Annotated in this window: 35 protein-coding genes; 13 read left to right on the top strand and 22 right to left on the bottom strand. The window is 58.5% G+C overall.

What is annotated here, in order from left to right; translation table 11 throughout:
• Positions 1 to 561 (bottom strand): (Fe-S)-binding protein (locus VEG30_07930; GenBank protein HXZ79842.1); only part of this gene is annotated, 561 nt, incomplete at its 3' end.
• A 156-nt stretch (positions 562 to 717) separates the two neighbouring features.
• Between VEG30_07930 and VEG30_07925 the strand changes: the two genes are divergently transcribed.
• From VEG30_07925 to ilvC, 5 genes are all read left to right on the top strand, one after another.
• Positions 718 to 945: a type II toxin-antitoxin system HicB family antitoxin gene (locus tag VEG30_07925; GenBank protein HXZ79841.1), complete on the top strand. Its 228-nt coding sequence runs from the start codon at positions 718 to 720 to the stop codon at positions 943 to 945.
• A 573-nt stretch (positions 946 to 1,518) separates the two neighbouring features.
• On the top strand, positions 1,519 to 3,261 hold the full coding sequence (gene ilvD / locus VEG30_07920; protein ID HXZ79840.1) for a dihydroxy-acid dehydratase: 1,743 nt from the start codon (positions 1,519 to 1,521) through the stop codon (positions 3,259 to 3,261).
• The gene (gene ilvB / locus VEG30_07915) at positions 3,258 to 4,967 is read left to right on the top strand and encodes a biosynthetic-type acetolactate synthase large subunit (GenBank protein ID HXZ79839.1); all 1,710 of its coding nucleotides are present in this window, start codon (positions 3,258 to 3,260) and stop codon (positions 4,965 to 4,967) included. The genes ilvD and ilvB overlap by 4 nt, the downstream gene beginning before the upstream one ends.
• 8 nt (positions 4,968 to 4,975) lie before the next feature.
• Positions 4,976 to 5,530, top strand: a complete 555-nt coding sequence (ilvN, locus tag VEG30_07910) for an acetolactate synthase small subunit (GenBank protein HXZ79838.1) — start codon at positions 4,976 to 4,978, stop codon at positions 5,528 to 5,530.
• Between the two features lie 189 nt (positions 5,531 to 5,719).
• Entirely contained in the window at positions 5,720 to 6,757 is a 1,038-nt protein-coding gene (gene ilvC, locus VEG30_07905) for a ketol-acid reductoisomerase (protein ID HXZ79837.1), read from the top strand.
• A 191-nt stretch (positions 6,758 to 6,948) separates the two neighbouring features.
• Here the strand turns inward: ilvC and VEG30_07900 are convergent, their stop codons facing one another.
• Positions 6,949 to 7,743 (bottom strand): class I SAM-dependent methyltransferase, encoded by a 795-nt coding sequence (locus VEG30_07900; protein HXZ79836.1) that lies wholly within the window; start codon positions 7,741 to 7,743, stop codon positions 6,949 to 6,951.
• 256 nt (positions 7,744 to 7,999) lie between these two features.
• Entirely contained in the window at positions 8,000 to 8,917 is a 918-nt protein-coding gene (locus VEG30_07895) for a LysR family transcriptional regulator (protein HXZ79835.1), read from the bottom strand.
• Positions 8,918 to 9,075: 158 nt separating this feature from the next.
• Here VEG30_07895 and VEG30_07890 point away from each other — a divergent pair, with 158 nt between their 5' ends.
• From VEG30_07890 to VEG30_07860, 7 genes are all read left to right on the top strand, one after another.
• Positions 9,076 to 10,308 carry a 2-isopropylmalate synthase gene (locus VEG30_07890; protein HXZ79834.1) on the top strand — a complete coding sequence of 411 codons (1,233 nt, stop codon included), beginning with the start codon at positions 9,076 to 9,078 and terminating at the stop codon, positions 10,306 to 10,308.
• A 169-nt stretch (positions 10,309 to 10,477) separates the two neighbouring features.
• Positions 10,478 to 11,584 carry a 3-isopropylmalate dehydrogenase gene (gene leuB / locus VEG30_07885; GenBank protein ID HXZ79833.1) on the top strand — a complete coding sequence of 369 codons (1,107 nt, stop codon included), beginning with the start codon at positions 10,478 to 10,480 and terminating at the stop codon, positions 11,582 to 11,584.
• Between the two features lie 108 nt (positions 11,585 to 11,692).
• Positions 11,693 to 13,105 (top strand): 3-isopropylmalate dehydratase large subunit, encoded by a 1,413-nt coding sequence (gene leuC / locus VEG30_07880; protein HXZ79832.1) that lies wholly within the window; start codon positions 11,693 to 11,695, stop codon positions 13,103 to 13,105.
• 16 nt (positions 13,106 to 13,121) lie between these two features.
• Positions 13,122 to 13,715, top strand: coding sequence for a 3-isopropylmalate dehydratase small subunit (gene leuD, locus VEG30_07875; protein ID HXZ79831.1), 594 nt, complete (start codon positions 13,122 to 13,124; stop codon positions 13,713 to 13,715).
• Between the two features lie 543 nt (positions 13,716 to 14,258).
• Complete coding sequence (locus tag VEG30_07870) at positions 14,259 to 15,098, top strand: VWA domain-containing protein (protein ID HXZ79830.1); 840 nt, start codon at positions 14,259 to 14,261, stop codon at positions 15,096 to 15,098.
• Between the two features lie 269 nt (positions 15,099 to 15,367).
• Entirely contained in the window at positions 15,368 to 15,913 is a 546-nt protein-coding gene (locus VEG30_07865) for a PEP-CTERM sorting domain-containing protein (protein HXZ79829.1), read from the top strand.
• Positions 15,914 to 16,142: 229 nt separating this feature from the next.
• On the top strand, positions 16,143 to 16,751 hold the full coding sequence (locus VEG30_07860; GenBank protein HXZ79828.1) for a PEP-CTERM sorting domain-containing protein: 609 nt from the start codon (positions 16,143 to 16,145) through the stop codon (positions 16,749 to 16,751).
• A 217-nt stretch (positions 16,752 to 16,968) separates the two neighbouring features.
• Here VEG30_07860 and VEG30_07855 read toward each other — a convergent pair whose 3' ends face one another.
• The 17 genes from VEG30_07855 to VEG30_07775 form a co-directional block, all read right to left on the bottom strand.
• Complete coding sequence (locus VEG30_07855; GenBank protein ID HXZ79827.1) at positions 16,969 to 18,447, bottom strand: porin; 1,479 nt, start codon at positions 18,445 to 18,447, stop codon at positions 16,969 to 16,971.
• A gap of 192 nt (positions 18,448 to 18,639) precedes the next feature.
• A complete protein-coding gene (locus VEG30_07850; GenBank protein ID HXZ79826.1) occupies positions 18,640 to 19,287 on the bottom strand; it encodes a zinc ribbon domain-containing protein in 648 nt (215 codons plus the stop codon).
• Positions 19,288 to 19,481: 194 nt separating this feature from the next.
• Entirely contained in the window at positions 19,482 to 19,787 is a 306-nt protein-coding gene (locus tag VEG30_07845; protein ID HXZ79825.1) for a cytochrome C oxidase subunit IV family protein, read from the bottom strand.
• An 18-nt stretch (positions 19,788 to 19,805) separates the two neighbouring features.
• Positions 19,806 to 20,492, bottom strand: a complete 687-nt coding sequence (locus VEG30_07840; GenBank protein ID HXZ79824.1) for a cytochrome c oxidase subunit 3 family protein — start codon at positions 20,490 to 20,492, stop codon at positions 19,806 to 19,808.
• Positions 20,482 to 22,107 carry a cbb3-type cytochrome c oxidase subunit I gene (locus tag VEG30_07835; protein HXZ79823.1) on the bottom strand — a complete coding sequence of 542 codons (1,626 nt, stop codon included), beginning with the start codon at positions 22,105 to 22,107 and terminating at the stop codon, positions 20,482 to 20,484. The genes VEG30_07840 and VEG30_07835 overlap by 11 nt, the downstream gene beginning before the upstream one ends.
• A gap of 3 nt (positions 22,108 to 22,110) precedes the next feature.
• Positions 22,111 to 23,157 (bottom strand): cytochrome c oxidase subunit II, encoded by a 1,047-nt coding sequence (gene coxB / locus VEG30_07830; GenBank protein HXZ79822.1) that lies wholly within the window; start codon positions 23,155 to 23,157, stop codon positions 22,111 to 22,113.
• A 2-nt stretch (positions 23,158 to 23,159) separates the two neighbouring features.
• A complete protein-coding gene (locus VEG30_07825; protein ID HXZ79821.1) occupies positions 23,160 to 24,059 on the bottom strand; it encodes an SCO family protein in 900 nt (299 codons plus the stop codon).
• A gap of 40 nt (positions 24,060 to 24,099) precedes the next feature.
• The gene (locus VEG30_07820; protein ID HXZ79820.1) at positions 24,100 to 24,636 is read right to left on the bottom strand and encodes a hypothetical protein; all 537 of its coding nucleotides are present in this window, start codon (positions 24,634 to 24,636) and stop codon (positions 24,100 to 24,102) included.
• A complete protein-coding gene (locus tag VEG30_07815; GenBank protein HXZ79819.1) occupies positions 24,629 to 25,840 on the bottom strand; it encodes a hypothetical protein in 1,212 nt (403 codons plus the stop codon). The genes VEG30_07820 and VEG30_07815 overlap by 8 nt, the downstream gene beginning before the upstream one ends.
• On the bottom strand, positions 25,837 to 26,439 hold the full coding sequence (locus VEG30_07810; GenBank protein ID HXZ79818.1) for a cytochrome c: 603 nt from the start codon (positions 26,437 to 26,439) through the stop codon (positions 25,837 to 25,839). The genes VEG30_07815 and VEG30_07810 overlap by 4 nt, the downstream gene beginning before the upstream one ends.
• A gap of 49 nt (positions 26,440 to 26,488) precedes the next feature.
• Positions 26,489 to 27,025: a DUF3341 domain-containing protein gene (locus VEG30_07805; protein ID HXZ79817.1), complete on the bottom strand. Its 537-nt coding sequence runs from the start codon at positions 27,023 to 27,025 to the stop codon at positions 26,489 to 26,491.
• Positions 27,022 to 28,416 carry an NrfD/PsrC family molybdoenzyme membrane anchor subunit gene (gene nrfD, locus VEG30_07800; protein ID HXZ79816.1) on the bottom strand — a complete coding sequence of 465 codons (1,395 nt, stop codon included), beginning with the start codon at positions 28,414 to 28,416 and terminating at the stop codon, positions 27,022 to 27,024. The genes VEG30_07805 and nrfD overlap by 4 nt, the downstream gene beginning before the upstream one ends.
• On the bottom strand, positions 28,416 to 31,463 hold the full coding sequence (locus VEG30_07795; GenBank protein ID HXZ79815.1) for a TAT-variant-translocated molybdopterin oxidoreductase: 3,048 nt from the start codon (positions 31,461 to 31,463) through the stop codon (positions 28,416 to 28,418). The genes nrfD and VEG30_07795 overlap by 1 nt, the downstream gene beginning before the upstream one ends.
• 18 nt (positions 31,464 to 31,481) lie before the next feature.
• Positions 31,482 to 32,180: a cytochrome c3 family protein gene (locus tag VEG30_07790; protein ID HXZ79814.1), complete on the bottom strand. Its 699-nt coding sequence runs from the start codon at positions 32,178 to 32,180 to the stop codon at positions 31,482 to 31,484.
• A gap of 302 nt (positions 32,181 to 32,482) precedes the next feature.
• A complete protein-coding gene (locus VEG30_07785; GenBank protein HXZ79813.1) occupies positions 32,483 to 33,925 on the bottom strand; it encodes an aldehyde dehydrogenase family protein in 1,443 nt (480 codons plus the stop codon).
• Between the two features lie 114 nt (positions 33,926 to 34,039).
• Positions 34,040 to 36,823 (bottom strand): bifunctional acetate--CoA ligase family protein/GNAT family N-acetyltransferase, encoded by a 2,784-nt coding sequence (locus tag VEG30_07780; GenBank protein ID HXZ79812.1) that lies wholly within the window; start codon positions 36,821 to 36,823, stop codon positions 34,040 to 34,042.
• 219 nt (positions 36,824 to 37,042) lie between these two features.
• Complete coding sequence (locus VEG30_07775; GenBank protein ID HXZ79811.1) at positions 37,043 to 37,531, bottom strand: hypothetical protein; 489 nt, start codon at positions 37,529 to 37,531, stop codon at positions 37,043 to 37,045.
• Between the two features lie 286 nt (positions 37,532 to 37,817).
• Between VEG30_07775 and VEG30_07770 the strand changes: the two genes are divergently transcribed.
• Entirely contained in the window at positions 37,818 to 39,686 is a 1,869-nt protein-coding gene (locus VEG30_07770) for an energy transducer TonB (protein ID HXZ79810.1), read from the top strand.
• A gap of 5 nt (positions 39,687 to 39,691) precedes the next feature.
• Here the strand turns inward: VEG30_07770 and VEG30_07765 are convergent, their stop codons facing one another.
• Both VEG30_07765 and VEG30_07760 read right to left on the bottom strand, forming a co-directional pair.
• The gene (locus VEG30_07765) at positions 39,692 to 41,551 is read right to left on the bottom strand and encodes a S41 family peptidase (GenBank protein HXZ79809.1); all 1,860 of its coding nucleotides are present in this window, start codon (positions 41,549 to 41,551) and stop codon (positions 39,692 to 39,694) included.
• 93 nt (positions 41,552 to 41,644) lie between these two features.
• The gene (locus VEG30_07760; protein HXZ79808.1) at positions 41,645 to 43,918 is read right to left on the bottom strand and encodes a hypothetical protein; all 2,274 of its coding nucleotides are present in this window, start codon (positions 43,916 to 43,918) and stop codon (positions 41,645 to 41,647) included.
• Positions 43,919 to 44,520 lie beyond the last annotated feature (602 nt).

Genomic DNA, 44,520 nt, shown 5'->3' with positions numbered 1-44,520 from the left:
GGCTGAAATCATGCCGAACTTGACGGCAAAGGCGCCACCGAAACCGCAACATTCCTCCGCGTACGGCATCTCTACCAGTTCCAGACCGCGGACTCTGGATAGGAGCTTTCGGGGTTCTACTTTTATATGCAATTCGCGTAGCGCGTGGCAGGTTTCGTGCAGCGTCACGCGATGCGGAAATTCCGCTCCAACATCTTCTATGCCTGCGACTTTGACCAGGTATTCGGAGAACTCGAATACCCGTTTGGCCAGAGCAGCCGCGGGCTCACGCAGCGGACTGTCTGCCAGCAGGTCGCGATAGAAATTCCGCACCATAGTAGTGCAGGAGCCTGACGGGCAGACGATAGTCTCTGCATTCTCGAAAATCCGAACAAAACGTTCGGCGATGGGGCGAGCTTCGTCCCAGAATCCGGAATTGAAGGCGGGCTGCCCACAGCAGGTCTGCTCAACCGGAAAGTAAAGATCGCACCCGATTCGGCGAAGCACCTCGACCATGTCGATGCCTACCTGGGGCGCAAGCTGATCGACGAAGCAGGGGATGAACAGGGTAACCTTTGGCATCGAGTCCCCGCTTATACCGCTGATTGGGAGTTACCGCAAGGGAGGCCGACACAGGTAAGTCGCATCACTTCTATTCCCAGGTAACGGCAATCAAATTGACATCACATCTGGTGTTCCAAAACGATCTCCGCGACGGCTTACCATCGTGGAGGTGTCATGGCCACTGTCCCAATCCCTCCGGAGGGCGGCGAATCGTTCCGTATTGTGTTTGACAAAGAGGTTGACGGCCGCTGGTTGGCGGAAATCCCCCAGTTTCCCGGCGTCATGGCATACGGAAAGACTAAGCAAGGCGCCGAGGTGGCAGTCACTGCACTAGCGTTGCGGGTAATTGCCGATCGAACTGAGCAAGTTAGAAAGCCTCCCAAGTCAATCCAATTCTTGTGAGTGAGTGGCCGAGCACCAAGGCGAGCCGGGTATATCGGGCGCTTCTGCGGATTGGATGGCGGCCCAAAACGGAGAAGAAGGGATCTCACGTCCAACTCCAAAAAGAAGGATTTCCCGATTACACCTGGGCCTGGCACGATTCGGAAGGCTGGGGCCGGTGGCACTCAGGAAAATCGGGAAATACACCGGCCTAAAACCGGAAGACCTATAAGGACCCATCTGACGCCAGAAATCATCCTCGTCAAAGCCCTGCTTATACGATCAGTTCCGATTATGCTCGCCCAATAAACTATAAGCTTGCCTTATCGCTAATTCGGCGTATGCTTACCTGCACGCACACATTCTTTCCGGCTCGCTGCCGGAGATGACTCATGGCAATGGAGAGCACAGTCGGACTCATCAGCGCAGGTTTTGCGCGGGTAGGGGTACGACTGCCCCTCGTGGGCCTTCGAGTATCCATTGGAGTCGGCAGCGGATGAGGCCGGAATAGAACAAAGTTTCCCGAGCCATCATTCGCTGAGGATGATGGCTTTTTAATTTGATCGCGGAAATCGATCCCAGGGGTGTCCGGAAATGGCAAACGAAGCGAAGCGGCGAAGCGCTGCCATCACCGAGGGGCCAAACCGGGCGCCTGCCCGGGCCATGTTCAAAGCCGTAGGCTTCACCGATGAAGACCTCCGTCGGCCGATCATCGGCGTGGCCAACACCTGGATCGAGGTGGGACCGTGCAACTACCACCTGCGTGAACTTGGGGCTGCTGTGAAGGAAGGCATACGGCGGGCAGGTGGCACGCCGATGGAGTTCAACACGGTTTCGATCTCCGACGGGATCACTATGGGCAGCGAGGGGATGAAGACTTCGCTGATAAGCCGTGAGGTGATCGCAGACTCGATCGAGTTGGTGGCTCGCGGCAACCTGTTCGATGGACTGGTAGCGCTTTCAGGCTGCGACAAAACGATCCCGGGAACGGTGATGGCGCTGTGCCGCCTGGATATTCCGGGGCTGATGCTCTATGGCGGCTCGATCGCTCCGGGACGATTCCAGGGGCACGATGTTTCCATCCAGGATGTTTTTGAAGCGGTCGGCGCTCACGCTCGTGGGCGCATGACTGATGCCGAGCTCGCTGATCTGGAGAATCACGCCTGTCCCGGGGCCGGCGCCTGCGGCGGACAATTCACAGCCAACACGATGGCGACGGTCTGCGAATTCCTGGGAATCTCGCCGATGGGGGCCAATGACGTTCCCGCCCTCGACGGCCATAAGAAAGATGTAGGGGGGGAAGCGGGAGCGATGGTGATGGAGCTGTTCCGCCGCGATATTCGCCCTTCTCAGATCATCACGCGCGAGGCGATTGAGAACGCCATCGCCAGTGTGGCCGCCAGCGGGGGATCCACCAATGCCGTTCTGCACCTCCTTGCCATTGCGAGCGAACTGGGGATTGAGCTCGATATCGATGACTTCGATCGCATCAGCGCGCGCGTACCCTTGCTGGCCGACCTGAAACCCGGAGGCCGCTTCATGGCTACCGACATGTACCACGCAGGTGGAGCGCGCCTTCTGGCGCAGCGCTTGCAACAGGCCGGGCGGCTCAATGGCGATTGTCTGACAGTCAGCGGAAAGACCATGGCCGCGGAAGCCGACCAGGCAGTAGAAGCGCCGGGGCAAGAAGTGGTCCGTCCGATTTCCAATCCGATCAAGCCGAACGGCGGCCTGGTAATCCTGAAGGGGAACCTGTCGCCCGATGGCTGCGTGATGAAGATCGCCGGGCATGAGATCCAGCATCATCGCGGCCCGGCACGGGTTTTCGACAACGAGGACCTGGCGTTCGCTTCGGTCCAGGCGGGCGAGATCAAGGCTGGCGATGTAGTGGTTATCCGCTACGAAGGCCCGCGCGGTGGTCCGGGAATGCGCGAGATGCTCGCGGTAACAGCGGCGATTACTGGCGCAGGGCTAGGAGAATCTGTAGCTCTGCTCACCGACGGGCGCTTCTCCGGAGCGACCCATGGGTTCATGGCGGGACATGTGGCTCCCGAAGCGGCCTATGGCGGGCCGATTGCCGCCGTCCGCGACGGCGACATCATCGAGATCGATATTCCGACACGAAAATTGCAGGTTGAGCTGAGCGATGCAGAACTGAAGTCGAGGCTGTCCGCTTGGAAGCAGCCTGCACTGCGCTATCCCACCGGAGTCATGGGTAAATACGCAGTGATGGTGTCGTCCGCATCGCACGGCGCCACAACTTCGGATTGGAGTGCGCGTGCCGGGACTGAAACGGTGACAAAAATTCAGCAAGAAGCAGTAGGAAGGTACCGATGATCAAGACAGGTGCGGAAATTGTTTGGGAATGCCTCCTGCGCGAGGGTGTGCGGCATGTATTCGGCTATCCCGGTGGCGCAATCCTGCCAACCTATGATGCGCTGACGAAATATGACATTCACCATGTCCTGGTGCGCCACGAACAGGGCGCGACGCACATGGCCGATGGCTTTGCGCGCGCAGGAGGCGGCGTGGGCGTTGCGATTGCAACTTCCGGCCCTGGCGCCACCAACATGGTTACCGGCATTGCCACGGCAATGCTGGATTCCTCGCCGATCGTCTGCATCACGGGGCAGGTGGGGAGCAAGCTGATTGGCTCCGATGCCTTCCAGGAAACCGACATCACCGGCGTGACCCTGCCGATCACCAAGCACAATTACCTGGTGACACATGCGGAAGACATTGCGCGGACGATCCGCGAAGCGTTCTACATCGCGCAGTCGGGGCGGCCGGGTCCAGTGTTGATCGACATAACGAAAGATGCCCAGCAGGGCAGTTGCAAGTTCGATTGGGAGGCGGCCAAGCCACAGCTGCCCGGGTATCGCCCTGACCTTTCACCCGCCGCCGAGGATTACGAGAAAGCGGTGGCGATGATCAACAGCGCGCAGCGCCCGGTGATCCTGGCTGGCCACGGAGTCATTCTCTCCGGCGCGACTCGTCTGGTGAAGGATTTTGCTGAAAAAGCGCACATCCCCATTGCCATGACCCTGCTGGGAATCGGCGGTGTTCCGGCTGGGCATCCCCTAAACCTCGGCATGATGGGCATGCACGGAGAAGCGTGGGTGAATCACGCGATCCAGGAGGCCGACCTGCTGCTGGCGTTCGGCATGCGCTTCGACGACCGCGTGACCGGCAACCTGAAGACTTATGCGCCCACGGCCAAAAAGATTCACGTAGAGATCGATCCGGCGGAAATCAACAAGAATGTAAAGGTGGACATCGCGTTGCTGGGCGATCTGGGCGAAGTGCTGCAGGAGCTGCTGCCGCGCATTGAAACCCGCGACCGCTCCGAGTGGCTCAGCCACATTCGCGAGCTGAAGGGCGATTCGGCGGTGCGCGACATACAGAACCTGCCAGACAGCGGGCATCTTTACGCAGCGCACGTCATCAACGATCTTTGGCGCGAGACCAAGGGCCGGGCCCTGGTGGTCACCGATGTAGGCCAGCACCAGATGTGGGAAGCGCAGTATTACCACCACGATCAACCGCGATCTTTGATTACCTCGGGTGGACTGGGCACGATGGGATTCGCACTTCCCGCCGCAATCGGAGCCAAGTTCGCGCGGCCCGACGCTGAGGTCTGGGTGGTGGTGGGCGATGGCGGTTTCCAGATGACCATGGCCGAGCTGGCTACGATCGCGCAGGAGAAGATCGACGTCAAAATCGCCATCATCAACAATGGCTTCCTCGGCATGGTGCGCCAGTGGCAGGAATTTTTCTACGAAAAGCGCTACGCCGCCACGCCGCTGTTGAATCCCGACTTCGCGAAACTGGCGGATGCTTACGGCATTCGCTCTTTCACGGTGAGCGAGCGCAAAGACGTGATCCCCACGGTGCAGGAGACTCGGCAGCATCCAGCGGCGGCGCTGATCGACTTCCGCGTGGAGCAGGAAGATTCGGTGTATCCCATGGTGCCGGCGGGAGCCGACCTGCACGCCATGATCCGCCGGCCCGCGCCTATCTGGGAAACAGGATCGGACGAGTAAGAGGACCTATGTTGCATACATTCGTGGTGTACGTAGAAAACAAACCCGGCGTGTTGAACCGCGTGTCGTCCCTGTTCCGCCGACGCGCGTATAACATCGAGTCGCTGACGGTGGGGCACACCGAAAAGGAAGGTGTCTCGCGCATGACCATCGTCGTGGATACCGATGAAGGTGGCGCGTTTCGCCTGCAAGCCAACCTCTATAAGCTGGTGAACGTGCTCTTAGTAGAGGACATCAGCGCGGCCGCTGCGGTGAAGCGCGATCTGGCGATGATCAAGGTGCAGACGACCGGAGAGAATCGCTCGCATATCCTGCAGTTGGCACACGTGTTTCGCGCTCGGGTGGTGGATGTTGCGCCCGAGTCCATCATCGTCGAGATTACCGGCACTGAGGATAAGATCGATGGCCTGCTGGAGGTTCTGCGCCCTTACGGTGTGCTGGAGATGGTGCGCACCGGGAGGGTAGCCATGTCCCGCGGCAGCAAGAATGCGGGGGGCGGCATCAGCGCGACGACTTCCACGGTGTATGAAGACGGCGGCGAGGACGTGGCCTATTCGGTGTAGGGGCGGAGCGCGTCGGTTCCCCAAAATGCGGAACTGCCGATCCCTCCCGACCTACTGGCCGCTCGTGATGACAACCTGAAAATAGCGGGGAATTGAAAGCGGACTGGGTGACCCGCTCAAGCCCTCTTTTAGCTTGAGTGGGGCAGTTAATTCGCTCAGCGTCAAGTTCTGATAATCAAGGAGTCTCCCATGGCAAAGGTTTACCACGATGACGATGCCGACCTTTCTCTGATCCAGAAAAAGAAGGTCGCGATCATCGGTTATGGATCACAGGGGCACGCGCACGCGTTGAACCTGAAAGACAGCGGAGTGGAAGTCCGGGTTGGCCTCGCTCCCAACAGCAGTTCGCGCGCAAAAGCGCAATCGTCAGGCTTGACTGTCAATTCGGTAGCGGACGCAGCGAATTGGGCGGACGCCATTATGATTCTCACCCCTGATACCGGTCAGGCCGAACTCTATCGCACTTCCATCGAGCCGTTTCTTACCGCCGGCAAGATGCTGATGTTTGCGCATGGTTTCAACATCCGCTTTGGCACCATCGTGCCGCCGAAGAATGTGGATGTGGCGATGGTGGCTCCAAAAGCTCCCGGGCATCGAGTCCGCGAGCTGTACCGCGAAGGCGCGGGAACACCGGCGCTGATCGCCATCCATCAGGATGCGACCGGCAAAGCCCGCCCGCTGACGCTTTCGTATGCCAAGGCTTTGGGCACGACCCGTGCCGGAGTGCTCGAGACCACATTTGCCGAGGAAACGGAAACTGATCTGTTCGGGGAGCAAACCGTGCTCTGCGGCGGAGTGAGCGCGCTGATCAAAGCTGCGTTTCAGACGCTGGTCGATGCCGGCTATCAGCCGGAGATCGCTTACTTCGAGTGTTTGCACGAACTCAAGCTGATCGTGGATTTGATCTACCAGGGCGGGCTTAATTACATGCGTTATTCGGTCAGCGACACTGCTGAGCATGGCGACTATACCGGCGGCGCCCGGATCATCACCGATGCCACGCGCCAGGAAATGAAGAAGATGCTGAAGGAGATTCAGGATGGCACCTATGCCAAAAAATGGATCGCCGAGAACGAAGCCGGGCGTCCGTGGTTCAACGCCAAGCGCAAGGAAGAACAGACGGCGCTGATCGAGCAGGTGGGAGCACAACTGCGCGCCATGATGCCTTTCCTCAAGCCGGTAAACGTGACGCCCGAATCGAGCCAGGCGGCGGTGGTGTCGAAGTAAGAATAGGGAACGGCACGACGGAGGGATCTGCAGGTTCCCCAATATCACGTGGGAACGGACGTCCCCGTTCGTTCAGGTCGAGGCGCAGCCTCGACAAGGCGGTCGGGTCTCCATCCTGAGCGCGGACGGGTTACAACGGAACCCGTCAGAGTCGAACGATCTTGCGGTCCGTTTGAATTAATTTCATCGATCTAGATTTCATCGCTCGCTACCGGTGGCGCCATTTGCTCGCGTACGGTCAGCGGCTTGGTGGCTGTGACCCGGTAGAGCTGTACAACACCGAAGGTAAGGATCGCCCCCACCCAGAAGCCAAACTCGCTCATGCGATCGCGACGGGCGTCGGCGAAGCCGTAGCTGCGCAGGTCATCGACGCACTGCCCGGTGAAGATGAAGTCGATGAGCGCAACCCGTCCGCCGGGGCGCAGCACACGAACCATTTCGTTTACGATCTGGCGGCGTTCTTCCGCCGTATCTACCTCGTGCACCACGAAGTTGGACAGAATCAGATCGAAGGAGGAATCCGGAAAAGGCAGCTGGCGGGCATCGCCACGCTTTACCGTAACGCGGTCCGCAACCCCCTCAGCGGTGGCATTTTCCAGAACCGACTCAGGGCGATTTCCGGTGATAGCCTTAGGATCCCAGACATCCACACCCACCACATGGCCGCTGGTTAAACGCCGGGCGGCTCCTACGGTCAGCAGGCCGCGGCCGCAACCCACGTCGAGCACAGCCTCGTCTCCCCGCCAAGGGATGGAATTCAGCAGCTGCTCGCGCAGCTCGAGCTTACCGCTCTTGCTGTAGAAAACCATGTTAATGCTGCTGTAGAGGAAATACAGGCCGACGATCAGCGCTCCCCAGCGAATGTGGACCGTAAAGATCTTGGGGACGAAAGCAGCCACCAGCAGCAGCAGAGCGGCCATGACGAATTGACTGATGATGATGCGCGGGGAATCGATGCCGTAGTCCGGTTTCTGTGACAGGAGCAAGGACAGTTCACCATCTCAGCAACGGTCAGAATATTAACTGGCGGGGACGGGAAGGCAAAGAGGAAGATCGGATTGGGCACTTAGCAGTCAGCAATCAGCAACATAGGGCGACCAAGCTCTTGCATGACGAGAGTAAACGCAAGGTCGTTCGACTGGGGCCTCCGGCCCACCCCAGCAAACCACAAGCGGGTCTGCTGGGGACCCCGGGTGCTCGGCCCTCGCTCACGATGAGACTTCGGAAATCCCCGCCTCAGGCCTATTTTTCTGCCTGATATAAGTACCTGCCGCCTTCGCGCTGCGCATACGTCTCGGCGACTTTGAGAAAGGCCTGCGCCGCGTGAGAGAGGCTGGCACCCTTGCGATACACAAGCCGCAGCCTGCGCTCGAAGGCAAGCTCCGAAACAGCAACCCGCACCAGCTCGCCTCGAGCCACCTCGGCTTCCACACAGATACTGGGCACGAGAGCCACACCATTTCCCATGGCGACGAATTTCTTGATCGCTTCGGTGGTAGGCAGCTCGATATCCATGTGAAGAGGAACTTTTTTGCGTTGGAAGGTCTCCAATACCTTCTCGCGATAGGGAGAATTCACGTGATGGGCAACGAAGTACTCCGATCCGAGCTGTCCGATATGGACTTCTGAGCTGGTCGCCAGCGGATGGTTGGGAGGAACCACGAAGCACAGCTCGTCCCGATAAACCACAATGGACTTCAGCAGCGAATCTTCGGGCTTGAAGGTGAGCACCCCGAGTTCAGCATTGTGGTTCAGCAGGTCGTCGGGAATTTGACTGGCCAGCGAGCGCTGGATCGTCACTTTGATCATGGGAGAAAGACGGCGAAATTCGTTGAGTATCGGCAGCAGGTAAAGGCAGGTGAGCTCGTTGGCGGCGATGGAGAGCTTCCCTTTATTGAGCTGCCGGAGTTCTTCCAGAGCATTGAGCGCCTCGCCCCGCATATTGAGCAGCTTCTCGGCATAGTTCTCCAACACCTTCCCCGAAGCGGTCAGAATCCCTTCCCGGGAGGAGCGGTCAAACAGGGGCTCGCCCAGCTCTTCTTCCAGCTTGCGCACCGCCTGGCTGACCGCGGGCTGGGTGCGGTAAAGCTTCTTGGCGGCGCGGGAGAAGCTGCCTTCGCGGGCTACAGTTAGAAAGGTTTCCAGTTGGAAGAGGTCCATGCTGGTTCCTTGCGAGCCTGTCGGGAATGAAAGAATAGCTTATAGCATAAATCAATGTTATGCTGCATAAATAACTATAAGCTTGCTTTATTAGCCAGAACCGCTAACCTTGAAAATTCAAGGTCTTGCCTCTAGTCCCAAATCAGGAGAGGGGCCCCATGGATCGAGCCCGAGTAACCATCTTCGACACAACCCTACGTGACGGCGAGCAGTCGCCCGGTTGCAGCATGAACCTGCAGGAAAAGCTGGTGATGGCGCGGCAGCTCGAGCGACTCGGAGTGGATGTGATCGAAGCGGGCTTCCCTATCTCCTCCCACGGAGACTTTGAAGCCGTCCAGGCAGTGGCGGAGCAGGTGCGCCGCCCGATCGTCGCCGGTCTGGCACGGGCTACCCATACGGACATCGAGCGCGCCTGGCACGCAGTGAAGTCAGCCGCGCGACCGCGCATTCATGTGTTTTTGGCCACCTCTGATATTCATCTGCACTACAAGCTCAAAATTTCCCGCGAGCACTGCATCCGCCAGGCGGCGGAGGCAGTGCGGATTGCTCATTCGCTGTGCCGCGACGTGGAGTTCTCGCCGGAAGACGCCACCCGGACCGAACTGGAGTTCCTGTGCTCGGTGGCGGAGGCGGTGGCGGAAGCCGGAGCCACAACCATCAATATTCCCGATACGGTGGGCTACACAGTGCCACGGGAGATGGCGCGAATCATTGAGGCGGTAGTAGCGCGCACGCGACGTGAGGATCGCGAAGTGGTCGTCTCCGCTCACTGTCACAACGATCTGGGACTGGCGGTGGCCAACTCAATCGCCGCCGTCGAAGCCGGGGCTAGACAGGTAGAGTGCACCATCAACGGAATCGGAGAGCGCGCTGGCAACGCGTCGCTGGAAGAAATCGTAATGGGGCTGCGAGTGCGGCCGGACATCATGCCTTACGACACTGAAGTTCGAAGCGAAGAATTGTTCCCCACTAGTTGCCTGCTGACCGAGATCACCGGCGTTCCGGTGCAGCCCAATAAGGCCATCGTGGGACGTAATGCTTTTGCGCACGAGGCGGGAATCCATCAGGACGGCGTGATCAAGAACCCGCTCACCTACGAAATCATGACGCCGCAGTCGGTGGGCGTGCCTGAAACCAAGCTGGTGCTGGGAAAGCACTCCGGACGTCATGCGCTGGGGCTGCGCTGCGCCGAACTGGGATACGCGTTTGAGCGTCGCGACCTGGACCACATCTACAAGCGGTTCGTGGAACTGGCGGATCAGGTCAAGGTCGTGGAAGACCGCCATCTGCTCGCGATTATCCAGGAGGAGTTTCCGGCACGAGTGGTCCCGCAGATGAAACCCACATCGGATCCAGGAATGCTGGCACAGCAGCGCGTCGGAAACGCGTAGTCGGTAGGCAACATTTGACTACCTCGCGGATACAGAAACGCGAAATCATTGACTTCGCGCCCGCGAACCGGCACAAGCGTGCCATAGACGAGCTGCGCGGGGCGCTCCTCTCAGGATAACGGCGGATTTCTGATTAACCCCCATGCCTTCCTCTAAAACATCTCCTGGCATGAAGTTGAAAATCGCTATTCTTCCCGGCGATGGGATTGGCCCCGAGGTTACGCGGGAAGCTGTCCGCATCCTGCGCTCGGTAGGAGAAGACCGGGGATACGATTTTCAGCTCACCGAAAGGCTGATTGGAGGCGCGGCGATTAAAGAGACGGGCACTCCGCTGCCGGAATCAACACTCGAGACCTGCCTGAAGAGTGACGCGGTGTTTCTGGGAGCGGTAGGCAGCCCGGAGTTTGACGGTCTTTCTCCCGAGAAACGACCGGAGGCTGGCCTGCTGAACCTTCGCAAGGCACTGGGAGGCTTTGCGAATCTCCGTCCGGCGATCTGCTATGACCCCATTCTGGATTGCTCCCCCCTGAAAGCCGACGTGGTAAAGGGCGCCAATGTCCTGTTCGTGCGCGAATTGCTGGGCGGAATCTATTTTGGCGAGCCGCGCGGCTTCTCAGGCGCAAACCGCGATGCGGCGTATAACACCATGCGCTACTCCGTCGAGGAGATTGAACGAGTAGCGCGGATCGCGTTCGAGGCTGCGCGATCCCGGCGCAAGAAGGTGACCTCGGTGGACAAGGCCAATGTGCTGGAGACCTCGCAACTCTGGCGCCAGGTGGTCACTCTCATTGCCAAGGAATTCCGCGAGGTGCAACTTGAGCACATGTATGTGGATGCTTGCGCCATGAAGCTGGTCACCAACCCCACCAGCTTCGACGTGGTGCTCACCGAGAACCTGTTTGGCGATATTCTTTCGGACGAAGCCGCAGTGATTACAGGATCGCTGGGCATGCTGGCCTCCGCCACGCTCGGCGGCACTGTCGATCTTTATGAGCCGGTACACGGCTCAGCGCCGGACATCGCCGGCAAGGGAATCGCGAATCCCCTGGGCGCGATTGCCACCGCCGCGCTGCTGCTGCGGCATAGCGCCGGACTGGAACAGGAAGCGCGCGATGTGGAAGAGGCCATCCGCCAGGTGCTCGATGCTGGCCACCGCACCGCCGACCTGATGCGAGGCAAGACCAAGTACAAAGCCAATACCAGCGAAATGGGCAGCCTGGTGGAGCACGCCGTTGCCGACATGCTGGACCGGCGACGCGCGTATCATGCGGTGTAAGATTGTGCGCGGGCGAGGACCGCTGCACAAGGAATTCAGTAACTGGTGCGGACAGGAGTATCCGCGCCACACGAAACCAAAGCCACACTAAACCAAAGCCACACTGATATGTCGTCTCCCCGAACATTGTTTGAAAAGCTCTGGGATGAGCATGTAGTCGCGGAGCCGAACGGCCCGCGAACTCTGCTGTACATCGATCTGCAGCTCGTTCATGAAGTCACGTCGCCGCAGGCGTTCGATGGCTTGCGGGAGAATGGGCGCAGGGTACGGCGTCCGGAGCGAACCGTAGCAACAGTGGACCACAATGTTCCCACCACGCCTGGGCATCTTCCCATCCTGGATGAGATTGCCGCGCGTCAGATCGCGGCCCTTCGGGGCAACTGCAAGGAATTCGGAATTCGTTTGTATGACATCGATGCCGACGAGCAGGGCATCGTGCATGTGATCGGGCCAGAGCTAGGGCTGACGCAACCGGGAATGACCATCGTCTGCGGCGACAGCCACACCAGCACGCATGGGGCATTCGGGGCGCTCGCGTTCGGTATAGGTACATCGGAAGTCGAGCACGTGCTGGCGACGCAGTGCCTGCCGCAGAACAAGCCGCGCAAAATGCAGATTCTGGTGAATGGCAGCTTGCCGCAGGGAGTGACGGCGAAAGATCTGGTGCTGGGCATCATCGGGCAGATCGGGACCGATGGCGCCACAGGCTACGCGATCGAATATGCGGGTGAAGCGGTGCGCGCGCTGTCCATGGAAGGCCGGATGACGCTGTGCAACATGAGCATTGAAGCGGGTGCCCGAGCTGGAATGGTAGCTCCTGATGAGATTACGTTCGCTTATCTGAAGGGACGGCGATTTGCGCCGCAGGATGCCCAATGGGACAAGGCGGTGGCACGATGGAAGACTCTGCCTTCGGATCCTGGCGCGCACTATGACCGCGTGGTTAAGATCGATGCCGCCCGCCTGGCGCCGTTCGTCACCTGGGGAACGAATCCGGGAATGGTGGTGCCGGTCACCAGCAGCGTGCCCGATCCCGCGCATGCGGTCAATGAAGCTGACCGATTGGCTGCGCAGCGAGCGCTGGAATACATGGGTCTGTCTGCAGGAACGGCCATCGAAAACATCACTGTCGACCGCGTGTTCATCGGTTCGTGCACCAATTCGCGCTTGGAAGATCTGCGCGCCGCGGCCAAGGTGGTCAAGGGATATCGGGTGAATCCGCAGGTGCGGGCAATGGTGGTGCCGGGCTCGCAAAACGTTAAGAAGCTGGCGGAGCAGGAAGGCCTGGACAGGATTTTTCGCGAAGCCGGATTCGACTGGCGGGAGTCGGGCTGCTCCATGTGTCTAGGGATGAATCCCGATATCCTGCAGCCGGGAGAGCGCTGCGCCTCCACCAGTAATCGCAACTTCGAAGGCCGGCAGGGCCGGGGCGGACGCACGCACCTGGTCAGTCCGATGATGGCCGCCGCTGCCGCCGTCACCGGACACTTTACCGACATTCGCGGCTGGCAATTCCACTGAGGCTCGCTGAGAACCCATGCAACCATTTCGTGTACACAAAGGATTAGCGGTCCCGCTCGACCGTGTGAACGTCGATACCGATCAGATTATTCCCAAGCAGTTTCTCAAACGCATCGAGCGCACCGGCTTCGGAAAGTTTCTTTTTTATGACTGGCGCTATTCACCCGAAGGAAAGCCCAACTCCGATTTCGTGTTGAACCAGCCGCGCTACCAGCGGGCAAGCGTGCTGATTGCGGCCAAGAATTTTGGCTGTGGCTCGTCGCGCGAACATGCTCCCTGGGCACTGGCGGACTACGGCATTCGCGCCATCGTCGCACCTTCGTTTGCGGACATCTTCGCGCACAATTCTTTCAAGAATGGCTTGCTGACAGTAACGCTGCCCGATCCTGAGATCAATAAACTGATGCGGCGCGCAAAGGAAGTGGAAGGTTACCAGGTCACCGTCGATCTCGAAGCCGGCCACGTCTATGACGACATGGGCCTGCATGCGGCATTTGAATTCGATCACCACAAACGCCGCTGCCTGCTGGAAGGATTGGACGAAATCGGCCTTACTCTGGAGCAGGAAGCCGCGATTGCAGCCTACGAGGCGAAGCGCTCTGGAAGGTAGGAGAAATCAATAACCTGAAGCTGCCGAGGGATCTGCGGTTTCGCGGGAAATTGCTGACTGTCATTCTAAGCGAGGGCCGGGCATATCGCGATCCAGGGCCTGAGTCGAAGACCTTGAGTTTCTAGCTAAGAAGAACACGCGGCCTGCCTTGAAAGGGCCGGCTTCAGCCGCGCCGCATAAGCTCCCTCCTATTCCTCATCCCTCGCGGCCTCCAGGCCGCGAGGGATCTGCAGCGCTTAGCCTTGTAAGTGTCAGAACGCAATTTGGCATCCAAAAAGCGGCCCCCGCTAGTCTCCATGGTCACAATACGCATTACCCAGGTGCCCCAGTCAGAGATACACCCCTGTAGCGCCCTGCCGATCAACCCAGTGTGAGGGACCACCTCTCCTCCCCCATGTGCCGACTCCCCCAAGGGGCGGGCCGAAGTACCATCGGCATCCTCGCTGGGGGGAGTATTTGCACAAAATCACTGCCTGCACACTGTCCCTGTTCTTGTCAGTTTTTTGTTTGCCGCTTGCCTGCCCTGGAGCCGATTCGGCTTCGGTGCCTGTCTTCCGGAGAACGGTCGGCGAAGTACACCTGACGCTGGTAGCAACTGACAAACATGGCCGCCCAATCGCCGATTTGCACCCCATCGACTTTGTGCTGACTGACCAAGGTCAGAGGGTCTCGATCGTTCAAGTCCAGCATGCAGCTGATCTGCCGCTGAATTTGGGAGTCGTAGTCGATCTAAGCGATTCCACTCACAAGAATTGGCAGAAGACGCAAGCGGCAGCAGCCCGTCTGCTCGGCAGCTTGATGCGAAACAACGACCGCCTCTTCGTGCTGGCGTTTGATACCCAAATCGAGCTGCAGCGTGAAGTTGACTCGCCCGCCCGTCTGTCTGAAGTCCTGCTGGAGCCAGGGCATGGCGGACAGACCGCGCTCTACGATGCGATTATCGCAGCCTCTCAGGGTTCGACTGAGCGCGATTGCGGGCAACCACGACGCTCGGCGTTAATCGTCTTCAGCGACGGCGAAGATAACCACAGCACACACAACCTGTATGATGCGATTGCAGTCGCGCAGCGCGAAGAGCTCGCGATCTACACCATTGCGATTCACAGTCGCCACTGGAAGTACCCGGGTGATGAAGCACTACGCCTTTTGACTACGCAAAGCGGTGGGCGTGACTTCATAGTTTCCAATGACCAGGAGCTGGAGAGGGCGATCGCAGAAGTCGCTGATGAACTTCGCAACAGTTACGCCATTTTCTACCATGCTCCAAATTCCTTGCCCAATGGACGTTTTCGGACGATTCACCTTCAGCCACTGAACGGCAGTCTGCGGCTGCGCTCACGCGCCGGCTATTACCTTCCGGCGGAGCAGGAGGCGGGAAAGTAAAGCGGGAAGAAAAATTATCGGACGTTGATGAAAAAAATCCGCGCAGAATTTTACGAAGCGTTCCAAATGTGAAGCATTATCGGACACAGTGCGGAATGTTCATTGACATCGAAGCGCGCTGTGCTATCTTGCGAACAAATTCGCTTTGCTTGACTCCAGCCATTTCTGGTTTTCCTCGGGCTCGTGAAACTTAAGGAGAGGAGCCGAAAATGGATTGCTTCAGGCGATTCCGACGTCGCTGTTTGCCACTTCTGGCGGCGATCGGGATCATGACAGGTAGCGCCACAGCGGACAGCATAACCATCACAGATTCGGAGAGCGGGATTCCCGGTCTCACGGTTCCGGCGGGCGTGCAGTTCACAATTCTGGGAGACAGCACCACGAATTATCTGCACTTCACCCTAACCATGAACCAGCGTCCATACACGCCGCAAACGCTGTACACGGATCTGTTTGACGACCACCTGGGGGGCACACTGAGTGACCGCATCGTGTTCTCAGTGATCAGCCCGACCACGGTGGATGTGAAGTTTGCATCGGTTCCGGCCACTCTTGCTGTGCCCTTTGGCGCTTCACCGACAGGCTTATCCGCGGTGGAGCAGTTGAACACGCCGCAACAGGTGGGCGTGGTTTACTACACGGGAGTGACGGATGGAAATTTTCATCTCTGGGTGGTTTCAGAACCTCCCCCCAAGGTTCCTGAACCCACAAGTCTCGTCCTGCTGGGAAGCGGAATCGTCGCGGGCAGTTCGTTGCTGCGCTGGAGAAAACGGCCGAGAAACATCACAGATGTTTCTCGACGCAGCACGAATTAACTAGTTCGCGGGATGAGATGCGGAGAATTGCGCCGGCTTTGACGCGTTCTGCGCGTGAATGAGCTGGAAAGTCGGCGCTCGCTCGTTTGAAAAAGCGAAGAATTGTGATATGTTGCCGGCAATTCTCGCCTTTATTCCAGCCATTCTTGAAGCATCGGCCCCAGGGAAAATGCCTTTCTAGCAAGACCGGCCCCAGTTGAAAAATTCGAGAGAGAAAGAGGAGACGACCATGAAGTTGTTTCGCCACCTCGTGTATTCCCTGCTTCCGCTTGTGGTTGTGGTGGGAACCAGCCTAACCAGCGCGCGAGCGGATAGCATCATCACTCTGGATATAGGTAACGGACCTCCGGCAGTATCGACACTTGACTTTGGCGGCAATCCCACTAATGCGCCAGGATTGCAGATCGTTCAAACTCAAGGCGAGTTCGTTCATTTCACGTTGATTGAGATCAACAATCTGGATGCGGGCACCTTCTGCGCGACCCTCGTGGACAAAGGGGGTGTCAGCGATAAGCTGATTGTGGTTGCTGGCCTGAGTAGCCTGGACGCTTATTTTGGTTCTGGCTCCGCCGCTCTCGCTTTGTTGCCGTCGGTTACTTGCGCACCACCCGACAATCAACACAAGGGTGGAGTTTTCGCAGAGATTGAAGGAACGCTGCAAACCGACCTGATTGACGTGCATTCCTTCAACGTTCCAGGAACAGATGGCGATTATCACTTCGCCATAAAATCGGATGAGCCGGGTCCGGTACCTGAGCCGGCAAGTCTGGCGCTGCTGGGAACAGGAATCGCTGGCTTAGGATTCGCTGTCCGCAGGAAGCTTCACCAGAAGCGGTAAGCGGCTGGTGAACAGAGGGCGATTGGGAACTACCGGGCTCTAAGTGTGTCCAAATCTAGTTGAGGCGAAATCTGAGGGGACGGCGTGTGCCGTCCCTCGTTCGCTTTTGTGGCGGCGGACTCAGCGAAGTAACGCAAGGTCTTTCGACTCGCACGGGGGTCGGCCTACCCTCCCCTCTCAAGATGACAACCCAAAACAAGAGTGATGAGTAATCCCGTCACCATGAGCCTTCCTTTCCTCCCCACCACCAGATCAGGCCCACGGTCGCAGTGTTTTGTTGCTTGGTGAGAACGCCTTGAACGTCGGTGAGGAAGGAAGGCTGATTGGAGAAGTCACGCCGCCATTCGTAACGCATAAGAAATCCATCCGCCATTTTGTATTCGAAGGTGACAGTATTTTCTTTCAGCGCCTGCGTTAGTCCGCTGAAGAGGCCGCCGCGATCAGACATGTACTCGGCTCGGCTAGCAAGCGCGATTCTGGGCGTGAACTGGTATCGGACGTAAGCGGCGCCGCCATCGGTATGAGAAGGAGCCGAGGATTGACCCGGTGCGGCATTTTTCCACAGGCGCTGCACTAAATAGTCTCCCTCAAGAGCTACCGTCAACTTGGGCGTTGCCTGCCAGCTGACGTAGCTGTCGAAGATATGGGTTCGCCCATCGGGTGCGGGGCGGATGGCTTCAAAGCTGAGATCCGGCTGGACCGGAATGGGACTAGTCGGAGGGACTACGGCGCGATCGGGATGATCCTGGCCGAAGTAGTAGTTCAGCGTCCAGGTCACAGTCTTGTGCGGCTTAGCGGTGAAGCCAAAGAGCTGATCCTTGAAGCCATTGGTAGCTTCCACCTGGTTGGTGCCATTCACCACCCAATAATTCAGAGTCAGCCGGTCGCTCACGGGAAAGGCGACGCGCAATCCCATGTGGTAGAAAGGCAGGAAATCGAACCAGTAGGCGCGCGAGTAGTTGATCTGGTCCTTAGTGTAGTTTCCCTCCATGCCAAGCGAGCTTCCCCACTTCCCGAAGTCGACGTTCACACCTTTGCCGATGGGAATAATGTACGTGCCATACGCCTGGAAGATGTTGCGGTAGATCTCCGGCCTGGGTTCGTTGGCAGGATTTCCCTGGAGCGTGTCGGTGGCCTGACCAAATTGCAAGTCCAGGCGCCCACCCCAACGCCGGCCTGCGGCAAGATCGGGAGGGTGATCGAAAATTACGCTGGCCTGATTCAGACTGAACTCATTGCTCAGGACGTCATAAGCGCGCAGCAGGTTTACGCGCCCAACGGGTTGGTTGAAGTTGTAGGCGTAGTAGGTATCGAGGCCGAGATTGATAGTGGTCCCACGAAAGAAGTCCAGCGCCTTGTTAGCGCCGGTTTGTGAGACATTTTGTGGCTGTGTGGCTGAGCTAGTTTCCAGCGCAGCCTGGGAGGGAACGGCCGGCGGCGAGGGAGAGGAGGAAGAGGAGGTCGATTGCAGCTGTCTGACGATGGCCTTCAGCTCTGCAACCTCGGCTTCGAGTCTCTCGATGCGTTCCTGCATGGCTTGCGGGGTCTCGCCGGACGAGGAAGCCTGAGAGGATGCGGTGGTTTGTGCGTGCAAAGACAAAGATGCGGCGCAGGCGCAGATCACGATGAGAGCAGCCCACCGGCGGCTATCGGTTTTAGAGGGGTGCTGCGCGAAGACATTCAGAACGGGATTCATGGGTGCATATCCTTTCCAAGGCTGGTGCATTAAATAAGGTTCTTTTGGGTTTGTGTCGCTTTGGATGAAAGTGGGAATGCCTGTCTATACGGTCTTGATTGGAGAAAGGCAAGTGCCTTTGCGTCGCCCTCGGAAGGGGACATTGTGTCCTGTTCTCGCGCGGGATGAAGCGGATTCGACGGAGCCGTCTTGCTAGTAGGGTTCCCGTTTTTCGTCGGAATGCTGGGCGTCCGTAGGAATTCCGCCCACGTTGGCGATTTCAATGCGCGAACCGCTGCCCTGGGCTTGGACTTTGATCGTTAAAACCTTGTGTCCGGAAGTGAGGACAATTTCTCCGGTTCCTGCATTCTCTCGTTTCACATTCGCCTGAGGATAGCGCTCGCGGTAGAAGTCGAAAACTTTTTGCGGGTCGTCATCGCTGGTGAAGACACCGCTGGCTACGTGCGCTCCGGCCATATTCACCATGGCTCCCTCATCCGCGACCTTGGCCCCGGGATAGATAGGCACTCCCAGACGCGAGGCGATCTCTGCCGGGTCCTTGGAGGTCTGGACGCTGCCGAGGGGCGTCTGAATGTTAGTGCGGCCTTCTCTCTCTTCGATGCGGCTGTGGCGTGCGAATTTGACGGCGATGTAGGTTGCGGCTCCGATGCCGATCACTCCGAACCCGAGAGCGACTGCCAGAATGATAAGCACCAGCTTCAGAGCGCCCCCGCGAGCCGGCGGGCGTTGGACCGCGGCGGGACTGGGCGGAGCGGCCACAGGAGTCGCGCGGGCACCGCACCTGGCACAGGCGGTTGCAGTTGCGTCCATGGGAGCGCCACAGGAGGTACAGAAGGCCATAAAGCACCTCAGAGAGCAGGATAAATCAAATCAGGGAATACCAAGGAATCGGAGGACGTAATGATCCATTTGCGAGTTGCAAAACCGCAAGATCCTTCGACTCGGACTCTGTCTTTATGATCGGTCCTCGCCAAGAATGACAGTGGGGATGAGTGCCAAACAATGTGGTTTCTCACGTGTCCGCGCACAGATACTCAGTGGCCGGGGGCGCCGAAGACGGCGCGGAAGGGATAGTCGGTCATGCTGAGTCCCAACAGCAGGAGCAGCCAGAACAGCCCGGCGAACAGCACGAAGGCATTGAGGCGCGGCGTCTCATACTTGAGGTGCATGAAAAAGAGGAGCACGAGCAGAGCTTTGATTCCGGCGATTGTGAGAGCGATCAGGGTATTGAGTTCTCCCGGCATGGGCACGCGCGAAAGGATAGCGGTGATAATCATCAAAACGATGAGCGACGCACCGACCACGAAGTAGGTTTTCTTCGGCACTATATGTTCAGACATGATGTGCGCAGCTCCTTGCTACCCCGTGTGGGTACGGGCGACCAGGTACAGCATGGGATAGAGGAAAATCCAGACCAAATCAACAAAGTGCCAGTACAGGCCGGAGACCTCGACCGGATTGTGATACTCCGGCGTATAGCCTCCTTTGTATGCCTTATACGCGACAAAAGCTAACAAACCCAGCCCGATGGTGACGTGCAGGGCGTGCAAGCCCGTCATGATGAAGTAGAGAATGAAGAACATCTGCACGTGCTCGGGATCGGCGACATCGTGAAGATGCCACCAGTGGCCGGGAACTGCGCCTTCCACGTAATGCGCGTGATATTCCACCGCCTTGATCCCCAAGAAAGCTGTGCCCAGAAGAACGGTAAATAACAGCAGCAGCGCGGTTATCTTGGATTCGCCGAGTTGAATCGCATGGACCGAGAGAGCCACCAGCAGGCTGCTGATCAACAGGATGGTGGTATTGATGGTCCCCAGCCAAAAGCTCATGTGCTCGCTCCCCGTAGCCCACGCGCCGGGATAGAGATGGCGGTAGATCATGTAAGCGGCAAACAGGCCGCCAAAAAACATGATTTCAGTCACCAGGAAAACCCACATGCCCAGGGTGGAGGATTCCCGCTGCTGCTCCATGTTGGCGAAATGGTGGCGGAGCGCTTCCTCAGCGATGACATGCTCGGGAGCCACGGCGGGACTATCGGCCAACCGGCACCTCCTGCGGCAACTCCTCGTAGTTATAGGCTTCCCAGGTCACAACCGGGGTCTGCTCGAAATTGAAAGTCGGAGGCGGAGATTCCGTCTTCCACTCCAGCCCGGCGGAAGCCCAGGGATTGGGACCTGCCTCTTCGCCATAGCGAAGCGACCAGAAGAGATAAATCAGCGGCATCAGGTAGCCAAGCGCGAGAATGGATGCGCCGGCAGTAGAGAGCACGTTCAGTACCTGAAATTCCGGCGCGTAAGCGTGATAGCGGCGAGGCATTCCGACGTAACCCAGCACGAATTGCGGCAGGAACGTGAGCACAAATCCGAAGAAGACGATCGCAGCCGCAATCTTCCCCCAGATTTCCGGATACATCCGTCCCGTCATCTTTGGCCACCAATAATGGATGCCCGCCAAATAGCCCATCACGGCGCCACCTACCATGATGAAGTGGAAGTGCGCCACAACGAAGTAAGTGTCGGTTACATGGACGTCTATACCGAGCGCAGCGAGAAAAAGTCCGGTCAGGCCGCCCATGGTGAACAGTCCAATGAAGCCGAAGGCGTAGAGCATAGGCGTGTGGTAAGAGACCTGGCCTTTGTACATGGTGGCGGTCCAGTTGAAGACCTTGACCGCGGAGGGGACAGCGACGAAGTAACTCAGTAATGAGAAGACCAGCGCCGCGTACAGGGACATGCCGGCCACGAACATGTGATGCGCCCACACCAGGAAGCCAAAGACCGCAATGGAGATCGAGGAGAGTGCAACAAAGGTGTAGCCAAAAACACGCTTGCGCGAGAAGCAGGTCACTACTTCCGAAATTACCCCCATGCTGGGCAGGATCATGATGTAAACGGCGGGGTGCGAGTAAAACCAGAACAGGTGCTGGAACAGCACCGGATCACCGCCGACCGCGGGATTGAAAATGCCAATATGAAAACCGCGTTCCAGCGCCACCAGCACCAGTGTGATCGCCAGCACCGGGGTGCCAAGCACCTGGATCACCGAGGTTGCATACAAGCTCCAGACGAAAAGTTGCATGCGTCCCCAGGTCAGCCCGGGTGCGCGCATGCGGTGCGTAGTCACGATGAAATTGAGTCCCGTCAGGATGGAGGAAAAGCCATTGACGAATACGGCCAGGCCAGCGAGGAGAACATGGGTATTCGAAAAAGTAGTGCTGAAGGGAGTGTAGAAGGTCCAGCCGGTATCGACGCCACCCGTGAGGATGACGTAGAGGATCATGAAGGCAGAAATGGTGTAGATGTACCAGCTCAGGAGATTAATCCGGGGAAATGCAAGGTCCTTGGCGCCCAGCATCATGGGGATAAAGAAGTTCCCCAGCACAGCGGGAATCGATGGAATCAGGAAGAAGAAGATCATCACGATCCCGTGCATGCTGAACATCTTGTTGTAGGTGTCCGAGGTCATCAGATCACCGGGAGGGGTCAGCAACTCGAGGCGAATCAGGGTGGCAAAGAAACCACCGATGAAGAACATGAGGGTGATCGAGATGAGGTAGAGGATGGCAATGCGTTTGTGGTCCGTGGTCAACAGCCAGGACCGGACGCCATAGCTGGTGGTCAAGTAATTTTCGCGTTCCGGAGCTTCATTGGCGGCCATAACTTATTGCACCTTCTTTGTTCCAGGACGGGGATTCACATCCGGAGGCAGCTTCGCGCCGGGATTCGGGCCTGGTCCGGGCAGCTGGGCAGTGGGTTGAGTAGTTGCCGGCATCCCGGGCCCGGCCTTACCTAGTGACTTGACGTATGCAACTAACGAAAGAAGTTGCTCCTCACTAACAATTCCCTGGAAGGTCGGCATGATGGGCTTAAAGCCGGCGACAACTTTGGCGCCGGGAGAGAGGATGGACTCGCGAACATAGTTGTCGTCGGCGAGGACGGTGCGACCGTCGTCAAGCAGCACGGCCTTGCCGTAGACGCCCTGCAGGTTGGGACCGCGACCCTGAGTGTCCAACCGGTGGCAGGTAGCGCATCCCAGCGAGGCAAACAGTTGCTGCCCTCTCTGGGCCATGGTGCCTTGCGCCGGTCCGCCTCCCAGCCACTGCTCGAACTCGGCCGGATCCATGACCACGATGTCGCCAATCATCGCGGAGTGCGAGGTTCCGCAATACTCAGCACAGAATAGGTGATAGGTTCCGGGCTTGATGGCACGGAACCAGGCGGTGGTGTAACGCCCGGGCAGGACGTCCTGCTTAACGCGAAAGGCCGGAACGTAGAAGCTGTGGATCACGTCCTGGGAAACCATGGTGAGGCGGATGTCGCGGCCCACGGGGACGTGCAACTGATCGATTTCACGCACGCCTTCCGGGTGCTCGAACTTCCACATCCATTGTTTGGCCACGGTGTAGATCTCCATGGCGTTGGCTGGAGGCTTGGATTCAGCGACGTAGATCGTGGCTCCCCAGAGGAACATCAGCATGAAAGCGCCCAGAGGGAGGATCGACCAGGTAGCTTCGAGCGCGTGTGAACCTTCAATCTGCGTCGCCTTGCCACCGGGCCTCTGCCGATACTGAATGGCAAAGACGAAGATCAGGACGAAGACCCCGATAGCGGCGCAGCCCGTCACCACCAGCATGAAGATGAAGAAGGCATCGACACGTCCGGCCATGGAGGAAGCGCGTTCCGGCCACAGCGGAATGTTCTGGAACATGGTTAGGCGCTGCCTCCTTTGCGGCCCAGCGGAGTGCGGCTGGACTGCGGCTCCAGTCGGAACATAACAATGAGTAATCCTCCGAGAATAAGGATGGTGAGCAGCCCTGCCACCTGCATCACGCGCGAGATGATGGCGCCGTATTTTCCCGTGCGGGGATCGTAGTGATAGCAGTAGAGCAGCACCTGATCCACAACCGTGCCGATGCGATTCTCAGAGGCCTGAATCAGGCCGAAGCGCAGATCTTTGGGCGCATATTCGACGCCATAAAAGTATTTTGAGATTTTGCCTCCCGGCGTTACGACCATGATGGCGGCAGCGTGAGCGAATTGTTTGGATTCTTCGTCCCAGGCGTAGTTGAATCCAGTGGCGCGAGTGAGGGCATCGATGGATTCTTTGGATCCAGTCAAGAAATGCCAGCCTTGTTCGGCGCCGGCACGGCCATAGCGCTCGACAAACACGCGCTTCTTGCTGCGGGCAAGGTCAGGAGTTTCGCGGGGGTCAAAGCTCACCGTCACGACATCGAACTCTTTGCCGACGTCGAACTTCAAAACCGAAAAGACGCTCGCCATGCCATTCAGCACTTCTCCGCAGAGCATGGGACAGTTGTAATAAACCAGGCTGAGGACTACCGGCCTGCTCCCGAAAAATTGGGATAGGGGGACATCGTGTCCGGTCTCGTCGTGAAAAACCAGATCGAGCGGGAGTTGTGCATCGAGATGTTGCTCGATGCCAACCTGCTTGAGGATGGTTGGAGGCGGGGAAGCGGTGCCGCGCGGTCCGCCGCTCATACCCTGCGCCAGCACGATGCAGGAGAAAGAGAGCACAACTGCGATCGTGGCGGCGAGAGCGATTCTGGCCACAGGACCACGACTCGTTTTGTGCCTACCGAACAACTTCATGCTTCCCTTCTGCTGCCGGCGAATGGCGGCAGGGATTTTGTTAATTCCGAACCTCGGGCCAGTAACCGCCGCCAGCGCCGGCGTTATTCTCGATCCCGCTGCCGAATTCGGCCGGAGGCTGCGCCTTCGGCTGCGGTCTTGTTGGCAATCCTTGTTGCGCAATCTGGTCCATAGCGCGCTCGATGGGAATGTGAGCAACGCCGTTCTTCTGATCCACCCAACCGTAGCTGCTGAGCTGGGCCTCGTTGGCGGCCAGAGTTCTACGGCTTTCCGCGGCCTCGCTTTTCTCCAGGCGAGGCTCGGGAAACCTGAGAGCGGGATCGCCTTTGCGCGGCTCCTGAGGCATCGCGGTCAGCGGCGGAGGAGCATTTTCGGCCCGCTCCCGGTTCACAAAGTTGCTGAGAAATGCTAGAACGCCCCAGGCCACCAGAACCATCGCAAAGGTCATGAGCCCCAGCCCCGCGACAAAACCCACCAGGGTGCGCGTCCCGAGGTCGCGAGATTCATATTGCGTGTCGGAATGCTGGATCTGCTCAAAGTGCAGATCGCGCTCTTCGTCGTGCGGGTGATTACTCATGATGATGTTCCTCGGCTTCAGCCAGAGCGATTTCGGTGCGCGGATCATGCAGCGCGATCACCGGCCGGCTCTTCAGATTGAAAGCGAAGAAGGCGACCCACAGAGACACCATAGCTATGGGAACGACGGCGTCCTGCCAGCCGTAATGCCAATGATCGGGATAATGGGCAGGAGCGATGTTCCAGTAGAGATCCACGTAGCGCATGAAAAACAACCACGTGGCCACCAGCGCCAGCTTGCGTGGCGACTGTTTCAGCCCGCTGGACAGGAGAATGGCAAAGGGAACGCAGAAGTGAAAGACCGCCAGAAAAACGGCGACGTTTTCCCATCCGCCGCGCAAGCGGAGGAGGTACCAGTGAATCTCTTCCGGCAGGTTGCCGGCCCAGCTGATCAGCCACTGAGAGAAGTTCATGTAGCCCCAAAGCATGACGAAGGTAAACATGAGTTTGCCCATGTCATGAAATTCATTGCGCGAGAGTAGAGGCTGAACAGGCGTGTACTCCACCATGTACCGCGACACTATGGCGCACAGGCATAACGCGGTGAGGCCCTGACCCACGACTACGGCAAGTGCATAGATGGTGGAGTTCCAGCCCGGCAGCAATGACATCACCCAATCAATGGAGGCGAAGGTCATGGTGCCGAAATAAAGGATGACGCCAATGGCGCTGACTGCCGCCAGCTTGTCCAGATAGCGGGTCTCGTGAGGCTTGTCCTGGTCGGCTGACCAGCGGTTGAGAACCAGAATCAGCGTCCACCAGACCGCAAAATAAATGATGGCGCGAATCGTGAACCCACCCAGGTTGAGCCAGCGTTCATGAATCTCCTGAAGATGATGATCCTCAGCCGGGATGGAGCGTGCCCACGCATATAGGACCTTGGCGCCGAACAGAATGGGCAAAAAGTAAATCGTGACCAGCGGAATCGTGCGCGTGGCCGCTTCCAGGATGCGGCGAATCGGAACGCCCCAACGGCCTCCAGTCACGTGCCAAAGCATTAGGAACCCCAGAGGGCCCAGCGTCAACCCGAGACAGAGCATGAATCCGATCATCCAGGAGCGCAGCGTCGCCGCCGGCGTGATTGCAAAACCAATGACGGTCAGAATCGCGAAGACGATCCCTATCGTGAGCGCCCGCCGATAGAGGATCTGCACGAACGGCGGCGCAGCGAAATCAAGCTGACGCGTCTGGAGGGTGGCACTCACGGCTGCTTCCCTTCCACGCCGGAAGCGGCGTCTGCCCCTGCACCCTCGCCCGTCGGCGCAGGCATCGCGGTTCCCGCGGGAACCGCGGAGGCCGGAGCATGCTGGCTCAGTTGCAGCGCCCGGATATAAGCCGCAATAGCCCAGCGATCACGAGGAGCCACCTGGGCGGAGTAGTCCGGCATGGCGCCGAAGCCGTTGGTCATCACGTCGTAGAAGTGGCCGATAGGAGCGTTTAGCAACTTGGGATCGTAATAAGAAGGCGGACGGCGATAACCGCGCTGCACGATGATTCCGTTGCCATCTCCCACGCGAGAGTGGCAAGGCGAGCAGTAGATGTTGAAACGTTCTTGTCCTCGATCCAGCACTTCACGGGTCACCGCGAAAGGCATCTCGGTGCCCGGGTCCTTGCCAACCATTCCGGTATAGAAATAGGTATCGTCGCGCAGTTCACCGCGCGCTACCGTTCCGGGGACCAGTGGCCGGGAGCCACGGCCATCGGCAAAAAAGTCGCTCTGGCGCAAGGGAGTCACCTTGGGCTGAATCTGCATGTCGAGACGGCACCCCGCCAGAACCAGCACTAAGAGGACCGGGAGCACCACGATGCGGCCATCGCCCAGCCAGCAACTTCTTGCGGATTGGAAGATGGCCTTAATACGGCACCTCCGCAATCTGCTGGGGACTCAGGCCGGAGAGAAACTGGCGAGTTGTCTGCAGATCGAACTTGGGATCACGGGACTCGATGCATAGGAAGAAGCGGTCGCGCGAGGCGTGAGCAAACTCGGGCACGTGAAACACCGGATGATAAGGAGTGGGCAGCCCATTCATGATCAGCATGCCGATGCCGGCGGAGAGGCCGCCGATCAGAATGGTCAATTCGAAGGTCACGATAATGAACGATGGCCATGAGTGATAAGGACGCCCGCCAATGTTGAGCGGGTAAGCCACTATGTTGATCCAGGACTGCAGACCGTAGGCAGAGAGTAGCCCCAGTAATCCCCCCACCAGACACGCGAGAGCGACACCATCCTTGTGAAAGCCGATGGCCTCGCTCAGACCTTCGACGGGGAAGGGGCTGTACGCATCCATGCGCCGATAGCCTTCAGAGTAGGCTTTGCGAGCCGCGATCACCACCTCGGTAGGCGTCTTGAATTCAGCCATCAATCCGTACACGCCGCTGCGCTTCATCTCGATTTGACCTCCGTGGTGTTGACCTCCGCCGCCGGAAGCAGGTCACGCATTTCAAAGATCGAGATCATGGGCAGGACGCGAATGAAGAGCAGGAACGCAAACAGGAAAAAGCCAATGGTGCCGATGTAGGTCATCCAGTCCCACCGAGTGGGCGTGTAGATGCCCCAACTGGAGGGCAAGAAGTCTTCCGACAGGCTGATCACGACGATGACGAAGCGCTCCAGCCACATGGCAATCAGCACCATGGTGGAGACGATGAACAATAACATCGGAGTTCGACGGATTTTCCTGAACCAAAGCAAGTTGACCAGCACGATGTTGCCGGTCAGCAGCGCCCAGTACTCGTGCTTGTAATACCCAAAGAGGCGATTGAAGACCATGTGCTTCTCGTAGGTGCTGCCGGCATACCAGGCCATGAAGAATTCAAGGATGTAGCCATAGGCGACGATGAGACCGGTGGCGAGCATCACCTTGGCGCAATTTTCGAGGTGCTGATCGGTGATGACGTCTTCGAGGTGATAGACGGAACGGATGGGAATCGCCAGCAGCAGCACCATGGCAAAGCCGGAGTAGATGGCGCCAGCAACGAAGTATGGGGGGAAGATAGTCGAGTGCCAGCCGGGAACAATGCCGATGGTGAAGTCGAAACTGACAACCGTATGCACCGAGAGCACCAGCGGCGTAGCGAGACCGGCCAGCAGGAGATAGGCCGTCTCATAACGGTGCCAGTGACGCGCGGAGCCACGCCATCCCATGGCGAGAATGCCATAGATAAAGCGGGCGACTGGATTTTGTGCGCCGTCGCGCAGAGTGGCCAGATCAGGTACCAGTCCGATGAACCAGAAGACCAATGAAATAGTGAAATAAGTCGAGACCGCGAAGACGTCCCACACCAGCGGGCTCCGGAACTGCGGCCAGACCGACATGGTGTTGGGATAGGGAAATAACCAATAAAACAGCCAGGGACGGCCCAGGTGCAGCAACGGGAACACTCCCGCGCACATGACTGCAAACAGCGTCATGGCTTCAGCAAAACGGTTGATGGAATTGCGCCACCGCTGACGCAGAAGCAGGAGGATGGCGGAGATCAGCGTCCCAGCGTGTCCGATTCCGATCCACCATACGAAGTTGACGATGGCGAAACCCCACCCAATCGGAATATTGATGCCCCAGATGCCTACGCCGCGATAGAACAGGTAGGCGATGGCGTAGGTCAGCATCATCGTCAGCAAGCCTGTGAGCCCGACGGCAGCGAACCAGCCCAGAGGGGTCTCGCGAGTGAGCACGATGGCGCTGATCTTATCGGTGATGCTGGCGAAGGTGTGCGGGCCAACAATCGGCGGCCGCGAACCCGGCTCCATCTCGTCGATTTGGGGCTTGTCTGCCATCAGAAATTCTGCTCCGGCTGCGACACGGGAATCTCGGGGTTGGGGTTAATCACAGCAGCTAAATAACTAGTCCGAGGCCGGGTGTTGATTTCTTCCAGCAATCCGTAATTGCGCGGACCCTTCTTCAAACCAGAAATCAGGGTATTGGAATCGTTGATGTCGCCAAACTGGATGGCGCTTGCGGGGCAAACTTCCTGACAGGCGGTTTGAATCTCGCCGTCGCGAATCCGCCGGTTCTCTTCTTCCGCGTGAATACGGCTGTGAGTAATACGCTGCACACAATAGGTACACTTTTCCATCACGCCACGTGAGCGCACCGAGACTTCAGGATTGCGCACCAGCTTCAGTTGCGGGGTATCCCAGTCCTGGAACAGCAGAAAATTGAAACGTCGGACCTTGTAGGGACAGTTATTTGAACAGTAACGCGTACCGACGCAGCGGTTGTACACCATATCGTTCAAGCCTTCGGTGCTGTGCACCGTAGCTCCGACCGGACAGACCAGCTCGCAAGGAGCGTTCTCACATTGCTGACAAGGCACCGGCTCGTAGTACATCCGCGGACTGGAGGGATCACCCTGGTAGTAGCCGTCCACGCGGATCCAGTGCATGTGGCGGCCCATGATCACCTGCTGCTTTCCGACTACCGGAATGTTGTTTTCCGCCTGGCAGGCGATGATGCAAGCATTGCATCCGACGCAGGCCCCCAGATCGATGCTCATGCCCCAGACGTAGGCTTCCGCTCCGTTCGCGCTTTGCATTGGGTGCGGATACTCGGGATACATATTCTCGGTTGGGGCCTCGGTATGCGCATGCGCGAAATCGGGGTTTTGCTTGTAAGTTGCAATAGTGGCGCTACGGACGGTGTTTCGTCCCTCGATGTTCTGATATCCCTGGGTGGAAGCGAGGCGGTAGGTCTCGCCGATTCGGGTGAGTTTTGCTCCTACCCCAAACAAGGGCTCGTCAGAAAACCTGAGCGAATAAGCGTTGAATCCCCGACCGGTAGTTATGCGCCCGGCCCGCGAACGCCCGTAACCGAGAAAGAGCGTTACCGTGTCGTCCGGTTGCCCTGCTTGCACCCATACCGGAACGCGCAACTTGCGGCCACGGTATTCGACTTCCACGATGTCGGCATCCTGGCTGGCTTGCACACCAAGTTGCCGGGCAGTGTTGGGACTGATTAACGCAGGATTGTCCCAGGTAAGCTTGGTAAGGGGCTTGGGCAATTCCTGCAGCCAGCCATTGTTGGCGAAGCGCCCATCGTAAATCGAAGGATCGCGGCGGATGACGATCTCCGTACCCGCCTTGCTCTGCGTCTGGGAAGCGCCGAAATCCCGTGCCTTAACCCCCACGTTCTTCGGCCGGAACTCGCTGTCGGCGATGAATCCATCGTGCAACCAGTGGCGCCAGTTGGATTCGAAGTCTCCGCCCTTATTCTGCGATTTCCAGTAATCGCGGAGAAGATCGTAGCCGCTGGCGTCCGCCTGACCGTTCATCAACGCAAGCACCTCATGCGCGGTGTGTCCGGCGTAAAGCGGGGCAATTAGCGGCTGGATGATGCTGACCATCCCGTTATAGGCACGCGTGTCGCTCCACGATTCCAGATAATGCGCCGCATTCAGATGCCAGTCGCAGGCAACAGCGGTCTCGTTAGCGTAGAGACCGTAATGTATCTTCAGGGGTACTCTGGCCAGCAATGCCGGAAAATCGAAATCCGCTGGGGCGTCGTACACCGGATTGCCACCTAGGATCAGCAGCATATCGACCTTGCCGCCACTGATATCGCCCAGCAACTCCTTGAGCGAAGCGGTTTGATCCACGGGATTCGCAATTACCGGATCGGTATATTCGACGGTGTTGCCGACAGCACCGAGAGAATCGTTGATGGCGTGAGCCAGCGCGTGCACCGCGGCCGACTGTGTTTCCCCGGCGATCACGACTGCTTTGCCATGGTGCGCCTGCAGGTCTTTAACGACAGCATCCATCCACTTGCTGTGCTCGGGTCGGACATTTCCGCCGGCGCTGATGCCAAGTCGAGTTGCCAGCGCGCGGGCATACTGCTCGACTTCCGAGGGCTTCACCGCCAACCGATGATCGGCCTTAAAGCCAGTGGTGGAGGGAGTGCTCTCGATAACGTAGAGGCGGTTCATTCCCTCCTGTCCGTCGGGGTCGCGGCGGCTGGCCCAATCGGCGGCGTAGTTCAAGAAGCCCGGGAAGCCAGCGTAGAGGAAGTCTGCGTCAAGCGACACGATGACGTCTGCTTTTGCCAGCTGATATCTCGACTCGACGGGCTCGCCGAACGCCATTTGCGCGCCGGCGCGCGCGGCGTCCCGATTCAGCGGTTCCCACTGGTGCCATTTCATGCTGGGGAATTTCTGTTGTAGGCCCTTGATCTGACTGGCGAGAGTGGGCGAGGAAGTTGCCTGGGTCAACAGACGAAGGCCCGCACCATTAATAGCTTTTTGCGCGGCCAGAGGACCCTGCACTGCTCCAACGAACGACGCCCAGGTTCGAACCTCACCACGATAGAGATTCGTCTGGGTACGGTCAGGATCGTAGAGATCAAGAATGGAAGCTTGCGCAAAGATGTCGGTGGCGCCGCGGCTGGCGGGATGCTCAGGATTGCCTTCGATCTTCGTCGGACGGCCTTCGTGACTACGAACCAGCACCGGCTGGCCGTAGCCGCTCAGCGGCATGGCCGTAGCATAGAACATCGATTTGCCCAGGATTATTTCTTCCGGCTGCCGCACATACGGCACGATCACCTGGGTGGGAATCTTAGTGCAACTGGTCAACCCGGCTAGCGCCAGCGAGGCGCTCATCAGTTGCAAAAAATTACGCCGCGAAACGTCATCACCGATCCATTCCCCTGCCTGGCGCGGAAATTCGCGATGCAGCATGTCGCGAAATGCCTTGGTCTCCGCCAATTCCTCCAGGCTACGCCAATACTCTGGACCCCGCGCGCGGGCCAGCTTCGCTTGCACGTCTTCCAGGCGCAGGCCTTTTTCCTGCACCCGGTCGCTGCCGTTCTTGATGTTTACGAGTTCCATTTTCTCCGTTCTGTCGAATTAACGATGACAGGTGCTACAGCTGGTGATCTCCGGGGGCGTACGCACGTGGTACTTTTTGGCCAGATAGCTCCCCAGCTGAAGTTGCTCAGTGAAAGTCTGGCCGTCGTATTTCACCGGGTTTGACGGTGTCGGCTGCTGATATCTCATGTTGAATTGCTCGCCGCGGGGGCGCAGAAACTTTTCCGGCCCGCGATGGCAGCTGAGGCACCACTCCATCTGCATAGTGGAGTCCTGGTACATCAGCGCCATCTGGTCCACTGGACCGTGGCAGCTATTGCAGCCGACCCCCTTGTTAATGTGAATGCTATGGTCGAAGTACACGAAGTCGGGGATGTAGTTCACCTTGGTCCAGTTGATGGAGTTGCCGGAGCGGAAGCTCTCTCGCACCGGTTCTAGCAAAGCGGCGTTGGTCCATATCTGCGAGTGGCAGTTCATGCAGGTCTTGGTAGGAGGAAGACCGGCGTAGCCGGACACCTCCACCGAGGTGTGGCAGTAGCGGCAGTCGATGCCCAACCCGCCAGCGTGATGCTTGTGACTGAAAGGGACGGGCTGGGTACGAATCACTCCACGCCAACTGAGATAAGGAGCGCTCTGCATCTCAGCGGCGGCGAAGAAAAATGCGGTCACCGAAAGCAACGCCACCACTATCGAAAAGCGGGAAAACGTATTAGTACTGCGATGGAAGATCTGGGGCATGTCAGTACCGATTCAAGTTGTCAGCCACGGAAGCCGGCTGGGATTCCGCGGGCAGGTTACGAGTTTCGGAGACTGCACATATAGGGCGTGACCGCTATCACTAGGCCGGGTGATTGTAACAGGTTGGGCTGAAATGTGGCTTAAGAGTTGAAAGGCGGGAGAAGAAATGTTTACGTCTGGTGAAAACGAGGGCTCTCTGAAAATGTGCACAAGGCAAACGCAAGGTCCTTCGGCTCGAGCCGGAATGGTCCGCCGGCCCTCGCTCAGCATGACAACTCGGGCTTCTAAGCCAGTGTTCCCCTTCAGCGCAAATTCATGACCAGCAGCTTGGGCTCGGTCATGTCCTGGATGGCGTAGCGCAACCCCTCGCGGCCGGTCCCTGAGTCCTTGGTTCCACCGTAGGGCATATGATCCATGCGGAAGGTGGGAGAATCGCCGGCAATCACGCCACCTACCTGCAGCTCCTCATACGCATAGAAAAGAAGATTAGCGTCACGAGTGAAGACTCCTGCCTGCAGGCCATAGGGTGTGTCATTGATCTGCTGAACCGCGCGCGAGAAGTCATCATAGGGTTCGACGGTGACCACGGGCGCAAACAACTCTTCACAATTCACGCGCATCTGCGGGCGGGTGTTGGTGAGGACAGTGGGCTCGACCATCGATCCGTTGCGCTTGCCGCCGCAGAGCAGTTTCGCGCCAGAAGAAGTGGCCTCCTCAATCCAGTCACTGGCGCGGATCGCGTCCTGTTCACGAATCATCGGGCCAACGTCGGTATTTGGATCCAGCGGATCGCCCAGCACCAGCTTGCGCGCGCCATCTACCAAAATTTGAGTGAATTTGTCGAAGACAGTCCGCTCCACCAGGATGCGCTGGACGGAGATGCAACTCTGCCCGGCATAGGAAAATCCGCCGCTGACGCAACGTTGCGCGGCAAAGCTGATATCGGCGTCCTTGTGCACGATCACGCCGGCATTACCGCCCAGCTCCAGCACGACCTTCTTCTTGCCGGCCCGCTGCTTTAATTGCCAGCCCGCGGCGGCGCTGCCGGTGAAGGTAAGCAGGCGCGGACGATCATCGGTGATCAGCGGATCGGCATCCTCATTGCTAAGCGGCAGCACGTTCAGGGCGCCATCGGGCCAGCCAACCTGCTGCACGATCTCCCCCAGCATCAAGGCAACAATCGGGTCCTGCGGAGCAGGCTTGAGCACCATGGTGCATCCCGCAGCAATCGCAGGAGCGATTTTGTGAGCCGGCAAATTCAGCGGGAAATTGAAGGGCGTAATGGCGGAGATTACCCCGATGGGAAAACGGCGCTCGATGGCCCAGCGCCCGGTAGCTGTGTCCTGCAAATCGAGAGGGAGATATTCGCCGTAAATGCGCGTGCTCTCCTCGGCAGCGATGGTGAAGGTGAAGATGCAGCGTTCCACTTCCCCGCGCGCTGTCTTGATAGGCTTGCCGGCTTCCATAGCCATGATGCGCGCAAACTCTTCCTTACGTTCCGCAAGGTGATGAGCGATGGCACGCAGCACGCGCTGGCGCTCGAATGCGGGGAGCTTTCGCGTTGTCCGGAAAGCCGCTTCAGCCGCAGCGATCGCGGCCACGGCATCGGTACGGCTGCCGTTGATGATGGTGCCTACGATCTGATGATCGTAGGGAGCGTGAATATCGACCGGTGATCCTTGGGTTATGAATTTTCCATTGAGAAGAAAACCGTGGGGCTTGGTTGCGGTCAGGGTGGCACTCATAGGGATATGGTAACTCCGGTTGCCGCGCTTGAGTGAGATGAGCAAAGCGGAGCGGGGGACAGAAATTTTCTGGCGAGACGATGTGACAGGCGAGATCGCCTATCCCGCACAAGCTTACCTCAATGTGACCTTGGCATTGACTAGATCTTCCTCAAGATCCACATGCAGCGCGAACCCCAGGCGGTTGCAGATGGCGCGCATCTCGCGGTTGATCCCGAGCATGGTGGAGCTCACATATTTGAGCTTTTCCTCGCGGGCGATGAGCATGAGCCGGCGTACCAACTCGGTGCCAAGGCCCTGGTGCTGGAATTTGTCGCTCACCAGCACGGCCACCTCGGCTTCCTCGAGGCCATGCAGTTTGCTCAAGCGGCCCACGCCGATGATCTCGGGCTCGCCGGCAGGGTTGTGGCGCTCGGCCACCAGCGCCATTTCGCGGTCATAGTCGATGAAGCAGATGCGCGTCATGCGCTCGTGCGCCGTGCGCTGCGAGAGTTTCAGCGGCTGGAAATAACGCAGGTAGACAGTGCGATCGGAGAGCTCTTCGTGGAACCGGATCAGCAGCGGCTCGTCTTCCGGACGAATGGGCCGGATCACCACATCCACGCCATTCTTGAGAGTCCAGGGCGCAACATGGCGGCTGGGATAAGGCCGAATCGCGGGACGCGGCAAGTCGTCCTCAGTGACATCGAGTCCGAAAATCACGACCCGAGCATCGAGCGCGAGCAGCCCGTTGGAGGAAGCCAACAGCGGGTTGATATCGATTTCCTTGATCCACGGATGCTCGAGCACCAACTGGCTGAATCTAACCAGCAGAGCTTCAAGAGCGGTGAGATCGACCCCTCCGTGGCCGCGTGCGCCTTGCAGGGCGGAATAGACACGAGTCTGCTCCATCATGCGGCGCGCCAGGGTGGTGTTCAGCGGCGGAAGGGCAAGAGCGCGGTCTCGCGTGATTTCCACTAGAAGCCCGCCTGCGCCGAACAGGAGCACGGGACCGAACTGCGGGTCAATGCTGCTGCCGACGATCAATTCAAATCCCTCGCGCGAGATCATGGGTTGCACCGTCACACCTTGAAAGGCCGCTTCACCTACCAGATCGCAAACGGTGCGCTGAATGCCATAGAAAGCGGTGCGCACCGCTTCGGCATCGCGCAAATTCAGGCGCACGCCTTTGACATCGGATTTATGGGTGACGGTGTAGGAGTGAAGCTTCACGACTACCGGATATCCAATCTGACCGGCGCGGGCTACGGCTTCGTCGGCGGTAGAGGCGATGAGAGTCTTGACGGTGGGAATGCCGTAGTCGGCGAGCAGTTGCTTGGATTCGGCTTCGGTGAGCACGGTACGACCCGACTCGCGAACCTGCAGGATGCGCTTCTCGGCAGTCTCGCGGTCGATGCCGGTTTCCGCATAAGAAGGAAGCGCCGGAGTCTCATATAGGCCGCGCAGATTGTAGCTGTACTTCCACATGTAGGTGAATGCGCGAGTAGCAGTATCGGGAAACTGAAAGGTTGGAATGCCGGCGCGGTTCAGAATTTCGTTGCCCGCCGCAACGTCTGCGCCACCCATAAAGCAGGCGAGAACGGGTTTTCCGGTGCCGCGAGCGTGCGGCTTCAGCAGTTCGGCAATTTGCGTGGGCTCGCTGAGACCCTGGGGGGCAGTCAGAATGAGGATGCCATCACAATTGGGATCGTTCACCGTGATTTCCAGCGCGCGGGAATAGCGATCAGGGGTAGCGTCACCGAGCACATCGACAGGATTCCCATGACTCCAGTGCGGAGGCAAAAACGAGTTCAGAGCTTCCATGCTGGCTGGCGATAGTTCGGCGAGTTTGCCTCCGCTGGCCACCAACCCGTCGGCCGCAAGCACGCCCGGGCCGCCGGCGTTGGTGAGAATCGCCAGCCTCGGTCCCTTGGGGCGCGGCTGCTTGGAGAGCACTTCCGCCATGTAAAAGATGTCGGCAATGCTGTTCACGCGCAAAACCCCGCTGCGGCGAAAAGCGGCGTCGAGTACCTCGTCGCTTCCGGTGAGAGCGCCCGTATGGGAAGCGGCTGCTTTGGCGGCGGCTTCGGAGCGGCCTGCCTTGATCACAATTATCGGCTTGGTTAACGAGACCTCGCGGGCGGCGGAGAGAAAGGAACGCGCGTTCCCGATGCTCTCCATATAAATAACGATGCTCTGGGTGCGGGGATCATTGCCGAGATAGTCGATCAGATCACCCCATCCTACGTCGACCATCGAGCCTACCGATACAAATGCGCTGAAGCCGACCATCTCGTGCAGGCTCCAGTCGAGAATGGCGGTGCACAATGCCCCACTCTGACTTATGAACGCCACGCTGCCGGGCAGAGCGATGGTCTGGGAAAAGGTGGCGTTCAGGCCGGTAAGCGGATTCATCACGCCCAGGCAGTTGGGACCAATCACCCGCATGCGGCTGCCGCGGAGTTTCTCCAGGATCTGCTGCTCGAGGGCGGCGCCTTCGGCGCCATGCTCACGAAATCCCGCCGAGATGATGATTGCGGCCTTCACGCCAGCAGCCACGCATTCCTCAACCACGCCGGGAACACTTGCGGCCGGAGTAACTACCACTGCCAGATCGACGGCCTCGGGCACGTCGCGGACCGATGGGTAGGCCTTGATTCCCAGCACGCTGCGGCGTTCCTTGCTGACGGGAAAGAACGTGCCGCCGAAGGGGCTGCTGAGCAAGGCCCACAGCACACGGCGGCCAATACTGGCGGGACGCTCGGTGGCTCCAATAACGGCCACACTGCGTGGGGCAAACACCGCGTCCAGCGGTTGCTTTTCGGCGCGCAGTACATCATGCGCGGGATCGGTGCCGGGTTTGGATGCACCCGGTTTGGATGCACCAGGCTTGGAGAGTGCGCGGGCAGCCGAATCCATGGCGGCCTCCTCCCTGCGAAAGAGCATAGCAGGGGCGGGGAATGGGGCAGACGGGAAGCATCACGGCGAGATGTGACGTGTGACCAGAGGCGCGCGGAGCAGTTGCTGGTTTTCAGGAAAAGCAGGTCCCTCGCCGCCGCTTGGGATTTCGCCAGCAGGCCGCCTGCTGATCGGCTCAAGCTGGGCTGCCTCAAGCGTGTCCGAGATGAAAAGACTGATTTAGTCCTTATTCTTGGCCGGTGTCACCAAGGCGTCCTGAGGAAAAGACTTAAAGGTGACTTCGCGGGAGCGGGCGGAAGTCTTCTTATTGTCGTCGGTGGTGTACTCGGTGAGCGTGCCCTTCAAGACGCGGTAGCCTTCCAGGTTGGGCGACTTGGCCTCACCGCGTTCGATCCGGCCCTTGAATTCGAACCAAACACCGTGAATGGGCTTGGTGATCCAGTGCATGTTGGGACGGTCGAACTCTCCCTTGTCGATCATATGATCGAGAAATGCACCGCGATCGCTGTCGCTCTCGCCGTAGCGGGAAACGAAGCCGGTGATGTGGACTTTGTCCTCGAGATCGACTTCCACGAATTCGCCTTCGCGCAGGAAGGTGTACATGCCGGAGACACCATCATCGAGGTCCACGGCCGGAGGCGGAGATTGGTTTTGTGCCAGGGCAGTCATCGCTGCCAGCAGGCAAATTGCAGCCAAAAAATGTTTCATGGAAAGGATTTCCTGCACAATTAGAACACGGCAGGCAAAGATTTGATGCGCCGCTCTGTCATCCCTCCCGGGACTCTTGAGTCTGTTCCGCGCAAGACCCGGCACCCACGCACCGGATAATCTGCCCACCCAGGTTAGCGGGGAACTGCACGGCGCGAACCTGGGGGACCTGCCAGTTTCAAAATCTGCCGCGTCAACCGGCGCGAGGTGACGTGATCACGAAGGCGCGTATAATCCAGCTAACCCTGGTGCTTTAATGTCGTCCCACCCTGGCAGGATTTCCGATTTGAATGGGTCAGAAGAGGTGGGGACGGGTCCGCAATTGTTGGTTGAGCTGCCCTCGTGGCGGAAGGTTTTCCTCTCTAACTTAGGTGACTTTCTTTTGCGCCGCAAGCCGCGGTCCGTTGTGGTCACCTCGCCCCCTGCCGAATTCTGGCCCGACGTTTTTGTCCAGCGGGGAATCCCCTGGACGCGTTTACGCCAGTCGGCCCTGCTGCACATCTTCGTCGTGGTCGCTCTCTGGGGACTCACCGAATCCTGGGCCGGGCTGCTGTGGCGGCGCAACCCCGCGCTTCCGCTTCATGACAAGATCGTGTACTACTCCGTCTCCGAATATCTGCCGCCCATCGATACCGGCAGCGCTCCCGCTAAAGAGGAGAAGAAAGGCGATCCCGTGTATGCCAAGCAGCCGATCATCTCCCTGCCTTTGCATCGCGATAATCGTGAGCAGACGATCATCACGCCACCCGATGTGAAGCTGCCAAAGAACGTCCCATTGCCGAATATCGTCGCCTGGAATTCCACGCCGGCCCCCGTGCCAACAGCGGTGGCGACGCGAGCCAACGCCCTTACCCTGCCGGCGATGCCGGCCTCGGTGATACCGCCGCCACCTGATCCCATCCGGCGCGAGCTGCAGCGTATGGCGGGACTGCAGCCCGGAAAAGTAGCGGTCATCGAGCCGCCTCCGGCGATCGATCAGTCGAAGTCGACGCGCAAGCTGGACCTTCCAGCGGTGCCGGTGGTAGAGGCGCCTCCGTCGCTGGATCAACTGAAAACACAATCGCGGCAAATCGCGGCGCCCACGCCAGCGGTGATCGAGCCGCCTCCCGCAGTCGATAGCGGAGTGCGATCGCTGGGCGCGATGAACGTCGGCAAATTCGAGGCGAATGTGGCCGCGCCAAAACTCGTGGTTGCCGAGCAGCGGTCGGTGGCAGTGAACGGTGCGCCCGGGAAGACCGGCGAGTCCGCTGTTAGAGCTGCGGGTGGTGCCGGGCGAGGTGGCTCAGGACAGGCATCGGCTGCAGTGCCTCCTCCTCCTTCAATCGGAGCCTTGGCGGCTGGGTCTGCTGCGGGACAGTTGATCGCTCTGAATCTGCATCCCGCAACCGTGAGCGGACCGATAGAGGTGCCTGCCGGGAGACGCTCGGGTGAGTTTGCTGCCACGCCGCAAGGCAAGCCCGATGCGTCAGGCACGCCGGAGATCAAAGGCGGCGGCACCAAGGGTGCGAACGGAGGCGGAACCGGAACCGGTAAGGCCGAGCCGGGATCGGGATCGAGCGCAAACGCACCTGCTGGAATTTTTGTTGGTGGCGATCCCAAGAGCCCGCCCGCAGGCGCCGCTGTGGTGGCGGGAGCACCTTCTGCAACGTCCGCCGAGAAGCCAGAGGAAAAAACCCTGATGGCTTCAATCTCGCGTCCCAAGGTGACAGACACGACGCGTGGGCCGATCATCGATGGCCCGGGAAAAATCGAAGACCGAGTCTTTTCCGGCCGAAAGTACTACACGATGGCGCTGAACATGCCCAACCTCACGTCGTCCGGCGGGAGCTGGATCGTGCGCTTTGCCCAACTCCAGGACGACCACCGCGGAGGCGAGGTGACGGCGCCAATCGCGCTACAGAAGGTTGATCCTAAATATCCGCCGGAACTGCAGCGCGAATTCGTGGAAGGTACGGTGACGCTCTATGCGGTGATCCGCAAGGATGGCAGCGTGGATGACGTGCGGGTGCTGCGCGGCGTGGACCGCCGCCTGGACGAGAACGCGCGCACCGCTCTGGCGCGCTGGCATTTCCACCCCGGAACTAAGAATGGCGAGGCCGTGGACCTGGAGGCGGTGGTGTTCATTCCCTTCAAGGCAGGAAGGATGCCCTTCTGATTGCTTTAGTCGGCTCCCTGCAGCTTTAGCCATTGGCCTTGGTAGTAATAGAAGACCTCAGAAGCCTTTCCATCTATTCCGAGATCGACTCCCTGATGATCTATTGGTGGTGGCTGCGGCCCGCCGTACGCGCGATAGTGATCCATGATGTATTTCTCACCGACGGGCTCGATGGAATAGTAGAGATCGCTTGGCTCCCATCTGTAAACTTCGGCGGTGTCGGTTTCTGAGCCGTTCCAGAAGACGAAGATCGAGAGAAATCCATTCATAGAACATAAGACCGCCCAATCTCTTTGCCCAGGCTTGGCGAATTCTCCGCGAATGACGTTCTCTGGCTTACCGGTTGACGGTTGCGGAATGGTGCAGCCGCGGGTTTGGAGTTCCTTGGTTATATTGCCGGGGAGCGTTGGAAACGCTGTTGGCGGAAGACGTACAACAGTCTGCGATGTGAGTTGGCCGACAACCGGGCTGTCGGCCGACTGCGAGCAGCAGCGCTCCACAGCCGACTGCAGCTTCTTCACTCGCTGGTATGGCGAATCGCGACGCGCCCAGGGCACGAGCACATCGGGAGTGATCCCATTCACTTCGTTTGAGCCATCGGCACGAAACCGGACGCAGTCGGGCATTTTGACTTCCGCGCCAGAGTTTTTCAGCTTGGTGGGGATTCCTCCATCGGTGTAGCCGCATCCGGCTCCGCCGGTCAGTTCGCCAACGATGGTGGCGGCATGATTGTCCTGCAACAAGGCTGCGAAGTATTCGGCGGCCGACCAGGTATCGTGATCGACAACAACATACATCGGAAGCCTGTCTGCTGACTCGCTGTAGTCGTATTGAGTCGGCGACTTGTACGAGCAGCCCTTGACCAGGAGAGAGCAATTGCTCTTTCCCGTGTACCAAACGTTTGTCCGATCGCAAGGTTGCCGGCTCTCCGCGATGGCTTTCCGCAAACACGCGGCAGCATCTTCTAGCGACGCGTTCGGCTTAGGACTCTTTCTCCTATCGGCTTCCACTTCCTGCAAACGTTCTTGCAGCTGCTTTGTCCAATGCTCGTGTTTTATGAACGCTCCAGGGGAATTGCTCAGTGCAACGGCACTCAGGGAACCTAGTGTTGCATCGACCCAATCCGAGCCACCGCCATTGCGCGCAATGTCTATTAAAACCGCAGTAGCGCCTGCCTTCCGGAACACAATCTCCTGTCTCGCTAGAGCCGCCGTAAGGAGATTGCCAGTCTCCAACTGCAGTCTGTCGCTGCATTTTTCGTCGCAATCCTTCGACTCATCGAGATTCAGTTTTCGAACCGCGCGCTCACAAACTTCCGGGTAGGCATGTTCGCTGAACAATCCAATCCTGAGAACGCCAATGGCCTTGGCGCTGGGCAGGCGCAGAATTCCGCTGGGGAACACTCTGGCGTCTTCGCTGTCGAGAGGTGTAAAGGAGGAAAGGAGCGAAAAGTCCAGCCCGGGCGAGAGATGTTCGTTATAGTCAAGGCGGGCACAAAGACCCTGCCCAGATGTTGAACTTGCAGGCTTACTCTCTTGCGCCTTAGGCCAACGAATTTGCAGATGGCCGTCGCCAAAGCTCTCCACAAACTGATTCAGGATTCGGCGGGCATCTTCTTCGTTCCTGGCCTCGCCGAGTTTTGCTTCCGTCTGCTGGCGCAGTTGGGGCAGATCCATATGTCGTTCCTGGATCGCCCACTCCAGATTGGCATAGTGCGAAGACATTTCGCGCAGTAGCTGATGGAAGTCCTCCACCCATGGCGCGGGATCAAAACTGCCCGGCGGTGTTGTTTTGCTGCTTTGACCTCGAGCCGATCCCGCCAGGCCGATCAACATGCAGATGCAGATAAGGAATATTCGTCGCACCCGCTTGTCCCCCTTTGGACCAGAAGCAAGCAGCCATTTTACGGTGCGCGACGAAATGCAACTGCTTTGTTCGCCAGAGTTGAAGGGTAATCGCTACCGCAACGCGGTAACCGGGCGAGATTCAGCCTGGGAGGTGAACATACCGATTCCCTCTGCTTCGCCTTTGTTGCGCAGCCACAGTTCGACCAGCTTATAGATGTCCTCGTGAGTGCAGACCTCGTAGTAGCGGCGGTCGGTCCACTTCTTGAGCGAAAATCCCTGCGCCCCGATGCGGGCGATGCTTCCCTCGCGGATCACCAGGCGATGAAAGCTCTGACCTACGGATACCAGGCCTGTATGGAGGGTTACGGGTTCGTTCTCCCAGAGCGTGGGTAGTTCCATTTCTATGGGCTGCAGCGAGATCTCCTGGCGCAGCTTACGGTAGGCGGGTTCGCTCATGTGAATCCCACCGATGTTGTAGCGCATGAGGAACTCGTCGGGGTTCCCGCCAGTATCCTCGTCGTCCACCGTTTGGAAGCAAAAAACGTTGAACAGCGTCTCCGAACCCTCCAGGATTTTGCGCGCCCCGCGATTGCAGGAAGAGAGCCTGTCGCTCTCATTGAGTGCTTTGGAAATCATGATTCGGGACTGGCCGTCCATCAGATACATGGGCGCGGCATCCTGATAGGAGATTCCGATTCCCAGTTCCAGGGTGGGCAGTCCGGACTTCTCCGACTGGGCATTGTAGGCGCGCACCAGGGTACTCATTTCGCGCGCCAGGGCGCAGGTCCGGCCCACGCCAAAGCCCTCGCCGCCTTCCCGCTCGAACAAGGCGAGGATGACGGCATCGCCTTCGATGAAAACCTTGGTGGCCTGATATTTCGGCAAAAGCTTGTTGACCGGGTCGTAGAAATTCAAGCTGAAATACGAAGCCGGATTCAGACCGCGTTCAAATAGCGTGCGCGTAAGCGTGGTGGAATCGCGAATATCGGCCTTGAGAATGATGTGGTGAAGGATGCGATCTTCGGCCGGCTTCTGCTCTTCTGGAAGCGGAAATTCGTATAGCGTGCTGTTGATCTCGGACAGGCTGCGCAGTTTTTCGCTGGTCAGCAGAGAGATGCCCTCCATCGCTGCCAGCAAGGTTTCCAGACGGCGGAGGTCGCGGTGATAGCGCATGAAGTCGCGCAAGAAACGCCCGCCAAATTTGGCGCGGTCTGATCCGCGATAATTGGCGAAGCGTTTCACTGCCGCCTGAAAATTTGCAGGAGAGAGTTTTCCCTGCTCCTCCAGCAACTTCTCCACCCGCTGGCGCTCCTGCCGCCAGATCAGCGCATTTTTGAGCTGCTGGGGATTGATCGTAGGTGAGTACTCAGCCAGCAATGGCACGGTATCGTAAGCAGCGATCACGTGATTGAGAACGCCTTCGCGTTCCAGGCACTCAGTCCACGTTTCCAGCAGTGCTTTCTGCAAGCGGCCTTCGTGAGTGTCCTCGTCAGGGACGCCATTGCCTACCAGGTCGTGGGCATTTTCGGGAACACTCAAAATGGGGATCAGCTCCTGTTCGTCGGAGCCGATCTCCATGGACTTCAGATAATCCACAGCAATTGCCAGCAAACGGTGGAAGCGGTCGGGATCGCGCTCGAAGTTGCCCAGCATCACGTAGTGCTCGGCATTCACTTGATCGTCGCGTCCGTTTTCCGTGAAGACTAGGTGATTGATGAAAAGGTCGTATCCCACAAAGTCAGCGGAGCCAAACAGCGAGCGCCGCATGCGCAGCAGGGTTTCCTTTTCGATTTCGCGCAGAGTGTGGAAGATTTCCTCGCCGGCTCGGCAGAGAATGCTCTTCTTATTCCGTTGAAATGCGGCACAGCGTTCCCGCGACTGAACCGCGCTATTGTTTGTCTGGCGAGGGCCGTCGTAGGTGTTGGCGCGGGTGCGCAGTTTCTCCAGGATGGAGGAGCACTGCTCCCCCAGCTCGCTACGCAGAAACTTCAGGATTGCGATGCGGAACAGCAGATCGAGCGAAACGTTATTCTCCGCCTTGGAGCGGTTGAGTGACGCGACATGCAACTCGGTGAGGCGGCGTTTGAATTCGGACACATCGGGCGCTGGAGCAGGCTTTTGTGTCCGCGACAGGAAAGCCGGACTGCCCAGAGGCGTGCGACGATCGACGATTAGATCTTCGACGTTGCCGGCTTTAGCGATGACCCGGGCGATATGCTGGCGAGCCACCTCTGTAAGAATCGGGCTCAGAAAAACATCATAGCGGACGTTATCGACGCCAGGCACCAGGCCCTGCAGCTCGATCACCGGAGTGTAGGCCTTGAGATCGAGCTGGCGGGCCAGCTGGCCAAGATTCTCGCGTTGAAAGAACGGGAACGGCGACATTTTTCGATTCGGCGCCCGAACCGGGCGATGCAGCTTCAGCAAAAACCGCAGTACGATGCGAGGCTAGCACGATCCGAGTAACCTGCCCATGTTACGGAGGTTACTGGTGCGAGTGGGCATAGGGAGCACAGACGGAAACACTCAGGACGGACATGATTGCCACCCACCCTTCGCTGCGCTCAGGATGGGGCACCCACAGTGTCGCGGGTTGCGGGAAGGAGTGGGACACGCCCCGGCGGCTTAGGGCTATACTCTGGGGCCGATAGAGAAGACATGCATCAGCGTGGCAAAGGAGAAGCCCAGGTCTCGAAAAGCGCGAGACCTGGGGCACCCCAGTCTTGGAGGGAAGGACAACTCGCCGGATCGGGGAGACCTGGGCCACCCGCCCGGAGAAGCATTCTCTATGTGACCGTGCTCACTTCTTGTCCGCCATCCGGTTGGTGGTGAACGGCAACCTTTTGGGTCAATGAGTTCTATAAGAAGGGATGTCAAGAAAAAAGCTCCGCCTCGACCGGAGGCGAGATTTGTTTTCTCGAGATCCAGCCCACCGTAAATCTCTCCGGTTAGGAAGTTTTGACTTTTTCATTCTCATAAGTTTCCTC

The organism is Terriglobales bacterium, assembly GCA_035624455.1.
In the GTDB taxonomy this organism is placed as follows: Bacteria; Acidobacteriota; Terriglobia; order Terriglobales; family Acidobacteriaceae; genus DASPRM01.
The sequence above is the reverse complement of the archived record's forward strand: the minus strand, read 5'-3'. Positions and strand labels throughout refer to the sequence as shown.

Bases quoted from the DNA above. Each gene is read 5' to 3' on its own strand.
- VEG30_07925 (HXZ79841.1), top strand. From the start codon at position 718: ATGGCCACTGTCCCAATCCCTCCGGAGGGCGGCGAATCGTTCCGTATT.
- ilvD (HXZ79840.1), top strand. From the start codon at position 1,519: ATGGCAAACGAAGCGAAGCGGCGAAGCGCTGCCATCACCGAGGGGCCA.
- ilvB (HXZ79839.1), top strand. From the start codon at position 3,258: ATGATCAAGACAGGTGCGGAAATTGTTTGGGAATGCCTCCTGCGCGAG.
- ilvN (HXZ79838.1), top strand. From the start codon at position 4,976: ATGTTGCATACATTCGTGGTGTACGTAGAAAACAAACCCGGCGTGTTG.
- ilvC (HXZ79837.1), top strand. From the start codon at position 5,720: ATGGCAAAGGTTTACCACGATGACGATGCCGACCTTTCTCTGATCCAG.
- VEG30_07895 (HXZ79835.1), bottom strand. From the start codon at position 8,917: ATGGACCTCTTCCAACTGGAAACCTTTCTAACTGTAGCCCGCGAAGGC.
- VEG30_07890 (HXZ79834.1), top strand. From the start codon at position 9,076: ATGGATCGAGCCCGAGTAACCATCTTCGACACAACCCTACGTGACGGC.
- leuB (HXZ79833.1), top strand. From the start codon at position 10,478: ATGAAGTTGAAAATCGCTATTCTTCCCGGCGATGGGATTGGCCCCGAG.
- leuC (HXZ79832.1), top strand. From the start codon at position 11,693: ATGTCGTCTCCCCGAACATTGTTTGAAAAGCTCTGGGATGAGCATGTA.
- leuD (HXZ79831.1), top strand. From the start codon at position 13,122: ATGCAACCATTTCGTGTACACAAAGGATTAGCGGTCCCGCTCGACCGT.
- VEG30_07865 (HXZ79829.1), top strand. From the start codon at position 15,368: ATGACAGGTAGCGCCACAGCGGACAGCATAACCATCACAGATTCGGAG.
- VEG30_07860 (HXZ79828.1), top strand. From the start codon at position 16,143: ATGAAGTTGTTTCGCCACCTCGTGTATTCCCTGCTTCCGCTTGTGGTT.
- VEG30_07855 (HXZ79827.1), bottom strand. From the start codon at position 18,447: ATGAATCCCGTTCTGAATGTCTTCGCGCAGCACCCCTCTAAAACCGAT.
- VEG30_07850 (HXZ79826.1), bottom strand. From the start codon at position 19,287: ATGGCCTTCTGTACCTCCTGTGGCGCTCCCATGGACGCAACTGCAACC.
- VEG30_07845 (HXZ79825.1), bottom strand. From the start codon at position 19,787: ATGTCTGAACATATAGTGCCGAAGAAAACCTACTTCGTGGTCGGTGCG.
- VEG30_07835 (HXZ79823.1), bottom strand. From the start codon at position 22,107: ATGGCCGCCAATGAAGCTCCGGAACGCGAAAATTACTTGACCACCAGC.
- coxB (HXZ79822.1), bottom strand. From the start codon at position 23,157: ATGTTCCAGAACATTCCGCTGTGGCCGGAACGCGCTTCCTCCATGGCC.
- VEG30_07825 (HXZ79821.1), bottom strand. From the start codon at position 24,059: ATGAAGTTGTTCGGTAGGCACAAAACGAGTCGTGGTCCTGTGGCCAGA.
- VEG30_07820 (HXZ79820.1), bottom strand. From the start codon at position 24,636: ATGAGTAATCACCCGCACGACGAAGAGCGCGATCTGCACTTTGAGCAG.
- VEG30_07805 (HXZ79817.1), bottom strand. From the start codon at position 27,025: ATGAAGCGCAGCGGCGTGTACGGATTGATGGCTGAATTCAAGACGCCT.
- nrfD (HXZ79816.1), bottom strand. From the start codon at position 28,416: ATGGCAGACAAGCCCCAAATCGACGAGATGGAGCCGGGTTCGCGGCCG.
- VEG30_07795 (HXZ79815.1), bottom strand. From the start codon at position 31,463: ATGGAACTCGTAAACATCAAGAACGGCAGCGACCGGGTGCAGGAAAAA.
- VEG30_07790 (HXZ79814.1), bottom strand. From the start codon at position 32,180: ATGCCCCAGATCTTCCATCGCAGTACTAATACGTTTTCCCGCTTTTCG.
- VEG30_07785 (HXZ79813.1), bottom strand. From the start codon at position 33,925: ATGAGTGCCACCCTGACCGCAACCAAGCCCCACGGTTTTCTTCTCAAT.
- VEG30_07780 (HXZ79812.1), bottom strand. From the start codon at position 36,823: ATGGATTCGGCTGCCCGCGCACTCTCCAAGCCTGGTGCATCCAAACCG.
- VEG30_07775 (HXZ79811.1), bottom strand. From the start codon at position 37,531: ATGAAACATTTTTTGGCTGCAATTTGCCTGCTGGCAGCGATGACTGCC.
- VEG30_07760 (HXZ79808.1), bottom strand. From the start codon at position 43,918: ATGTCGCCGTTCCCGTTCTTTCAACGCGAGAATCTTGGCCAGCTGGCC.